Source organism: Streptomyces sp. NPDC028298, assembly GCF_055565895.1.
Map to the genome: position 1 here is coordinate 59029 of NZ_JBVHTL010000003.1, position 55615 is coordinate 114643.

51 protein-coding genes and 1 pseudogene (1 of these 52 cut by a window edge) are annotated in these 55615 nt (G+C 72.5%); 22 read left to right on the forward strand and 30 right to left on the reverse strand.

The features are described from left to right. Positions 1-150 precede the first annotated feature (150 nt). A complete protein-coding gene (locus ACZ4TO_RS15435; RefSeq protein WP_468024400.1) occupies positions 151-1203 on the forward strand; it encodes an NAD-dependent epimerase/dehydratase family protein in 1053 nt (350 codons plus the stop codon). A 132-nt stretch (positions 1204-1335) separates the two neighbouring features. After that, positions 1336-1986, forward strand: a complete 651-nt coding sequence (locus tag ACZ4TO_RS15440; RefSeq protein ID WP_382796970.1) for a DedA family protein — start codon at positions 1336-1338, stop codon at positions 1984-1986. A 72-nt stretch (positions 1987-2058) separates the two neighbouring features. Here the strand turns inward: ACZ4TO_RS15440 and ACZ4TO_RS15445 are convergent, their stop codons facing one another. Beyond that, positions 2059-2589 carry a gamma carbonic anhydrase family protein gene (locus ACZ4TO_RS15445; RefSeq protein ID WP_468024401.1) on the reverse strand — a complete coding sequence of 177 codons (531 nt, stop codon included), beginning with the start codon at positions 2587-2589 and terminating at the stop codon, positions 2059-2061. A 142-nt stretch (positions 2590-2731) separates the two neighbouring features. On the opposite strand from ACZ4TO_RS15445, the gene ACZ4TO_RS15450 reads away from it, so the two are divergent. Further along, the gene (locus ACZ4TO_RS15450; RefSeq protein ID WP_385040370.1) at positions 2732-3550 is read left to right on the forward strand and encodes an acyltransferase; all 819 of its coding nucleotides are present in this window, start codon (positions 2732-2734) and stop codon (positions 3548-3550) included. Positions 3551-3581: 31 nt separating this feature from the next. Here the strand turns inward: ACZ4TO_RS15450 and ACZ4TO_RS15455 are convergent, their stop codons facing one another. Continuing rightward, entirely contained in the window at positions 3582-4439 is an 858-nt protein-coding gene (locus ACZ4TO_RS15455) for an EamA family transporter (RefSeq protein WP_385040367.1), read from the reverse strand. 93 nt (positions 4440-4532) lie between these two features. Here ACZ4TO_RS15455 and ACZ4TO_RS15460 point away from each other — a divergent pair, with 93 nt between their 5' ends. Then, positions 4533-5105 carry a helix-turn-helix domain-containing protein gene (locus ACZ4TO_RS15460; RefSeq protein WP_468024402.1) on the forward strand — a complete coding sequence of 191 codons (573 nt, stop codon included), beginning with the start codon at positions 4533-4535 and terminating at the stop codon, positions 5103-5105. 86 nt (positions 5106-5191) lie between these two features. Further along, positions 5192-5752, forward strand: a complete 561-nt coding sequence (locus ACZ4TO_RS15465; RefSeq protein ID WP_385040364.1) for a YbaK/EbsC family protein — start codon at positions 5192-5194, stop codon at positions 5750-5752. 175 nt (positions 5753-5927) lie between these two features. Here the strand turns inward: ACZ4TO_RS15465 and ACZ4TO_RS15470 are convergent, their stop codons facing one another. Continuing rightward, a complete protein-coding gene (locus ACZ4TO_RS15470) occupies positions 5928-6989 on the reverse strand; it encodes a cation diffusion facilitator family transporter (protein ID WP_468024403.1) in 1062 nt (353 codons plus the stop codon). Between the two features lie 61 nt (positions 6990-7050). On the opposite strand from ACZ4TO_RS15470, the gene ACZ4TO_RS15475 reads away from it, so the two are divergent. After that, positions 7051-7410, forward strand: a complete 360-nt coding sequence (locus ACZ4TO_RS15475) for an ArsR/SmtB family transcription factor (protein ID WP_382796956.1) — start codon at positions 7051-7053, stop codon at positions 7408-7410. A gap of 21 nt (positions 7411-7431) precedes the next feature. On the opposite strand, the gene ppk2 is transcribed toward ACZ4TO_RS15475, so the two are convergent. The 6 genes from ppk2 to ACZ4TO_RS15505 form a co-directional block, all read right to left on the reverse strand. Next, complete coding sequence (gene ppk2 / locus ACZ4TO_RS15480; protein WP_468024404.1) at positions 7432-8358, reverse strand: polyphosphate kinase 2; 927 nt, start codon at positions 8356-8358, stop codon at positions 7432-7434. Positions 8359-8414: 56 nt separating this feature from the next. After that, positions 8415-8648, reverse strand: coding sequence for a hypothetical protein (locus ACZ4TO_RS15485; RefSeq protein WP_468024405.1), 234 nt, complete (start codon positions 8646-8648; stop codon positions 8415-8417). Between the two features lie 18 nt (positions 8649-8666). Then, a complete protein-coding gene (locus ACZ4TO_RS15490; RefSeq protein ID WP_468024406.1) occupies positions 8667-9821 on the reverse strand; it encodes an inorganic phosphate transporter in 1155 nt (384 codons plus the stop codon). Positions 9822-10032: 211 nt separating this feature from the next. Continuing rightward, positions 10033-10518, reverse strand: coding sequence for a GNAT family N-acetyltransferase (locus ACZ4TO_RS15495; protein ID WP_468024407.1), 486 nt, complete (start codon positions 10516-10518; stop codon positions 10033-10035). Between the two features lie 50 nt (positions 10519-10568). After that, positions 10569-10976: a CoA-binding protein gene (locus tag ACZ4TO_RS15500; RefSeq protein WP_385040349.1), complete on the reverse strand. Its 408-nt coding sequence runs from the start codon at positions 10974-10976 to the stop codon at positions 10569-10571. A 24-nt stretch (positions 10977-11000) separates the two neighbouring features. Continuing rightward, positions 11001-11882, reverse strand: coding sequence for an alpha/beta fold hydrolase (locus ACZ4TO_RS15505; RefSeq protein ID WP_468024408.1), 882 nt, complete (start codon positions 11880-11882; stop codon positions 11001-11003). A 270-nt stretch (positions 11883-12152) separates the two neighbouring features. Here ACZ4TO_RS15505 and ACZ4TO_RS15510 point away from each other — a divergent pair, with 270 nt between their 5' ends. The 5 genes from ACZ4TO_RS15510 to ACZ4TO_RS15530 all read left to right on the forward strand — a co-directional run bounded on the left by ACZ4TO_RS15510 (position 12153) and on the right by ACZ4TO_RS15530 (position 18740). Continuing rightward, positions 12153-12929 carry a hypothetical protein gene (locus ACZ4TO_RS15510; protein WP_468024409.1) on the forward strand — a complete coding sequence of 259 codons (777 nt, stop codon included), beginning with the start codon at positions 12153-12155 and terminating at the stop codon, positions 12927-12929. Next, positions 12926-13468, forward strand: coding sequence for a SixA phosphatase family protein (locus ACZ4TO_RS15515; RefSeq protein ID WP_385040340.1), 543 nt, complete (start codon positions 12926-12928; stop codon positions 13466-13468). Before ACZ4TO_RS15510 ends, ACZ4TO_RS15515 begins: the two co-directional genes overlap by 4 nt. A 320-nt stretch (positions 13469-13788) precedes the next feature. Continuing rightward, positions 13789-14415, forward strand: a complete 627-nt coding sequence (locus ACZ4TO_RS15520) for a YigZ family protein (protein ID WP_382796940.1) — start codon at positions 13789-13791, stop codon at positions 14413-14415. A gap of 109 nt (positions 14416-14524) precedes the next feature. Then, entirely contained in the window at positions 14525-15688 is a 1164-nt protein-coding gene (locus ACZ4TO_RS15525) for an exonuclease SbcCD subunit D (protein ID WP_382796939.1), read from the forward strand. 55 nt (positions 15689-15743) lie between these two features. Next, on the forward strand, positions 15744-18740 hold the full coding sequence (locus ACZ4TO_RS15530) for an AAA family ATPase (RefSeq protein ID WP_468024410.1): 2997 nt from the start codon (positions 15744-15746) through the stop codon (positions 18738-18740). A gap of 115 nt (positions 18741-18855) precedes the next feature. Here the strand turns inward: ACZ4TO_RS15530 and ACZ4TO_RS15535 are convergent, their stop codons facing one another. After that, positions 18856-19302 (reverse strand): Lrp/AsnC family transcriptional regulator, encoded by a 447-nt coding sequence (locus ACZ4TO_RS15535; protein WP_328454876.1) that lies wholly within the window; start codon positions 19300-19302, stop codon positions 18856-18858. Positions 19303-19487: 185 nt separating this feature from the next. On the opposite strand from ACZ4TO_RS15535, the gene ACZ4TO_RS15540 reads away from it, so the two are divergent. Both ACZ4TO_RS15540 and ACZ4TO_RS15545 read left to right on the forward strand, forming a co-directional pair. Next, positions 19488-20006: a rhodanese-like domain-containing protein gene (locus ACZ4TO_RS15540; RefSeq protein WP_468024411.1), complete on the forward strand. Its 519-nt coding sequence runs from the start codon at positions 19488-19490 to the stop codon at positions 20004-20006. A gap of 119 nt (positions 20007-20125) precedes the next feature. Then, the gene (locus ACZ4TO_RS15545) at positions 20126-20641 is read left to right on the forward strand and encodes an immunity 21 family protein (protein ID WP_382796935.1); all 516 of its coding nucleotides are present in this window, start codon (positions 20126-20128) and stop codon (positions 20639-20641) included. Positions 20642-20716: 75 nt separating this feature from the next. On the opposite strand, the gene ACZ4TO_RS15550 is transcribed toward ACZ4TO_RS15545, so the two are convergent. Continuing rightward, positions 20717-22408: a DUF885 domain-containing protein gene (locus ACZ4TO_RS15550; RefSeq protein ID WP_468024412.1), complete on the reverse strand. Its 1692-nt coding sequence runs from the start codon at positions 22406-22408 to the stop codon at positions 20717-20719. 62 nt (positions 22409-22470) lie between these two features. Next, entirely contained in the window at positions 22471-22977 is a 507-nt protein-coding gene (locus ACZ4TO_RS15555) for an Lrp/AsnC family transcriptional regulator (protein ID WP_382796931.1), read from the reverse strand. Positions 22978-23037: 60 nt separating this feature from the next. Between ACZ4TO_RS15555 and ACZ4TO_RS15560 the strand changes: the two genes are divergently transcribed. Beyond that, entirely contained in the window at positions 23038-24249 is a 1212-nt protein-coding gene (locus ACZ4TO_RS15560; RefSeq protein WP_468024413.1) for a trans-sulfuration enzyme family protein, read from the forward strand. A gap of 161 nt (positions 24250-24410) precedes the next feature. Here ACZ4TO_RS15560 and ACZ4TO_RS15565 read toward each other — a convergent pair whose 3' ends face one another. The 5 genes from ACZ4TO_RS15565 to pdxR all read right to left on the reverse strand — a co-directional run bounded on the left by ACZ4TO_RS15565 (position 24411) and on the right by pdxR (position 33773). Further along, entirely contained in the window at positions 24411-25883 is a 1473-nt protein-coding gene (locus ACZ4TO_RS15565) for a GNAT family N-acetyltransferase (protein ID WP_382787216.1), read from the reverse strand. Between the two features lie 252 nt (positions 25884-26135). After that, positions 26136-28796, reverse strand: a complete 2661-nt coding sequence (locus tag ACZ4TO_RS15570; protein ID WP_468024414.1) for a DUF7824 domain-containing protein — start codon at positions 28794-28796, stop codon at positions 26136-26138. Further along, a complete protein-coding gene (locus ACZ4TO_RS15575) occupies positions 28793-30271 on the reverse strand; it encodes an SWIM zinc finger family protein (protein WP_468024415.1) in 1479 nt (492 codons plus the stop codon). The genes ACZ4TO_RS15570 and ACZ4TO_RS15575 overlap by 4 nt, the downstream gene beginning before the upstream one ends. Before the next feature lie 201 nt (positions 30272-30472). Next, complete coding sequence (locus tag ACZ4TO_RS15580; RefSeq protein ID WP_468024416.1) at positions 30473-32068, reverse strand: alkaline phosphatase D family protein; 1596 nt, start codon at positions 32066-32068, stop codon at positions 30473-30475. 169 nt (positions 32069-32237) lie between these two features. Continuing rightward, entirely contained in the window at positions 32238-33773 is a 1536-nt protein-coding gene (gene pdxR, locus ACZ4TO_RS15585; protein WP_468024417.1) for a MocR-like pyridoxine biosynthesis transcription factor PdxR, read from the reverse strand. 47 nt (positions 33774-33820) lie between these two features. Between pdxR and ACZ4TO_RS15590 the strand changes: the two are divergent. Beyond that, positions 33821-34177 (forward strand): annotated as a pseudogene (locus tag ACZ4TO_RS15590) (EamA family transporter); the annotation flags it as partial. Between the two features lie 600 nt (positions 34178-34777). On the opposite strand, the gene ACZ4TO_RS15595 reads toward ACZ4TO_RS15590, so the two are convergent. Next, on the reverse strand, positions 34778-35608 hold the full coding sequence (locus tag ACZ4TO_RS15595) for an alpha/beta fold hydrolase (RefSeq protein ID WP_468024418.1): 831 nt from the start codon (positions 35606-35608) through the stop codon (positions 34778-34780). A gap of 354 nt (positions 35609-35962) precedes the next feature. Next, entirely contained in the window at positions 35963-36616 is a 654-nt protein-coding gene (locus ACZ4TO_RS15600) for an NADPH-dependent F420 reductase (protein ID WP_382787204.1), read from the reverse strand. A 124-nt stretch (positions 36617-36740) separates the two neighbouring features. Here ACZ4TO_RS15600 and ACZ4TO_RS15605 point away from each other — a divergent pair, with 124 nt between their 5' ends. Together ACZ4TO_RS15605 and ACZ4TO_RS15610 are read left to right on the forward strand one after the other, a co-directional pair. Next, positions 36741-37625: an RNA polymerase sigma-70 factor gene (locus ACZ4TO_RS15605; RefSeq protein WP_382787202.1), complete on the forward strand. Its 885-nt coding sequence runs from the start codon at positions 36741-36743 to the stop codon at positions 37623-37625. Positions 37626-37892: 267 nt separating this feature from the next. Beyond that, positions 37893-38654 carry a GntR family transcriptional regulator gene (locus ACZ4TO_RS15610; protein ID WP_382787200.1) on the forward strand — a complete coding sequence of 254 codons (762 nt, stop codon included), beginning with the start codon at positions 37893-37895 and terminating at the stop codon, positions 38652-38654. Between the two features lie 37 nt (positions 38655-38691). On the opposite strand, the gene ACZ4TO_RS15615 is transcribed toward ACZ4TO_RS15610, so the two are convergent. From ACZ4TO_RS15615 to ACZ4TO_RS15625, 3 genes are all read right to left on the reverse strand, one after another. Then, positions 38692-39849 (reverse strand): ROK family transcriptional regulator, encoded by a 1158-nt coding sequence (locus ACZ4TO_RS15615; protein ID WP_382787198.1) that lies wholly within the window; start codon positions 39847-39849, stop codon positions 38692-38694. A 97-nt stretch (positions 39850-39946) separates the two neighbouring features. Next, positions 39947-40609, reverse strand: coding sequence for a response regulator transcription factor (locus ACZ4TO_RS15620; protein WP_382787196.1), 663 nt, complete (start codon positions 40607-40609; stop codon positions 39947-39949). Positions 40610-40623: 14 nt separating this feature from the next. Then, a complete protein-coding gene (locus ACZ4TO_RS15625; RefSeq protein WP_468024419.1) occupies positions 40624-41787 on the reverse strand; it encodes a sensor histidine kinase in 1164 nt (387 codons plus the stop codon). A gap of 108 nt (positions 41788-41895) precedes the next feature. Here ACZ4TO_RS15625 and ACZ4TO_RS15630 point away from each other — a divergent pair, with 108 nt between their 5' ends. Genes ACZ4TO_RS15630 through ACZ4TO_RS15640 form a run of 3 tightly spaced genes read left to right on the forward strand, consistent with a single transcriptional unit; the run spans position 41896 to position 44067 of the window. After that, positions 41896-42825: an ATP-binding cassette domain-containing protein gene (locus ACZ4TO_RS15630; protein WP_468024420.1), complete on the forward strand. Its 930-nt coding sequence runs from the start codon at positions 41896-41898 to the stop codon at positions 42823-42825. Positions 42826-42827: 2 nt separating this feature from the next. Further along, the gene (locus ACZ4TO_RS15635) at positions 42828-43553 is read left to right on the forward strand and encodes an ABC transporter permease (protein ID WP_468024421.1); all 726 of its coding nucleotides are present in this window, start codon (positions 42828-42830) and stop codon (positions 43551-43553) included. A 58-nt stretch (positions 43554-43611) separates the two neighbouring features. Then, positions 43612-44067, forward strand: coding sequence for a hypothetical protein (locus ACZ4TO_RS15640; protein ID WP_468024422.1), 456 nt, complete (start codon positions 43612-43614; stop codon positions 44065-44067). A gap of 21 nt (positions 44068-44088) precedes the next feature. Here the strand turns inward: ACZ4TO_RS15640 and ACZ4TO_RS15645 are convergent, their stop codons facing one another. From ACZ4TO_RS15645 to ACZ4TO_RS15655, 3 genes are all read right to left on the reverse strand, one after another. Continuing rightward, complete coding sequence (locus ACZ4TO_RS15645) at positions 44089-44904, reverse strand: nucleotidyltransferase domain-containing protein (protein ID WP_468024423.1); 816 nt, start codon at positions 44902-44904, stop codon at positions 44089-44091. Between the two features lie 428 nt (positions 44905-45332). Continuing rightward, positions 45333-46775 carry an adenylosuccinate lyase gene (gene purB / locus ACZ4TO_RS15650; protein WP_385040287.1) on the reverse strand — a complete coding sequence of 481 codons (1443 nt, stop codon included), beginning with the start codon at positions 46773-46775 and terminating at the stop codon, positions 45333-45335. 286 nt (positions 46776-47061) lie between these two features. After that, the gene (locus ACZ4TO_RS15655) at positions 47062-47637 is read right to left on the reverse strand and encodes a hypothetical protein (protein ID WP_385040284.1); all 576 of its coding nucleotides are present in this window, start codon (positions 47635-47637) and stop codon (positions 47062-47064) included. Between the two features lie 901 nt (positions 47638-48538). Here ACZ4TO_RS15655 and ACZ4TO_RS15660 point away from each other — a divergent pair. Together ACZ4TO_RS15660 and ACZ4TO_RS15665 are read left to right on the forward strand one after the other, a co-directional pair. Next, a complete protein-coding gene (locus ACZ4TO_RS15660) occupies positions 48539-49120 on the forward strand; it encodes an RNA polymerase sigma factor (protein WP_382787178.1) in 582 nt (193 codons plus the stop codon). After that, positions 49117-50481, forward strand: a complete 1365-nt coding sequence (locus ACZ4TO_RS15665) for a BN159_2729 family protein (RefSeq protein WP_468024424.1) — start codon at positions 49117-49119, stop codon at positions 50479-50481. Before ACZ4TO_RS15660 ends, ACZ4TO_RS15665 begins: the two co-directional genes overlap by 4 nt. Before the next feature lie 721 nt (positions 50482-51202). Here ACZ4TO_RS15665 and ACZ4TO_RS15670 read toward each other — a convergent pair. From ACZ4TO_RS15670 to ACZ4TO_RS15690, 5 genes are all read right to left on the reverse strand, one after another. Continuing rightward, a complete protein-coding gene (locus tag ACZ4TO_RS15670; protein ID WP_382787173.1) occupies positions 51203-52000 on the reverse strand; it encodes an SGNH/GDSL hydrolase family protein in 798 nt (265 codons plus the stop codon). Between the two features lie 74 nt (positions 52001-52074). After that, positions 52075-53088, reverse strand: coding sequence for a hemolysin family protein (locus ACZ4TO_RS15675; protein WP_382787170.1), 1014 nt, complete (start codon positions 53086-53088; stop codon positions 52075-52077). Continuing rightward, positions 53085-54410 carry a hemolysin family protein gene (locus tag ACZ4TO_RS15680; protein WP_468024425.1) on the reverse strand — a complete coding sequence of 442 codons (1326 nt, stop codon included), beginning with the start codon at positions 54408-54410 and terminating at the stop codon, positions 53085-53087. The genes ACZ4TO_RS15675 and ACZ4TO_RS15680 overlap by 4 nt, the downstream gene beginning before the upstream one ends. A 340-nt stretch (positions 54411-54750) precedes the next feature. Next, positions 54751-55176 (reverse strand): GNAT family N-acetyltransferase, encoded by a 426-nt coding sequence (locus ACZ4TO_RS15685; RefSeq protein WP_468024426.1) that lies wholly within the window; start codon positions 55174-55176, stop codon positions 54751-54753. 57 nt (positions 55177-55233) lie between these two features. Then, on the reverse strand, positions 55234-55615 hold the 3' portion of the coding sequence (locus ACZ4TO_RS15690) for an LLM class F420-dependent oxidoreductase (RefSeq protein ID WP_468024427.1). 536 nt of this gene lie beyond the right edge of the window; the window shows 382 of its 918 coding nt (coding positions 537-918); its start codon lies beyond the right edge, outside the window — the gene reads right to left on this strand; the stop codon is at positions 55234-55236.

A 55615-nucleotide genomic window follows, 5' to 3' on the forward strand; every position in this document is an offset into this window, starting at 1 on the left:
CCTCTTGCGGGGGGCCTTTCAAACAACACCTTCCAAAAAGGCCCCAGAGCCCTTTTCCCCTCCCTCCTTCCCCTCCCCCCCCTTTTCTTTGGGGGGGTCCCCCCCCCCCCCGAAGGCCGGAGCGGTGTACCGGGACCGAGGAGTGCGAGCGTGGGTGTAGGCGGGCGGGGTGCCGTTCTGGTGACCGGGGGCAGCGGGTTCGTCGGAAGTCAACTGGTGCGGCGGCTGCTGGAACGGGGCTACCGCGTCCACACCACCGTACGGACCACCGCGAACACGGCGAAGGTGCTGCCGCTGCGGGAGATGCAGGAGGACTTTCCCGGCCGGCTCGAACTGTTCGAGGCGGATCTGCTGGCCGATGGGTCCTTCGACGGGGCGATGCGGGGCTGCCGCATGGTCTTCCACGTGGCGTCGCCGTTCCTGATGCCGGAGAAGATCAAGGACGGCCGCCGGGACATGGTCGACCCCGCCCTGCTCGGCACCCGCAACGTGCTCGGCGGGGTGGAACGGACCCCGACGGTCGGCAAGGTCGTGCTGACGTCCACCGTCGGCGCCGTCTTCGGCGACTACATCGACGTCCGGAGCATGGACGGCGGCATCCTGTCGGAGAAGTACTTCAACACCACCAGCACGGTCGAGAACAACCCGTACCACTACGCGAAGACGCTCGCCGAGCGCGAGGCCTGGGCGGCCGAGGCGGCCCAGGACCGCTGGCGCCTGGTGTCCGTCAATCCCGGTCTGGTCCTCGGCCCGTCGCTCACCCCCGCCTCACAGTCCGGCAGCCTGTTCCTGCTGGACGAACTCTTCAAGGGCTACTTCTTCTACGGCGCTCCCGATTTCAGCTTCACCACGGCGGACGTCCGCGAGGTCGCGGACGCGCACATCGCGGCCGCGGAACACGACGGCGCCAAGGGCCGCTACCTCGTCGCGGCCGAGACGATGACGTCCTTCCACGACATGGCGCGCGTCATCCGCGCCCGGTACCCCCGGTCCCTCCGGCTGCCCCGCACCGCGCTCCCGCACTGGCCGGTCCGCGTCCTCGGCCCGGCGTTCGGACTGACCCAGGACTACATCCGCAAACACCTCGGCATCCGGTTCCCCGTGGACAACAGCCGCAGCGTGCGGGAACTGGGGATCACCTACCGCCCGGTCGAGGAGACCCTGCTCGACCACTACGAGAGCTGGAGGCACCGCAGGACGTGACGAGTCCCACGTCCGGGCCGCCGTTCAGGGCGACCAGGTAGGCTTCCCGGCAGCGCTGAGGGGAAGCGCACCTCGGTGATCATGCGAAACGCGGTCGCCCGGTCAGGTACACCGAAACGGGAGGAACCGGCGTTGCACGTCCAGGACTGGCTCGAGACGGTGCCGGCGGTCAGTATCTACGCGCTCGTGGCCCTGGTCATCGGCCTGGAGAGCCTGGGCATCCCGTTGCCCGGTGAGATCGTCCTGGTCTCGGCGGCGCTGCTCTCCTCGCAGCACGACGGCATCAACCCCGTGATCCTCGGCGTCTGCGCGAGCCTCGGGGCGATCATCGGCGACTCCATCGGCTACGCCATCGGCCGCAAGGGCGGGCGCCCGCTGCTCGCCTGGCTGGGCGCGAAGTTCCCCAGGCACTTCGGCGAGGCGCATGTCGCCACGGCCGAGCGCTCCTTCCAGAAGTGGGGCATGTGGGCCGTCTTCTTCGGCCGCTTCATCGCCCTGCTGCGCATCTTCGCGGGCCCGCTGGCCGGTGTGCTGCGGATGCCCTACTGGAAGTTCCTGATCGCCAACGTCCTCGGCGGCGTGATCTGGGCCGGCGGCACCACCGCCGTCATCTACTACGTGGGTGTCGTGGCCGAGTCCTGGCTGAAGCGCTTCTCGTACCTCGGCCTGGTCGCCGCGGTGCTCGTCGGTGTCGCCTCGATGCTGATCGTCCGCCGCAAGGCCAAGAAGGCGGCGGCGGAGCACAGCGCGGCGGAGACGGAACCCGTCCCCGCCGCCGAGTAGCGCGGCCGCCCGCACGGCCCCGCGCCACGACGCCCGCGGGCGCGACGCGTGGCCGCTCCCGGCGGCACGGATCTACTCGTGGATCTCGCGGTGCGCCTTCGCCAGTTCCACGTAGAAGACGCCGTTCAGGGACAGCCCCTCGCGCTCCTCGTCGGTCAGCGGGCGCTTGACCTTCGCCGGGACACCCGCGACGAGCGAGCCCGGCGGGACCCGCATCCCCTGCGGCACCAGCGCCTGCGCGGCCACCAGCGAGCCGGCCCCGATCACGGCGCCGTTGAGCACCGTCGCCCCCATGCCGATCAGACAGCCGTCCTCCACGGTGGCGCCGTGCAGGACGGCGTTGTGCCCGACGGAGACCCGTTCCCCGACGGTGATGGGGAAACCGGGGTCGACATGGAGACTGCAGTTGTCCTGCACGTTGCTGCCGGCGCCGATGACGATCGGGCCGCAGTCGGCGCGCAGCACCGCGCCGTACCAGACGCTCGCGCCCGCCCCCAGCGTGACGTCCCCGATGACCACGGAGGTGGGGGAGACGAACGCCTCCGGGTCCACCCGCGGATCCTTCCCGCCGATCCCCTTGATCAGCGCCTGATGCGTCGTCACCGTGTCACCGTCTCGTCGTCTCGTGGTCGGGCCTTCTCCGTACACGGGCACCGTATGTCATGGCCCCCGCGTACCTCCGGTGGGGCGAAGATCACAGCCGTGTGGCCACGTCCGCGTGGTCCGCGCTGAGTACCGTGAGCGGGTGTCCAGGAGCAAGAACACGTTCTCATCATGGCGGCGACGCCTCGCGCAGCGGGCCGTCCACGCGGGCTGGGCCTGGATGCGGCGCGCCGGTACGGTCTCGGCCGAGCAGCCGGGCCGCTTCCGTTTCGGCGCCATCGGGGAGAACACCCGACTGGCCTTCCCGCTGGGCACGGTGTTCGGCGAACCCTGGATCCACCTCGGCTCGTACTGCATCGTCGCCGAGCAGGTCACGCTGACCGCGGGCCTGATGCCCGACCTGGACCTCGGCCCCGACCCGATCCTGCGCATCGGGGACGGCGTGGTGCTCGGCCGCGGCAGCCACGTCATCGCCGACACGACCGTCACGATCGGCAACGACTGCTACTTCGGGCCCTATGTGTACGTGACGTCCACGAACCACTCGTACGACGATCCGCACGAGCCCATCGGCAAGCAGTGGCCGCGGATGGAGCCCGTGGAGATCGGGCCCGGCTGCTGGATCGGGACCAACGCGGTGATCCTGCCCGGCGCGCGGATCGGCCGGAACGTCGTGGTCGCCGCGGGTGCGGTGGTACGCGGTTCGGTGCCGGACCACTCCGTCGTCGCCGGAGCCCCCGCCAAGGTCGTCCGGCGGTGGGACCCCGTCGCCGGATGGCAGCCGCCGCTGCGCACACCGCCGCCGGTGCCGATTCCCGACGGGGTCACCCCCGAGCAGTTGCAGGCGCTCTCGGAGCTGGACGAGGAGACGATCGCCCGGCTCGCCGAGCTCGACCTCGACCCGCTGGACGCGGCCGACGACGTCCACGCGCCGTCGGGGGACGTCCGCGCGGAGTCCTGACCCGGGGAGCGGCCGGTTCGGTCGATCCGGCTCAGCCGGTCGCCAGCAGCACCGTGCCGACCAGGGCCAGCGCAGCACCGGTGGCCTGCACCCCGCGCAGCCGCTCCCTGAGGACACCGCGCGCGGCCAGGGCCGTGACCACCGGGTAGAGCGAGGCCAGGACGGCGGCGACGGTGACCGGGCCGTGCTGGGCGGCGACCGAGTACGTGCCGTTGGCCGCGACGTCGGCCAGGCCCACGAAGGCGAGCGCGGGCAGCGAGGCCCAGGGGAAGCCGCCCTCGGGAAGGGCGGCGCCGCCGCGCCGGACGGAGACGGCCAGGGCCGCGCCGCCGGTGACGACATTGGTCACGCGCTGCACGAACAGCGCCAGGAAGAGGCCCGTGACCGACGACGAGGCCTCCGCGATCAGCGCGAACACCGTGCCGAAGCCGGCGGCCGCGATCAGCGTCAGCAGGATCGCCTGCCGCTGCACCGGCGCGCCCCGGAGCTGGGGCCCGCCCGCGAGCACGACACCCGCGACGGCGACCGCGATGCCCGCGATCTGGATCAGTCCGGGGCGCTCCCCGAGGAACAGGCCGACACCGATGGGGACGGCCACGGCCAGGGAGCCGAGCGGCGAGACCACGCCCATCGGTCCGAGGGCCAGCGCCTTGTAGAAGGAGAGCAGCGCGACCGGGCCCACCAGACCGGCGGCGACCGCGAACCACAGCTCCGGTCCCGCGGCGCTCCAGCCTCCGGTGGCCAGCACGATCGCGCCGAGGACCACCGCCGCGATCGACTGGGAGGCGACGACCACCGTCAGCGCGGGTGTGCGCCGGGTGAGCAGACCTCCGCCGAAGTCGGCCAGGCCCCACAGGAGGCTGGTGGCCAGGGCGAAGAGTGCTGTCACGGGGGGCCTCGCAGTACAGTTCGGTGAACGATCAGGTGCATCACACGATAGTTCACCTGATTGAACTCTGTCATTCAAAATATTGGACGGAATGTGTCGGATCTCGAGCTGCTGACTCAATCCCTGGCGCGCAACGTGAAGCGCTGGCGCACCGAGCGCGGCTTCACCCTGGAGGCGCTCGCCGCTCGCGCCGGAGTCAGCCGCGGCATGCTCATCCAGATCGAGCAGGCCAGGACCAATCCCAGCCTGGGTACCGTCGTCAAGATCGGTGACGCGCTCGGCGTCAGCATCACCACCCTCCTCGACTACGAGCAGGGGCCCCGGGTCCGGATCGTCCCCGCCGAGCAGGCCGTCCGCCTGTGGCACACCGACTCGGGCAGCTACAACCGGCTGCTGGCCGGCACCGAGGCGCCCGGCCCGCTGGAGATGTGGGACTGGCGGCTCATGCCGGGCGACGGCAGCCCTTCCGACCCGCACCCCGCCGGCACCGTCGAACTCGTGCACGTCATCTCGGGCGACCTGACCCTGAGCGTCGACGGCGTCGACCACCACGTCCCCGAGGGGGCGAGCGCGTCGTTCGAGGCCGACACCCCCCACACGTACGCCAACCGGGGCGAGGTCCCGGTCGAGATGGTCATGGCCGTGTCCGTCCCGCTCGTGCACTGAGGCCCGGCGCCGCCCGGCCGGGGCCTGCCGGGCCGGCCCCGGCGGCCTCCCGCCGGGCGGGTCCGCGGGACTGTTAGCGTGCCGTCATGCGCGCACCCATCGGACAGTTCGAAGACGCCTCCCCGGCCCCCGACCGCCTCGACGAGCTCGTCGGCCCCGTCGCCGACGCCGTGCGCGGGTGGCGCGGCGGCACCCCCGCGGAGCAGATCGTCTACGTCGAGACGAACCCCGAGTGGGCCGACACCGCCGTCTTCGTCGAGCACTACGGCAAGGAACTGCTCGACACGTCCGCCAACTGCGTGGTCGTCGCGGGCAAGCGGGGCGGCGAGACCACATTGGCCGCGTGTCTCGTCCTGTCCGCCACCCGTGTCGACGTCAACGGTGTCGTACGCCGTCAACTGGGCGCGCGGAAGGCCTCGTTCGCCCCGATGGACCTCGCGACCGGCGAGACCGGCATGGAGTACGGCGGCATCACTCCCGTCGGACTCCCGGCCGACTGGCCGGTGTTGATCGACCCGGCCGTGGTGGAACTGCCGTACGTGCTGGTGGGCAGCGGCCGCCGGCGCGGCAAACTCCTGGTACCGGGCAAGGCGTTCGCCGAACTGCCGAACGCCGTGGTGCTGGAGGGACTGGGCATCGCCGGATGACGCGCGTCCGGTCGTGAGGCGTGCCCGTCCGGCGGGGCCGCTGTGCGCCGTCGGCGAAGTGGGGTCTCCGCCGGGTACGGGGACGGCCGACTCCCGTCGGTCCGAGTGATCCAGGTGTCATGCGGCTGGTGTCGTCCCCGTACCCATGCCGACGCGGCCGAGCGGCGTCGTTCGTTCAGGCCGCGCCGTGGTGGGCCAGCGTCCGGTGCGGATCCGCTTCGCCCGGCGCCCGGGCCGGATCGGCGTGGACCAGGGCGGCGGTCAGCCTCGGTACGGCGTGCAGCAGGGCGTGTTCGGCGTTCACGGCGATGTCGTGGGCGTGACGTACGGTCGCCTCGCCGTCCACCACGACCGCCACCTCGGCGCGCAGCCTGTGCCCGATCCAGCGCAGCCGCAGTTCCCCCACGTCGCGCACGCCTTCGACCCGCCGCAGCGCCTGCTCGGCCCGGTCCACCAACTCGGGCTCCACGGCGTCCATCACGCGCCGGAACACCTCCCTGGCGGCGTCGCGCAGCACCAGCAGGATCGCGGCGGTGATCGCCAATCCGACCAGCGGGTCGGCGAGTTGCCATCCGAGGGCCGCGCCGCCCGCTCCCACCAGCACGGCGAGTGAGGTGAATCCGTCCGTACGGGCGTGGAGCCCGTCCGCGACCAGGGCAGCCGAGCCGATCTCGCGCCCGACCCGGATGCGGTACCGGGCGACCCACTCGTTGCCCGCGAAGCCGATGAGCGCCGCGACCGCGACCGCCGGGAGGTGCCGCACGGGCTGCGGGTCGAGCAGCCGGCCGACCGCCGCCCAGGCCGCGAAGGCGCCGGAGGCCGCGATCGTCAGGACGATGACGATGCCCGCCAGGTCCTCCGCCCTCCCGTAGCCGTAGGTGAAGCGCCGGGTCGCCGCTCGGCGGCCCAGTGTGAAGGCGACTCCGAGTGGCAGGGCGGTCAGTGCGTCGGCCGCGTTGTGCACGGTGTCGCCGAGCAGCGCCACCGACGCCGACAGGACGACAACGGCCGCCTGTGCCAGCGCCGTTGTGCCGAGGACGGCCAGGGAGACCCACAGCGCCCGCATGCCCCGGGCCGACGCCTCCAGCGCGGAGTCGAGCTTGTCGGCCGTCTCGTGGGAGTGCGGAAAGAGCAGATGGCGCAACCGGCCCCCGCGCCCGTCCCCGTGACGGTGGTCGTGGCCGTCGTGGCCGTCGTGGCTGTCGTGCGCGTGGTGATGGCCGTGCCGGTCGTTCACGTGCGTCCCCTTCCGTGCGCGGGAGTGGACGCGCCGGCGTCCACGAGGCCATTATGTGCGTATGAGCGCACGCATGCACCTATCACCTGCGCACGATACGCACCCGCGCACGCCCGGCGAGGAGCAGTTCACGCTCGCGGCCGAGATCCTCGCCCTCCTCGCCGATCGCACCCGCCTCACGCTGCTGCACGCCCTGACCGGCGGGGAAGCCGATGTCACGACGCTGACGGAGAAGTGCGGAGCGGCCCGTCCGGCCGTCAGCCAGCACCTGGCCCGGCTCCGTCTCGCCGGGCTCGTGAACACGAGGAAGGAAGGGCGCCGGGTGGTCTACTCGCTCGGAGACGGTCATCTGCGCCGGGTGGTCGACGAGGCGCTGAACCTGGCCGACCACCGGCTCTCCGATCGCCCGGCGCACGACTGAGGCCGGGCGCGGGCGACGCTGTCAGCGACTGAGCGTGCCGTCGTTCGTGACCGCGCGGTCGTCGGCGAAGGGGCCGTCGTCCTCGCCCTCCTCCAGCAGGGTCGCCGCCGCGCCCACGATGCTCGGGTCGGGGCTGCCGACGACCTCCGCGTCCTTGTCGGCGTAGGCGAAGCGGGCCAGGACGCTGCGCATGGCCTCGACGCGGGCCCGCTTCTTGTCGTTGCTCTTCACCACGGTCCAGGGCGCCTGCGCGGTGTCCGTCTCGCGGAACATGGCGACCTTGGCCGCCGTGTAGTCGTCCCAGCGGTCCAGCGAGGCCAGGTCCATGGGGCTCAGTTTCCACTGCCGTACGGGGTCGACCTGACGGATCGTGAAGCGGGTGCGCTGCTCACTCTGCGAGACGGAGAACCAGAACTTGATCAGGTCCACTCCGTCGTCGACGAGCATCCGCTCGAAGGCGGGCGCCTGCCGCATGAAGCGCCGGTACTCGTCGTCGGTGCAGAAGCCCATCACCCGCTCCACGCCCGCCCGGTTGTACCAGGACCGGTCGAACATCACGATCTCGCCCGCGGTCGGCAGATGCTCGACGTACCGCTGGAAGTACCACTGCCCGCGCTCCCGCTCGGTCGGCTTCTCCAGCGCCACCACACGGGCGCCGCGCGGGTTGAGATGCTCGGTGAACCGCTTGATCGTGCCGCCCTTGCCCGCCGCGTCGCGCCCCTCGAAGACGACGACGAGCCGTCGGCCGGTCTCCTTGATCCAGCTCTGCAGCTTCAGCAGTTCGATCTGCTGGAGCCGCTTGTGCCACTCGTACTCCTTGCGCTCCATCCGTTGCGGGTACGGGTAGTTCTCCCGCCAGGTGTCCACCGGGCTGCCGTCCGGCCGGATCAGAACCGGGTCGTCGTGGTCGGTGTAGTCCACCCGCATCCCTGCCAGCAGTTCCGTCATCCGGTCCTCCTCTGCCCGTGGTCCGATTGTCCGCCGATCACGTTGTTCCCGCCGTTTCAGTGGAATTGCGGAACGATCAGATAGATTCCGTACGCCACCACGGCCGCGCAGCCGAGGAAGCAGAGCGTGGCCTGGGCGAAGCCCAGGGTGTCGCCGCCGGCGCCGTCGTCCCGCGCGGCCTCGACGCGGGCGAGGCCCAGCACGCCGAGCGCGAAGACGACGACCGTCGCGACGGTGACCCCGAGGCTCACCGCGGCGACCTCGCCGAGCGCGGTCCAGTCGAGATGCATCCGGGAACCCTCCTTGGCTCAGGCGGCCGTGCCGACACCGGCCGGCGCGGCCGTACGGACGGCGACCGTGTGGTGGTCGTTCACGTTCGAGGCGTGGACGGGGTTGCGGCGCGAGGCGGCGACGATGGCGGAGGCGACCGCCACCGCGACGAGGGCGATGACCACGGTGCCGACGGTCCCGCCGTGCTTCACCACGCTCGCGGACACACCGCCGACCAGTGCGGCGGCCGGCAGCGTGATCAGCCAGGCGACCGCCATCCTGCCCGCGGTCCCCCAGCGCACCTCGGCAAGTTTCCTGCCCAGTCCGGCGCCGAGGATGCCCCCCGAGCAGACCTGCGTCGTGGAGAGCGCGAACCCCAGGTGAGCGGAGGTGAGGATCACCGTCGTGGAGGCGGCCTCGGCGGCGAAGCCCTGCGGCGACCGGATGTCGGTGAGCCCCTTGCCCATGGTCCGGATGATCCGCCAGCCGCCCAGGTAGGTGCCGAGTCCGATGGCGAGTCCCGCCGAGGCGATGACCCACACCGGCGGACCGGCGTCATGGCCGAGCGCGCCCGCCGAGATCAGCGTGAGCGTGATGACGCCCATCGTCTTCTGCGCGTCGTTCGTGCCGTGCGCCAGCGACACCAGGGAGGCCGAGGCGATCTGCCCGAGCCGGAACCCCCTGGTCACCGACTTCTCGCGGGCGCGGGCGGTGAGCCGGTACGCGAGGTAGGTGGCCATCAGCGCGGCGACCCCCGCCACGAGCGGCGAGGCCACCGCCGGGATCAGGATCTTCTCGGCCACCTTGTCGAAGTGGACACCGTTCTCGCCCGCGCCGACCCACACGGCGCCGACGAGTCCGCCGAACAGGGCGTGCGAGGAACTGGAGGGAAGCCCGAACAGCCAGGTCAGGAGGTTCCACAGGATCGCCCCGACGAGACCCGCGAAGATCATGCCGGGGGTGACGAGCGTGTCGTCGACGATCCCGCCGGAGATCGTCTTGGCGACCTCGGTGGACAGGAACGCACCGCCCACGTTCAGGACGCCGCTGATGAGGACCGCTGTCCGCGGTTTGAGGGCCCCGGTCGCGATGGACGTGGCCATCGCGTTCGCCGTGTCGTGGAATCCGTTGGTGAAATCGAAGGCCAGAGCCGTGACGATGACGACCGCCACGAGGAACGTGATGTGGTCCATCCCTCGATGGAAGCAATCCGAGGCGTACGGAGGGAGAACCGGAGAAGAAGGCGACGCGAGTCGGAGTCGAGATGCCCGCACATCGGCCCTCGCGACCTCGACATCGGCGCACTGAGCAGGGTTTGACGCGCCATCAAGAGGGGCCGGACTGGCTGCCGCCCTGCTGGGCGGGCCGTGGGGGCGGGCCGCCGTCCCTGGTTCGCGGCGGTGGTCAGTCCTGTCTCAGGTCGACCCATTCCGCGGTCTCGCCGGGGAGGACGTAGCGCTCGATCTCCGAGAAGCCGTGGCGGCGGGCGAAGCGCAGGCCGTCCTCGTTGGAGGCGAGGACCACGGTCTCGATGACCTTGGCCCCCATCGAGCGGGCCTGTTCCAGCCCGCGCGCGTACAGCTCCGCGCCGAAACCCCGCCCGCGGTGTTCGGCCAGGACGCGCGCGATGACGGTCGCCGTCGCGCTGTCGCCGGTGGGTGGACGCACCGTCGTACAGCCCACGAGGACGTCACCGAGGTAGGCGACCTCCAGGCGGTAGCGCCGGGCGCGCTCGCGCACCTCGTCGAGCGACATCGCGGCGGGCGGGACGATCACGTTGTGGACGTGCTGCCAGTCCGCGAGGCGGGTCTCGTCGGTCGGCGCTTCGACGCGAAGGGTGGTGGGCACCCGAGCAGGAAACCGGTGCGGGCCCCCCGCCGTCAACTGCATTGACCCAGGCGGCCGTCGGGCCGCTCCTGCCGGTGCGGCCCCCGTCGGCGTCAGCCCAGGCGCGGGATCTCGATGGCCGGGCAGCGGTCCATCACCATGTCCAGCCCCGCGGCACGTGTCCGCTCGTACGCTGCCTCGTCGATCACGTCGAGCTGGAACCAGACGGCCTTGGCGCCGACGGTGACGGCCTCGTCCGCGATCGGCCCGGCGAGGTCGCTGTTCACGAAGACGTCGACGACATCGACCTCGAAGGGGATGTCCGCGAGGGAGGCGTACCCCTGCTCCCCGTGGACGGTCTCGGCCTTCGGGTGCACGGGCACGATCCGCTTGCCGTAGCGCTGGAGGACGTCCGCGACTCCGTGGGCCGCGCGGCGCCGGTTCGACGACAGCCCGACGATCGCCCAGGTGTCGCCCGTCTCGGTCAGGATCCTGCGGATCGTCTCTGAGTCGCCGTACACGCTCGGCCTCCAGGGGGGAATCGGTCAGAGTCTGCCACTGTCGTCAACAGTGAGCGGGGCGCGCTGATTCCGCCCGTCGTGCGTTCGCAGATGGTCGAGGAGCAGACGGTTCAACGTCTCGGGTGCCTCCTCCGGGATCCAGTGGCCGAGGTCCGGCAGGATCTCGAAGCGGTACGGCCCGTCGACCCAGCGCGCCGTCTCCCGCGCGGGGCCCGGCCCGAACGCGGTGTCCCCGGTGCTCCAGACGTACAGCGTGGGCACCTCGACGACGCCGATCTCGCCGTCGGGGCGGCCGGACCGGTACCAGTTCAGCGCCGCGGTCATGGCGCCCGGCCGGGTCAGATGCCGGACGTAGGCGTCGGCGCTGGCCCGCGGGACCTTGTCCCCGTACAGCGAGCGGAGCAGCCGGGCGTCGTCGGCCAGCATGCGGTTCTCGGTCGCGGGCGCGTCGCGCCAGTCCTTCATGTACTGGGAGCGGGCGCGCTGGTCGTCGTCCGAGCGCAGGGCCTCGGCGAGGGCGCCCGGATGCGGGGTGGAGACGACCGTCAGGGTGCGTACGCGGTCCGGATGGCCGACGGCGGTCCACCAGGCCACCGCGCCGCCCCAGTCGTGGCCGACCAGGTCGAACGCCGGCCAGCCCAGTTCCTCGGTGATCGCGAGGACGTCCGCGACCAGGACACCGATGCGATAGTCCTCGGCCCGCTCCGGGCGCACCCCGGGGGAGTAGCCGCGCTGGTCCGGCGCCACGACGCGGTGGCCCTCGGCCGCCAGCGCCGCGATCTGCCGCCGCCAGGCCAGACCCGTCTGCGGGAAACCGTGCAGCAGCAGTACCGGGCGACCGTCGGGCGGACCCGCCGCGACGGCGTCGAAGACACCGGCGGCGGTGGAGATGCTGATCCCGTTCACGACCCACTCCTTGATACCGACTGGTCGGTCAGCTTTCCGGCGACGGAAGCGGATTGTCAAGGCCGCGTCCGCGTCCGGTGCGACGAACGTCCGGCCGCGGTCCTCGAACCCGAACGGACCGTACGGCAGACGCTGTTCAGGGCGGTGGCCGCCCGTCGGCCGGTATCGCGGGCCCCACTCCGGTGGCGGGCAGGGGCGGGCGCGCGGGCGCGTGTCCGGAACGGCCCCTACCTCCCCGCACCCGCCCGCGCGTCCGCCTAGGCTCACCCCGTGCTCCGTATCCTCGACGCCCGAACGGGCGAACCCGTCGACGCAGCCCTCGCCCGCCGCGGCCTCGTCCGCGTCCACGCGCGCCCGCCCGGGTCGGGCGTCACGAGCCTGCGCGTGCTCCTGGTCGCCGACGTCCTGATGCGGGCCCTGGAGATCGGCGGCAACCCGGCCTGGGCGACGCTGACCTCGGCGCCGGAACCGGCGGAGGCGGGGGACCGGACGGACCCCGCACGCCCCGACGCCACCTGGGGTGAGGCGGGGCTCCGGGCACGCGCCGCCGAACTGGGGATCCGGCCGTTCGAGGAGCACCGGGACACGGAACCGGGACCGGCGGCGGCGCGGACCATCGACGTGGTCGCGCAGGGGGCCGAGGCGGCGGAAGGGCCCCGTGTCGAGGTCGCGCCGGTCGACGCCGGACAGGGGTCCACCATCGCACCCGGGGATCCCACCGCACTGCGGCTGGCGCTGCTCGCACGGCGACGGGACCTGCCGCTGAGCCTCGACGCCGAGGCGCTCACGGAGGCCGCGGACACGCTCGCGCGCTGGCGTGCCGCGGTCGCCGGATGGGCGGAGCGGCCCTCCAAGCCGATCCCCGAGGACGTGCGCCTGCGGTTGCGCGCCGCCTGGGAGGACGACCTGGACGTGCCCGCCGTGCTGGACGTCCTGCGGTCGGTGGAGACCTCCGGCATCCCGGAGGGCGCCCGGTTCGAGACGTACGCCCACGCCGACCGGCTGCTCGGCCTCGAACTCACCCGCGAGATCGGGTCGTCGCTGTGACCGTCCGCGCGGCCGGCGGGCCGAGGCGAAGACTCGTCGTCCTGCGGCACGCCAAATCCGCCTGGCCCGACGGGGTGCCCGACCACGAGCGGCCGCTCGCCACACGCGGCCGTCGTGACGCCCCCGCCGCCGGGCGCGCTCTGGCGGAGGCCGACCTGCTGCCGGACCTCGCGCTGTGCTCGACCGCCGTACGCGCCCGGGAGACCTGGGAGTTGGCCGCACGGGAGTGGGGCACCCCGCCGTCCGTCCTGCTCGACGGGCGGCTGTACGGGGCGGACGTACCGGAGTTGCTCGAAGCCGTCCGCGAAGTCCCCGAACACGTACGGACCCTGCTGCTGATCGGGCACAACCCGGGGCTCGAGGAACTGGTCCTCGAACTGGCCGGGGACGGCATCGACGACACACTGGACCGGGTCCGCTGGAAGTTCCCGACGTCGGCCGTCGCGGTCCTGGCCTGGTACGGCGGCTCCTGGGGCGAACTCGGCACCGGGGACGCGCTGTTGACGGACGTGGTCGTGCCGAGGGGCAAGAAGGAGTGACCCTCGACCGGGACGCGCCACGGCGCCCGACCGCGGGCCGGGACGCGGGCCGCGCCATGTGTGCGGTCGGTGTGTGACCCGGGGCGGCCTACGCGGCCTGCCTGCGCCGCGTGGGCCCCGCACCCCGCGCGTGGAGGCGTGGTGATCGTCGGGCCCGGTTTGCCGTCCCGGCCTCCGGTCGTGGGACGGGCTGTGGCGGCATGGGGTCGTCCTCGCCCCGGCCTTCCGGGCGCCCGCGCGCGGCAGGGGATCGCCGCCTCGCGCGGGGGCGCCGTCCCGGCCCGTGCGGCGCGCCCGCGCGCAGCGCATACGCTGGCGTGATGCAGGACGAGTACCGCACAGTCGCCCACGCCGGCGTGCACGAGACCGAGGTCAACCGCTCCCGGTTCCTGTGCGCCCTCGCCCCGGCCGCCACCGAGCGGGAGGCCCAGGACTTCATCGCCGCCGTGAGGAAGGAACACACGGACGCCACGCACAACTGCTTCGCGTACGTCATCGGGGCCGACGGCGCCGTGCAGAAGGCGAGCGACGACGGCGAACCGGGCGGCACCGCGGGTGTCCCCATGCTCCAGATGCTGCTGCGCCGTGACATGCGCTACGTCGTGGCCGTCGTCACGCGCTACTACGGCGGGGTCAAGCTGGGCGCCGGCGGACTGATCAGGGCGTACGGCGGCTCGGTGGGCGAGGCGCTGGACGCGCTGGGCACGATCACCCGCCGCCGTTTTCGGCTGGCCACGGTGACCGTCGACCATCAGCGGGCCGGCAAGGTCCAGAACGATCTGCGCTCGACCGGCCGCGAGGTACGTGATGTGCGTTACGGCGAGGCCGTCGCCATCGAGATCGGGCTGCCGGACGCCGATGTGGAGTCCTTCCGGGCCTGGTTGGCCGACGCGACCGCGGGGACGGCCGGCTTCGAGCTGGGCGGGGAGGCCTACGGAGACGCCTGACAATTCGGTCAATTGTGAATGAACGGGGGTGCTGTGGCCTCGGTCGGGGTGGGCCGATACGGGAGTAACCGCCCGTGATGTCAGACCCGGCCGTTACCCTTCGGGGATCATGAGGCTCCTGCACACTTCCGACTGGCATCTGGGCCGGGCGTTCCACCGGGTGAACATGCTCGACGCCCAGTCCCGCTTCATCGGCCATCTCGTCACCACCGCGCGCGAGCGCGAGGTCGACGCGGTGGTCGTCTCGGGAGACGTGTACGACCGTGCCGTGCCGCCCCTGGCCGCGGTCCAGCTCTTCGACGACGCCCTGCACCGCCTGGCCGACCTCGGTGTGCCCACGGTGATGATCTCGGGGAACCACGACTCGGCACGCCGCCTCGGCGTCGGCGCCGGACTCATCGGCCGAGCGGGCGTCCATCTGCGCACCGACCCCGCCGGGTGCGGCACCCCGGTGGTGCTCGCCGACGCCCACGGGGACGTCGCCTTCTACGGCCTGCCCTACCTCGAACCCGCCCTGGTGAAGGACGAGTTCGCGGTGGAGAAGGCGGGCCACGAGAGCGTGCTCGCGGCCGCCATGGCCCGCGTGCGCGCCGACCTCGCCGGCCGCGCGCCGGGCACCCGCTCCGTCGTCCTCGCCCACGCCTTCGTCACCGGCGGCGAGGTGAGCGACAGCGAACGGGACATCACCGTCGGCGGCGTCGCCTCCGTGCCCGCCGGGGTCTTCGACGGAGTCGACTACACGGCGCTCGGCCATCTGCACGGCAGCCAGACCATCACCGAACGCGTCCGCTACTCGGGGTCCCCGCTGCCGTACTCCTTCTCGGAGGCCGACCACCGCAAGACCATGTGGCTCGTGGACCTCGGCCCCGACGGCTCCGTGGAAGCCGAGCGGATCGACTGCCCGGTGCCCCGCCCGCTCGCGCGTCTTCGCGGACACCTGGAGGACCTGCTCGCCGACCCGGCGCTGGAGCGGCACGCGGACGCCTGGGTCGAGGCGACCCTCACCGACCCGGTGCGGCCCGCCGACCCCATGGCCCGACTGGCCGAGCGGTTCCCGCACACGCTCAGCCTCGTCTTCGACCCCGAACGCTCCCCGCAGGCCCCGGGCGTCTCCTACGCCCGCCGGATCGCGGGCCGCAGCGAGGAGCAGATCGCCGAGGACTTCGTGGCCCATGTGCGCGGCGTGGGTCCCGACGCCCGCGAACAGACCGTGCTCCGGGACGCGTTCGACGCCGTCCGGGCCGACGAGACCGTACGGGAGACCGCCCGGTGACCGCACGTCCGCAGCACACCCAGAGGGCCACCCGCCCGGAGACCGAGGGAGACCGATGAGGCTGCACCGCCTGGACATCACCGCCTTCGGCCCGTTCGGCGGCGCCCAGAGCGTCGACTTCGACGACCTCTCCGCCGCCGGGCTCTTCCTGCTGCACGGTCCCACGGGCGCGGGCAAGACCTCCGTCCTCGACGCCGTCTGCTACGCCCTGTACGGAGCGGTTCCCGGCGCCCGGCAGAGCGGCCAGGGCCTCGGCCTGCGCAGCGACCACGCGTCGCCCGAGATCCGCACCGAGATCCGCCTCGAACTCAGCGTCGCCGGACGCCGGCTGGAAGTCACCCGGCAGCCGCCCTGGGAGCGCCCCAAGCTGCGCGGCAAGGGCATGACGACCGAGAAGGCCCAGAGCTGGCTGCGCGAGTACGACTCCACCGCCGGCTCCTGGAAGGACCTCAGCCGCTCCCACCAGGAGATCGGCGAGGAGATCACCCAGCTCCTCGGCATGAGCCGCGAGCAGTTCTGCCAGGTCGTGCTGCTGCCCCAGGGCGACTTCGCGCGCTTCCTGCGCGCCGACGCCGAGGCCCGCGGCAAACTGCTCGGCAGACTCTTCGACACCCACCGCTTCGCCGAGGTCGAGAAGCGCCTCGCCGAGCGGCGCCGCGCCGCCGAGGCCGAAGTACGGTCGGCGGACACCGCGTTGCTGGCCGACGCGCACCGTATGCAGCAGGCGGCCGGACGCGTCGTCGAGGAACCGCTGCCCGACCTCACCCCCGGCGACCCGGGCCTCGCCGAGTCGGTGCTCGCCTGGGCCGCGGTCGCCCGCAGCACCGCGCGCGAGGCGCTGACCGTCGCCCGATGCGCCCGAGGGTCCGCCGAATCGGCCCAGGCCGCGGCCGACCGTGTGCTCGACGACGTACGCGAAGTGGACCGGCTGCAACGCCGGTTCACCGAGGCGCAGGAACGGGCCGCGCGACTCGAGCAGCGCGCCGACGCCCACCACGCCGACCGGACCCGCATGGAACGGGCCCGCAAGGCCGAGGCCGTGGCCCCCGCGCTCGACCTGCGCGACACCGCCGAGGCGGAGCACCGCCGTGCCGCCGCCGAGGAGACCCGCGCGCGTGCCGCCCTGCCCGAGACGTTCGCCGGTGCCGGAGCACCCGGTCTCGCGACCGCCGCGCGCAAGGCCGCCGAGGAACTGGGCGGCCTGGAGTCGGCACGCCGCGCCGAGCGACGCCTCGGCGAACTCGGCGCGGAGCGCGCCTCCTTGGACCGCCAGGAACGCGCCGACGACGAAGTCCTCCAGGACGCCGAGAGCTGGCTCGCCGACTGGGACGAGACCCGCGCGGGCGTCGAGGCGCGGGTCGACTCCGCGCAGGAGGCCGCGGCACGCGCCGAACAGCTCGCCGTCCAGCGCGAACCGGCCGTCAGGCGGCTCTCCGCGGCCCGGCTGCGCGACGAACTGGCGCGGGACACCGAAGCCGCCCACGCCCGGAGCCTGGCCGCGCGCGAGCGGGCCACGCAGGCGCACGCCCACTGGCTCGACCTGAAGGAACAGCGGCTCCAGGGCATCGCCGCCGAACTCGCCGCGGGTCTGGTCGACGGCGAGTCCTGCGCCGTGTGCGGTGCCACCGAACACCCGGCACCCGCCCGCAAGGTCGACGGCCATGTCGACCGTGAGACGGAGGAGCGGGCACTCGCCGCCTACCGAAGCGCCGACGAACAGCGCGCCGAGGCCGAGCGCCGCCTCGGCGTCGTCCGCGAGGCGCTGGCCGCCGCGACCGCCGAGGCGGGCGACGCGTCGACCCGGCAACTCGAGGAGCAGGCCGAGGAATGGGAGCGCCTGCACACCGAGGCCCGGACCGTGGCCTCCGGGCTGCACGCCGCGCGCGAGGCCCGCGAGCAGGCCGAGCGGGAACACGAACGACGGCTGACCGTCCAGCAGGAGGCCGCCCGCCGCGTCGCCGCGCGGGCCTCGCACCGCGATTCCCTAGACCGCGAGAGGGCTTCGCTGGAAGGGGAGTTGGAGCAGGCGCGCGGCGCGGCCGGGAGCGTGTCCGAGCGGGCCACGCAGTTGGAGCGGCAGGTCGCGCTGCTCACCGAGGCCGCGGACGGCGTCCGGGCCGCGGAGGACATCGCGCGGCGCCTGAAGGACGCCGACGCGCGTCTCGCCGACGCCGCCTTCCGTGCCGGTTTCGACACCCCGCAGGCGGCGGCCGCCGCGATGCTCGACGACGTGGCCCACCGTGATCTGCAACGGCGGCTCGACGCCTGGCAGTTGGAGGAGTCCTCGGTCCGTGCCGTGCTCGCCGAGGCGGACACCACGGCCGCCGCGCGGCGCCCTCCCGTCGACCTGCCGGCCGCCGAGCAGGCGGCCGAGTCCGCCGCCCGACGCCTGCGGGACACCGCGTCGGCGCAGGACGCGGCGGCCCGGCGCTGCTCCGAGCTCGACGCGCTCTCCACCCGGGCGACCGCGGGAGCCCGCCGGCTCGCCCCGCTGCGCGAGGAGTACGAACGCGTGGCCCGCCTCGCCGGTCTCGCGGCCGGCACCTCGGCGGACAACGAACGCAGGATGCGTCTGGAGGCCTACGTCCTCGCCGCCCGGCTGGAGCAGGTCGCCGCCGCGGCGACCGTCCGGCTCCAGCGGATGTCCTCGGGGCGCTACACCCTGGTGCACTCCGACGACCGGGCGGGCCGCGGACGCAGCGGGCTCGGACTGCACGTCGTGGATGCCTGGACCGGACGCGAGCGTGACACGGCGACGCTCTCCGGCGGCGAGACCTTCTTCGCCTCCCTCGCCCTCGCCCTCGGTCTCGCGGACGTGGTCACCGACGAGGCCGGCGGGGTGCGGCTGGACACGCTCTTCATCGACGAGGGCTTCGGAAGCCTCGACGACCAGACCCTGGACGAGGTGCTCGACGTCCTCGACTCGCTGCGGGAACGCGACCGCAGCGTCGGCATCGTCAGCCACGTCGGCGACCTGCGCCGCCGCATCCACGCCCAGCTCGAGGTGGTGAAGGGCAGAACGGGATCGGTCGTGCGGCAGCGGGGCGCTTGACCGTCCGTCTCCGGCGGTGGGCCCTTCCCGGGCCGTCACCGTTCCGGGGCCATGGCTGTGCCGGCCGCGACCGGAGCGGTCCAGGGCCGGGCAGACGCGAATGGTCGGACGGGCCCTAGTGGCCCAGCGGCCGGCGTGGCAAGGGTGAGGAGTAGACGACGCTCGTCGTCACCGACCCGAGCGTGCCGATCTTGCCCGACACCGTCTCCAGATGCCCCATCGACCGGGCGGCGACCTTGATGACGAAGCAGTCGTCGCCCGTGACGTGGTGTGCCTCCAGGATCTCGGGCGTGACCTCGACGAGATCGTGGAACGGCTTGTAGTTGCCGTTCGGATATCTGAGCCGGACGAACGCCAGGATCGGCAGCCCCAGGCTCTCGGGGTCGACGACGGCCGCGTACCCCTGGATGACACCCGCCTCCTCCAGCCGGCGCACCCGCTCGGTGACCGCGCTCGCGGACATGGAGACGGCCCGGGCCAGCTCGGCGAAACTGGCCCGGCCCTCCCGCTGGAGGACGTCGAGGATGCGCCAGTCGGTGGCGTCCGGGGAATACGCGGTCATCCCGGATGAATACCAGGAGAATCCCCGGCCGATCAATGGCACAGCCGTGGATCGTCACTTCAGGACGCGGCCCGGTCACCGTAGATTTCTGGTCGGGAAGTCCCGCGGGGTGAGGTGCGGAGGAAGCACCGGGGTGGCAAGGGCGGCATCCGTCCGGCGGGGCCACGTTCACGAAAGGCCAGGCCATGACTGCGACTGCCGAAGGCGTCACGAAGAACACGGTGACCGGCTCCACGCCGACGACGAACGCCGTCCTGCGGGTGCCGCCGACGTCCCCGGCCGCGGCCGCCGCCTACTTCGGCGCGAGCCTCGCGTTCCACGCGGACGTGTCCGACGTGGCGGCGGCCCTCGCGGCCGGCGGCGACCCCGGGTTCGTCGTCCTCGACTCCCGCTCCACCGCGTCCTGGGACCAGGGCCACGTCCCCGGCGCGGTCCACCTGCCCACGGGGCTCATCCCCGAGCAGGCCGAACGGCTTCTGGACAAGTCGGTGCCGGTCGTCACCTACTGCTGGGGACCCGGATGCAACGGCGCGACCCGCGCGGCCCTCGCCCTCGCGGAACTCGGCTTCCACGTCAAGGAGATGCTGGGCGGCTTCGAGTACTGGGCGCGCGAGGGCTTCGAGTTCGAGACCTGGAAGGGCCTCGAGCGCCGCGCCGAGGACCCGTTGACCGCGCCCGTGGACGCGGAGGACTGCGGCTGCTGACCGCGCGGAACGGGGGCCGGACCGACGTTTTCGGCCCCCGTGTCCCGCCGGTGTCCGGATTCCGTTTCCCGGGGCCGCACGCTCTATGGGGGCGGACGCGTGCCGTGTAACTTCTGCGCATGCCAAGATACGCGGACCCCGGTGCGGTCCAGTGGGTGGAGTCGGGCGGCGGACCCCTCATAGTGATTCCGGAGACGGTGCTCCCGTTCTGGTCCGGGGCCGACGGCGACGACCTGTCCTGCGACTACGACCGGGCCTGTGACGTCGACGGGTTCATCGGCCTCCTGCCCGTGGGCGACACCAGGGCCCTGGTCCTCGGCGACGATCCCGCCTCGACCGCCTACCTCCCCGAACACGGCGCCTTCGTCCGCTGGTGCGCCGCCGATTCCGAGGACGAACTGCTCGCCGTCGTCCCGGCCGCACTGGCGCAGGCCCGCTGGGAGCGGGAGGTGGAGTGGACGGTGCCCGGCCCCGTCGTCCTGTTCGACGCCGCCTGGCCCGGCACCGCCTCCGGAAGCACGGATCACCTGAGGGTGATGCTCGAACCGGGCCGGTACGGGGTCCGCGCGGCCCGCGTCGAACCGGGTCCCGAGACGTGGGTCGGACTCGTACAACTGCGTCGATTGACGCCCTGACGCCCCGACGCCCTGATTCCGAGGCCGTGCCGCTGATGCGCGCGGCGGCCGGGAGGCGGCCGCCGCGCGGGGCCGTCAGAGCCGGGAGAGCTCGTCCACCAGGTCGTCCAGACCCAGGGAACCCTGGGACAGGGCGGCCATGTGCCAGGCCTTGGCGTCGAACGCGTCACCGTGGCGCTTCTTCGCGTTCTCACGGCCCAGCAGCCAGGCACGCTCGCCGAGCTTGTAGCCGATGGCCTGGCCGGGCATCGTGAGGTAGCGGGTCAGCTCGCTCTCCACGAAGTCGGCCGGCCGGCTGCTGTGCGCGCCGAAGAACTCCTGCGCCAGGTCCGGAGTCCACCGCTCGCCCGGGTGGAAGGGGGAGTCGGCGGGGATCTCCAGCTCCAGATGCATGCCGATGTCGACGATGACCCGGGCGGCCCGCATCATCTGCGCGTCGAGGTAGCCGAGCCGCTGCTCCGCGTCGGTCAGGAAGCCGAGCTCGTCCATCAGCCGCTCCGCGTAGAGCGCCCAGCCCTCGCAGTTGGCGCTGACCTGGCCGACGGTGGCCTGGTAGCGGGAGAGGTCGTCGACGACGTACGCCCACTGCGCGAGCTGGAGGTGATGGCCGGGCACCCCCTCGTGGTACCAGGTCGAGACGAGATCGTAGACGGGGAAGCGGGTCTGCCCCATGGTGGGCAGCCAGGTGCGGCCCGGCCGCGAGAAGTCCTGCGAAGGAGCGGTGTAGTACGGGGCCGCCGCACCGCCGGGCGGCGCGATGCGGGACTCCACCTTCCGTACCGGCTCGGCGAGTTCGAAGTGCGTGCCGTCCAGGGCGGTGATCGCCTCGTCCATCAGCCCCTGGAGCCACTGCTGGACCTCGTCGACGCCCTCGATGTGCCGGCCGTGCTCGTCGAGGTGGGCGAGCGCGACCCAGGGGGTCGCCGCGCCGGGCAGGATCTTCTCGGCCTCGGTCCGCATCTCGGCGAGGAGGCGGTGGTACTCGGCCCAGCCGTACGCGTACGCCTCGTCGAGGTCGAGATCCGTTCCGTTGAAGTAGCGCGCCAGCCGGGCGTACCGCTCCTGGCCCACGGTGTCCGGCGCGCCCTCGATCGTCGGCGCGTACACGTCGCGCATCCAGTCCCGCAGGGCGATCACGGCCTCGGTCGCGGTACGCGCCGCCGCGTCCAGCTCCTCGCGCGCGGAAGCCGGGCCCGCCGAGACGAAGTCCTCGAACCAGCCGAGGCCCGCTCCGTCCGTGTCCGACCACTCCGTGAGCTGTTCGATGAACGTCGCGGTCGGCCGCGGTCCCGCGTACAGCTTGCGGTCGAGCCCCAGCGCGAGGGACTCCCGGTAGCCGGCGAGGGCGTCCGGTACCGCGCGCAGCCGCTCCGCGACCGTGGTCCAGTCCTCGTCCGTCTCCGTCGGCGTCAGGGTGAAGACCTGCCGGACCGAGTGCACCGGTGTGTGCAGATTGCCGACCGCCCGCAGGCCCTCGCCGGCCTCGTGGACGGCGAGCGCCGCGGTGAGCCGCTCACGCAGCAGCCGGGCGCACCGGCGCTCGATGTCACGGTCCGCGCCCGGCCGCCCCTCCGCCTCCTCCAACCGTGCGAGGGTCACCCGCGCGAGCTCGGCCACGGCCTCCTGGCCGGCGGGCGAGTTGTCGGGGAGCCTGCCGTGGCTCTCCTTCACACCGAGATAGGTACCGAGAACCGGGTCGAGGGCGATGAGCTCGTCGACGTACGCGTCGGCGACCTCGCGGGGCAGCGGGTTCTTCGTCTCTGACATGCGCACATACTCATACGGGCACGGGCGCCGCGTCAGCCCGCTGTTCCGGGCTTCTCATCGCATCAGCCGGATTTGGCCGGGGACGATGTGCCCGGCGCGGCCGGCGGCAGCAGAGGGCCGCAGTCCCACTGCTGGAATATCAGCCGCGTCTCGACCCGTGCCACCTCACGCTGCGAGGTGAACTCGTCGAGCACCAGCCGCTGCAGGTCCGCCATGTCCGCGACCGCGACATGCACCAGGTAGTCGTCGGGGCCGGTCAGGTGGTAGACGGTCCGCGACTCCGGCAGCACACGGATCCGGTCGACGAAGGGCCCCACCAGTTCCCTGCGGTGCGGCCGGACCTGTACGGACAGCAGCGCCTCCAGACCCCGTCCGAGCTTCGCCGGGTCGAGCCGTAGCTGATGGCCGAGAATGACTCCCGCCCGGCGCAGCCGGGTCACCCGGTCCAGACACGTCGACGGCGCGACGCCGACCTGAGCCGCGAGATCGCGGTAGGTCGTCCGTGCGTCGTTCTGCAGCAGCCGCAGCAGATGAAGATCCACCGGATCGAGTACGACAGAATCGGCCATGGCGCGAACGTAACACGGGAGGCGCACCCGAAAGCCCGCCCGGTGTTCAGGCTTCGGCGCATGGACTCCGTTGTGTACGACACGCAGGGCGCGCAGGACGCGCAGGACGGCCTGAGCGGAAGCGGCCAGATCGTCGCGGCTCCGGCCAGGGCACTCGCCACGGAAGCCGTGCACGCCGGCCGGGAGGATCTGGCGGCGCTGGGGCTGCACGCGGCCCCGATCGACCTGTCCACCACGTACCCCTCGTACGACAGCCGCGGCGAGGCCGCCCGCATCGACGCCTTCGCGGCCGACGGCGCCGAACCCGAGGGCCCGCCCGTCTACGCCCGCCTCGGCAATCCGACCGTCGCCCGCTTCGAGACCGCCCTCGCCCGCCTCGAGGGCACCGAGAGCGCGGTCGCCTTCGCCAGCGGCATGGCCGCGCTGAGCGCCGTCCTCCTCGTACGCAACGCGATGGGCCTGCGCCATGTCGTCGCGGTCCGTCCGCTGTACGGCTGCAGCGACCACCTCCTGACGGCCGGGCTGCTCGGCACCGAGGTCACCTGGGTCGACCCGGCCGGGATCGCCGACGCGCTGCGGCCCGACACGGGTCTCGTGATGGTCGAGTCCCCGGCCAACCCGACGCTCGCCGAACTCGATCTCCGGGCCGTGGCGCACGCCTGCGGGACCGTCCCGCTCCTCGCCGACAACACCTTCGCCACCCCTGTGCTGCAACGCCCCGTCGAGCAGGGCGCGCGACTCGTTCTGCACAGCGCCACCAAGTACCTGGGCGGCCACGGGGACGTGATGGCCGGGGTGGTCGCGTGCGACGAGGAGTTCGCGCGCAAGCTGCGCCAGGTGCGGTTCGCGACCGGAGGCGTTCTGCATCCGCTGGCCGGCTATCTGCTGCTGCGCGGCCTGTCGACGCTGCCCGTCCGGGTCCGGGCCGCCTCCGCGAACGCCGCGGAACTCGCCCGCCGCCTCGCCGGTGATCCGCGCGTCGCCCGCGTCCACTACCCGCGCATCGGCGGAGCCATGATCGCCTTCGAGGTGCACGGCGACCCGCACGACGTCATCGCCGGGGTCCGGCTGATCACTCCGGCCGTGAGCCTGGGCAGCGTCGACAGCCTCATCCAGCACCCGGCCTCCATAAGCCACCGCATCGTCCCCTCGGCGGACCGCCACGACTCCGGCGTCAGCGACCGTCTGCTGCGCATGTCGGTGGGCCTGGAGGACGTGGACGACCTGTGGTCCGACCTGGACTCGGCCCTGGGGTCACGCGCCGGGGAATGAGACCGGGGGAACGGGGGGAGGGAGCGCCCCGGCACCATCAGGTGCCGGGGCGCTCCCTGGTCCCCGGACGGCACGTGGCGCCCGCTTCGGTGGACGGCCCCTCGCGCCGGATCCCGGCTGCAGGGGATTCGTGGCGGCGGCGGGCAGCGGGAGTGTTCCGGCTAACCGCGGCGCTTCCCTGTTGCCGGGCCCGTCTCCTTCGCCGTTCCGTACGGGGCGTGGCCGTGACCGTGGTGTCCGCCGTACGGCGACGTCACCGGCTGCGGGTCCAGGCGGGCGGTGATGACCAGGGTGCCCTCCTCGATCTGGTAGTCGAGCGGGAGGCCGAGGCCGCGCATGGCGGCGACCATGCCGGTGTTCGACGCCTGGGTGACGGCGTACACGCTCTCGCAGCCGGCCTCGACCGCCATCGCCACCAGGCGGCCGAGCAGTTCGACGCCGATCCCGCGCCGCTGCCAGTCGTCCTCGACGAGCAGCGCGACCTCCGTCTCGTCGCCGTCCCAGAGCAGATGTCCGAGCCCGACGATCCTGCCGGACGCCGTCCGCACGGCGAGGGTGCGCCCGAAACTGGGGCTCAGAAGGTGGTTGAGGTACCGGTCCGCGTCGCCGACGGGACCGTGGTACCGCATGCTCAGCGTGCGCGGCGAGCAGCGCTCGTGCATCGCCTTGGCGGCCTCCAGGTCGGAGACGTCCGCGCGCTGCACGGTGATCGCGTTGCCCTCGGGCAGCGTCAGCATGTCCTGTCCCCGCGGAACACGCGGGCCGAGCCGCGCGTCCAGTTCCACCAGCGCCCGCGCCCGGGCGAACTCCGTCGGCGTGAACGGCAGATACGGCCGCTCCACCGTGATCACTCCGCCCTCCGGCGCGCGCAGCCGCATCACCGTGTCCTCCAGCGCCCCCTCCACGGGAGCTCCCTGGGTCGCCCGGCCGGAGACGGGAGAGGTGGCGGGCAGTGAACGGATCGTGCACCGGCCGAGCAACTGCCGCAGCGCGAGGGGGAGTTCGGATGCGTCGAGGGCCGTACGGGTGGCCAGGCCGAGTACCCGGGTCGGCGCGTCCACCAGGTCGTGGGCATCGGCCCGCTCGATCCAGGTCGAGCTGCCGCCGGCCTGCGCCACGCCGCGGGTGATCTCCGAGGTGGCCAGCTCGGCGGGCGCGCGCAGCAGGAACTCGTCGACCGTTCCGTCGGCCAGCGGGTGAGTCTGGAGGCTCAGGATGTCGACCTGGTGCTCCGCGAGCGCCGTGCAGAGGGCCGCGAGAGAACCCGGCGCGTCCTGGACCGTCGTCCGCATCCGCAGCAGCACGGTCGCCTCCACGGCCGGCAGCGGCGTGGAGGGTGTGGCATCCGCCCCGGAAAGCGCGCCCGTTCGCCCGTCGGAGGGCGGCCGGGCGCCGGTATCGCCCGTCGGGGGCGCGTGACCGTGGCGGCGTGCCCACCATGTGTGGAATCCGGCCGTGGCGACCAGGAACACCGCCGAGATCACCAACAGCGCGGGACCGTCGGGCCCGTGCCCGACCAGGTTGGCCACACCGTCCGCGACCGCCACGGCCGTGAACAGGGCGGCGAGTTCGACGACGTCCCGTCGCCAGTGGTGAACGGGTCGTCCATGCTTCGCACGCGTCACATCAGACATGTCTGGAGTCATACAGCCACTGTGAAGGAATGGTGTTGCGTGATCACGAACGGCTTGTGACTGATCGGTTAAGTGTCGTTCTGCCCGTTTTGCAGTTCTTTTTACGGGTCTTTTGCCTCGAACACGGGACCTGCCCGCCCACCTGGTCAGAGCCGCCGGACGACGGCCGGCCCTCGGACGACGGCCGGCCCCCGGGCGAGGGCCTTCCGTGTCCGGTGAACGGCTTCCCGTCTCCAGCGACGGCCCGGCGTCTCAGGCGACCGGGACGACCTCCTCCCGAGTCAGCGCGGTCCGCAGCCGTCGGGCCTGGGCCACGACCTTGGACGAGCCCTGCCGGCCGGCGGTGTCGGCGAGATGCGCGAGATCACCGCGCGCCCCGGACCGCTCGGCGCAGTCGGCGGCGACGGCCAGCAGCTCACCGAGCCCTCGCACCGCGCCGCCGCCCGCCCCGTCGGCGGTGAGGTCGGCCAGCAGGACCGGCAGCAGGCCGTCCAGCACCGACCAGACCGTGGCGTACGCACCCGTGGCCGCCGCCGTGCGTATCGACTCGGCCAGCCGGGACTTCTTCAGCGCACCCCTGCGCACCAGTTCTCCGAGGTCCGCGCCGAGCCGCCCGGCGTCGAGCTGTCCCCGGGCGGCGAGGATCAGCAGGGCGTCCACCGCGGCGAGCCGCTCCTCGGGACGCCGGGCCCCGAGTCCGTACGCGAGGCACAGGTGCAGTGCCTCGCCCGCCGTGCCGTCGGCCTCGGCGAGCAGTGGCAGCGACGCGGTGTCCACGCGGCCGTCCTCCATCGCGGCCGCGCCGAAGTCGCTCAGGAGACGCGCCGCCACCAGTTCCCGGCGTCCCGGTACGACGGCCGGCCAGTGCTGCTGGTCCGTGGCGCCCCAGTGCCGGCAGTACCAGTGGTCCTTGAACGCCGTGAGGGGGCGGCCCAGCAGCCTGAACTCCCTGGGGAACAGGCCCTGAATCTCTTCGAGTTCGCCCAGTTCCAGCAGGACGCGGGCGCCCGAGGTCCGTCGGCGGACGGTCGGGAGCAGCGGTCCTTCCGAGGTGAGCCACTGGGCCAGCCGGTACCCCTCCGGACTGCCGAGCGCGCGGGCCCGCGCCACGGCCGCCGCCGTCGTCGCGGTGTCGTCGCGCCGCACGCGCAGAAGCGCCTGAGCGAAGTCGGCCGTGCCCGGCCGGGCGTCGAGCCGTCGGTACTCGGTGAGTCGTTCCACGAGTTCGTCCGGCTCCAGCAGCCCGCTGTCCCAGGTGGGAGTGGCCAGCAGGAACGGCATCGGCTCGGTGCGCACCCGGTGGGCCGCCTCCCACAGCCGCGCGTCGAGGGCGCGGGAGAGCGCGCTGTGCCGGCAGTTCCCACCCGTCGGCCCCTGCTGCACCGCCGCGTGGAGCGTATGCATGCCGACCCCCTTGAACAGGGAAGCCAGGACCACTTCGAGGCCATGCGCCGACTCACGGAAGCTCCGGTCCACGACCGGGTAGCTCGGATCGCGGTCCTTCCACCAGCAGCGCGCGACCACGGGGCCGAGTGCCTCCACCAGCGCGTCCGGGTCACGGTGGGCATGGCGGACCAGGCCGTCCAGAGCCCGCTCGAACGCGGCGACTCCGCCACCCGAGGCCAGGATCGCGCTGACCTCCTCCGCCAGTTCGGCCACCGATTCCGGTGCCGGCGCCAGCCGCGCCCGCTCCGGAACGGGCGGCAGTACGTCCTCCTGGACCGTCGAAGCGGAGCCCGGCGCCTCGACACCGAGGGCCCGCTGGGCCCGCAGCCGGAGCCCCGGGCTCAAGTCGGCGCTGAGGTCTTCGAGCCGAGCCCGCGCGTCGGCCGCGTCGGGAAGGGCGCCGACATGGCGCTCCACCAGCTTCAGCGCACGCTCCTGCACCTCGGTGTCCTCGTGCCCGAAGGCTTCCGCCACCGCGGGCAGCAGTACGTCCGCGGCGGACGGATCACCCTTGAGGACTTTCCCCAGCAGGATGAGCTGGGCGCGCACCAGCTTCTTCTCCGTCCGGAAGACGACGCCCGAGGACATGTCGGCGAGCTGCCGGTGCGTCAACTCGCCGTCCAGCGCGAGGGAGGCGAGCACCGACTGCGCGTGCCAGGCGACGGCCGGCACGGCCTGGCAGGCGAGCGCGGTCCAGTCGGCGGTGCGCTCGCGTTCCTCGTCCCGTGTCGGAGCCAGGGACGACAGCAGACGCAGGAACACCCGCTGGTCGGCCGGGGCGCCACCGCGCAGGAGCCGTGCGACGCAGGCGTCCAGCAGGACCTCGCGGTCCAGGGTGCCTTCCTCGGCCAGCTCCGCGAGGGCGTTGTACCAGCTTCCCGGCCCGTCGCCGAACAGCCAGGCGATCCGGCTCGTGACCTCCAGCGACTCGAAGAGCGCGGTGATCAGCACGGACAGGTGCGGCTCCTTGCGCAGCCGCTGCGCCACGGTGTCGCCGCTGTGCCACGAGGCGCCGATGTGCTCCAGCCAGCCCTGGACGTAGGAGTCGGTCGTCGGAACCGCGCAGCCGGACAGCCCCACCAGGCCCGACAGCAGGGCGAACGGCACCCGGGAGGTCGTCGGGCGGGCCGCGAGCCGGTGCGTCAGATCGGCGAGCCAGTCGGACTCCCGGTCGCCCAGGACATGGAGCAGGACACCGGGGGAGGCCTGTGACCAGCGCATGTCGACACCCGCGATCCAGGTCGCCGCACCGGCGGCGCCCGTGTGACACGCGGCGCCCGCCGCGTGCAGCGCGGGATGGGCCACCCGGGACGCCGCGTTCCACGGCGCGGACCGCAACTCCTTGCGCAGCGCCTTCAACGCGGGCAGACAGGACCGGCGTTCGGCATCGGTCATGCCGTCCAGGAGCCCGGCGGCCTCGACCGTCCGCCCCGCCCGTACCGCCGTCAGCAGTGCTTCGTCGTTCATCGTCCCTCGCCCCCGTCGAACGGAACTTCCTGGAATGACTCGTGTCGCCCCGAGACCAGGGGCTCCCCGCGCCCGGCACCAGGGTCGGCACCGGGGCCGGCCCCGTGCTCGACCCGGGCGCCCCGCCGTACCATCCGGACCGCCAGAGCGTGTTTGCACGGTCCGCGTCCGCCGCGGTACTTCGCCCACCACAGGCAGGAACAGCTCAACGTCCCCGCGTCGTCGCGGACCCGGTGCACATGTCCGTCGTCCGCCGTCACCGTGCCGATGGCCCCGTCCAGGGCGACCGCGCCTCCGGCGACGAGTGCGTGGGCCGACCGCAGGCGCGGGTTGTGCCGCTCGGCCCGCCCCGCGTCGTAGGGCAGTTCGCGGTGGAAGTAGGCGGCTTCCGCGGTGTCGTAGCCCACGCGGCCCGACGTGCCCAGCCGGACCAGGGCGGCTCTCACGCGCTCGGCCGGCAGGCCGGAGGCGGAGGCCAGGTCACCCACGTCGACGCGGGGCTCCCACGCCAGCAGCACCGCGATCAGCTCGGCGTCCTCGGCCGCCTCGTCGGTGGCGAGTGCGTCCAGCACCCCGCCCTCTCCGGAGAAGCCACGGGACGCGTCCGGCGAGAGCGTGAGGGTCAGCCGCATTCCGGGGAGGACGGCTTCCCAGGCGCCGGCAAGGGCGGCGTCGCCGGTGACCGGCGGGCCGTACACGCGCAGTGCCGTCGCGTGGCGCAACACCCTCTGGAGGGCGATCAGCCGGTCCGGTCCGGGCAGACAGACGGCTCCCGGAACCGGCCGGGTGGTCGGACGCAGTCCCCGGCCCGCGGGCACCACCCACTGGGGGCCGCCCGACCTGCCGCGCACCGTGCCGCGCGGGAGCGAGCGCAGGAACCGGACGGCCTCGGCGGCGGGCAGCTCGGCCCGCAGGTCGAACCCGGCCGCGGTCACCTGGGCCTCGGCGAATCCCCGCAGCCAGCGGTCGGGCAACGGCACCTTCTTCTCCACCACGGGCCCGTCCAGCGTGGTCACGGCCATCTCGTCCGGGCCGACCCGAAGATGCAGCGGATCGTCCGTGCCGATGCGGGAGAGGGCCTCGCGCAGCGGGTTGTTGACGTCGACGTTCGTCGTCCCGTGCCCGATCTCGTCGCCGTCCAGGCCCGGTGTCAGTACGTCCAGGCGCGCGTACACCCCTCCGCAGCCGGAGAAGGACTCGAACCGGAGACGGTCACCGTTGCCCGTGACCACCGGGTCCAGGGACGCCCGCGGTTGCGGCCGGTCGTAACGCGCCGCGGCGACGTCGGCCACCGCCAGCAGTCCCGCGGCGGCCACCTGGGGCGACGTCAGGAAGCCCGCGAAGAACCGCGGATGGTCCTCGATCCCCGTGGGCGTCGAACCTCGCGAGGTCTCGAGCCCCAGCCGCCGCCCGCCGGGCACGGACTCCAGAGCGGAGGGTCGGGTGTAGGCCACGGCCTGCAAAGATCGCGTCATGGAAAAACCGTAGAGGCGACCACTGACAATCGCCCCTGACCTGCGAGGACTTGCCATCCAGGCCGACGGGAGAGGAAGCCACGCGGTGGTTCCGACGTGCCGGGCGGCCGGGGTGGGCCCGCCGTGCTCGGGGCCGGGATGGGCCCGCCGTGCCCGGGGCCGAGGTGGGACCCGTGTGCGGGGCACGGCGGACCGGCGTCGCTACTGGCCCACGCGTCCCGGCTGGAGCACCTGCGTGAACAGCACGGTCCCGTCCTGTTCGCGCAGGCGTACCGTCAGCTCGCCGCTGTCGCCGTCGATGTCCACCTCGCCGAAGAACTGGTAGCCGCCCGCGGGTGACACGTTCGAGGCGACGGGCGCCTTCACGAACACCCGCTCCGGACCGAAGGTGCCGTCCAGTGCGCTCGCCGGGAAGGCGCCGGCGTTCAGCGGGCCGGAGACGAACTCCCAGAACGGCTCGAAGTCGGTGAACGCGGCCCGCGACGGCTGGTAGTGCTGGGCCGACGTGTGGTGCACGTCGGCGGTGAGCCACACGGTGCCCGTGATCCGCCGGTGCTTGATGAACCGCAGCAGTTCGGCGAGTTGGAGCTCGCGACCCAGCGGCGCGCCCGGGTCGCCCTGGGCCACGGCCTCGATGTTCGGCCGTCCCTCGGTCGTGTCCGGAACGACCAGGCCGAGCGGCATGTCCGCGGCGATCACCTTCCACACGGCCCGCGAACGCGACAGCTCGCGCTTCAGCCACTCCAACTGCGCGGCACCGAGGATGCCCTGCGGATCCGTCGTCTGGTCGTCGGGGGAGTTGGCGTTGCGGTAGGTGCGCATGTCGAGGACGAACACGTCCAGCAGGGGACCGTGCCGCACGACCCGGTGCACGCGACCGTCCCGGTCGCCCGGCCGCAGGGTCGACACGGGGAAGTACTCGCCGAACGCGCGCCGGGCCCGCGCCGCCAGGACGTCGACGCTCTTCTCCGTGTAGCGCGTGTCCGTGGTGGCGATCACCTCACCCGGGTACCAGTTGTTCCGCACCTCGTGGTCGTCCCACTGGATCACGGAGGGCACCTGGGCGTTGAACCGCTTGAGGTTCTCGTCGAGCAGGTTGTAGCGGAAATTGCCGCGGAACTCCGCCAGCGACTCGGCGACCTTGGACTTCTCCTCGGTCGTGATGTTCCGCCAGGTGCCGCCGTCGGGGAGCGCGGCCGTGGCGGCCAGCGGGCCGTCCGCGTAGATGTTGTCGCCGCTGCACAGGAAGAAGTCGGGGTCGAGCCGGGCCATCGCGTCGAAGATGCGGTAGCCGCCGATGTCCGGGTTGATGCCCCAGCCCTGCCCCGCCAGGTCGCCCGACCAGAGGAAGCGCACACCGCCGCGCCGCCCGTGCGGAGCCGTGCGGAACGTTCCGCCCACCGGCTCGCCGGTGCGCCGGGGGTCGTCCGGGTCGGCGAGCAGGACGCGGTAGTGGATCTGTTCACCGGACGGCAGCCCGCGCAGCCGGGTGGTCCCCGTGAAGTCCGTGTCCGCGCCGAGCAGCGGACCGTGCCATCGGCGCGCGTCGCGGAACGACGCGGTCGCCGAGGTCTCGACGATCATCCGCGCGGGCCGGTCGGAGCGCACCCACACCAGGCCGGAGTCGGTGGTCACGTCGCCGGTCTGGACGCCCCAGCCCGCCTTCGGCCGGCCGGACAGGGCGAGCGCCGGCGCCGAGCCGAGCGTGGTGGGCAGGGCCAGTGCCGCCGACGCGGCCAGCGAGCCGCGCAGCACGCTGCGGCGACCGGGGAACGAGGGGAACGGACGGTGCGACATGGATACGCCTCCGGGTACGGATTCGGCCAGTGTGCAGAGCCACAACTACTGGTGCGCCGCAGCGCGCACGCAAACCACGGGTGAACAACCGGCCCTGGGACACGGGGAATCGCCCCGACGCCCGGGGAGCCCCCGCGGACCGCCTCATGGAGCCGGCCGGGGAACCGGTCTAAAGAGCCGAACCGGCCGACCGGTCCCGTACGGCCTCCGCCATCAGCCGCACGCCGTCCCGTATGCGTGCGGGCGGCAGATGGGCGTACCCGAGCACGAGCCGTACGCCGTCCGCGGCCGTCGATCCGTAGTGGGCCGTCGGCCGGACCACGACCCCCGCCGCCGCGGTGCGTTCCAGGAAGCTGTCCCGCGGTCCATGGCGGGCGGGCAGTGCGGCCACGACGTGCAGACCGGCCGCGATTCCGGAGACCTCCGTACCCGGAAAGTGCTCCTCCAGGGCCGCGACCAGGACGTCACGCCGCTCCCGGTACGCACGCTGGCAGCGGCGCAGGTGCCGGTCGTAGTCGCCGCGTTCGACGAAACGGGCCAGGAGCGCCTGGTCGAGGACCGGGTTGCCGAGGTCCATGGTGCGTTTGCGCTCGACGACCTCCTCGAAGTGGGACGCCGGGACCAGGAGCCAGCCGAGCCGAAGCCCCGGAGCGAGCGATTTGCTGACCGAGCCGGTGTACGCGACACGCTCGGGGTCCAGTCCCTGGAGGGCACCCACCGGCGCACGGTCGTAACGGAAGTCGCCGTCGTAGTCGTCCTCGATGACCAGGCCGTCCACGGACCGGGTCCAGTCGAGGAGTTCGCCGCGACGCCGGGCCGAGTACGCGATGCCCGTCGGGAACTGGTGGGCGGGCGTCGTCACCAGGGCCCGTACACCGGACGCTTCGAGCGGGGCGAGCGCGAGACCCTCGTCGTCGAGCGGAAGCGGTACGGTGCCGACGCCTGCCGAGGCGAACAGGGAGCCGAGTTCCGGGCTGCCGGGACGCTCGACGCCCACGCGGGGTGTCCCGCGCGCGTGGAGCGCGAAACCGAGCAGTGTCATCGCCTGGGCGACGCCGGAGACCACGATGACGCGCTCCGGGTCCGCGACCACACCCCGGCGGCGCACGAGGAGTTCGGCCAAGGCCGTCCTGAGGCGCGGCAGGCCGCGCGGGTCCGGGTAGCCCAGTGCCTGGTGGGGGAGTTCGGCCAGCACCCCGCGGTGCGCGGCGGCCCAGGCGGAGCGCGGGAAGAGGGACAGGTCGGGGCTTCCCGCGACGAAGTCGGCCCGCACCCCGGCCGCCCGCGGGGCACGGTCACGCGCGCGTGGACCGACGGCCCGCACCGCACCGCCGACCCAGGTACCCGACCCGCGGTCACTGCGGAGATAGCCTTCCGCCGTCAACTGCTCGTACGCCTCCGTGACGAGCCCCCGCGACACGCCGAGGTCCCCGGCCAGCTCGCGGCTCGACGGCAGCCGGGTGCCGGGAGCGAGCCGCCCGGAGCGGACCGCCTCGCGCAGCGCGGCCTGGAGCGTGCGTCCACGCGCGCGTGCCGGCGCCGACGCGGCCGGCAGGAGCAGCTCCCAGGCGGCCGTCCACGAGGAGGCCGCCGGTTCTGCCCGGCCTGTCGATCCTGGCGAGCCCTCCGGTTCCGCCGGAGCCGCGGTCGGTGCTGTCGGAGCGGGACGCGGCGGCTCGCCGCGATTGGTCCCCGATGACGTCATGGAAGTGGACCTTAATCCGGGCCACGCCCGTTCATAGCGTCGTAGTCATGAACGCCACCACCACCCGGGGCGCGCTGCTCGCCGCCCTCGCCTGTGTCCTCGTCGGAGGTTCCTTCACCGCCAACAGCGTCCTGGGCCACTATCCGTACGCGGGCGGCCAGTTCCTGCGCTACGGCCTCGCCTGTGTCCTCCTGCTGCCCCTCGTCGGCCGGGGCGCGGCCGCCCCGCTGCGGCGGCTCACGGTCCGCCAGTGGGGGCGACTCGCGCTCGTCGCGGCCGTCGGCATGGTCGGCTTCAACCTCGCCGTGCTCGCCGCCGAGCGCACCGCCGAACCGGCGGTACCCGGCGTCTTCGTCGGCTGCGCCCCCGTCGTCGTCGCGGTGCTCGTACCGCTTCAGGAGGGCCGCCGCCCACGACGCCGCGTCCTGTACGGGGCGCTGCTCGTCGCCCTCGGCGCCTTCGCCGTTCAGGGATGGGGCCGCACGGACGCGGCCGGGATCGCCTGCTCCGTGGGCGCGCTGGCCGGGGAAGCCGGTTTCGCCGTGCTGGCCGTACCGGTACTGCGTCCGCTGGGGCCGCGGCTGCTGTCGGCCACCGTGTGCGCCGTCGCCGCGGCCGAGTCCGCGCTGGTCGGCGTGATCGCCGACCGTGGAGCGTGGCTGCGGGTGCCGGACGCCACCGAGGCGACCGCGCTGCTGTGGCAGGCGGCGGTCGTCACGGTCGTCGGCTTCGTCTGCTGGTACATGGGCGTGCAGCGCATCGGAGCGGAGCGCGCCACGCTCTTCTCCGGCCTCGTCCCGGTCTCGGCGGCCTGCACCGCGCCGCTCGTGGGTACCGGCGCCTACGGGATCGCGCAGGCCGCGGGCAGTGCCCTCGTCGGCGCCGGAGTCGCCCTCGGGTCGGGCGCCTTGGGCGTCGTCCTCGGGCGCGGTCGCCGGGCCGCCGGAAGGGGCCGCCCGGGGACCGAGCCCCAGGACAGCGCGAACTCCGCCGTCCCGGACCGCTCAGCGGCTTCCGTCGAGGATGACGCGGGCGACGAGCGCCGGGTCGTCGTTCATCGGGACGTGGCCGCAGCCGGGCAGCCGCACCAGCCGCGCCCGCGGAATGATCTGCTTGGCCCGGACGCCCTGGCGGCGGATCAGCAGCCGGTCGCGGGTTCCCCAGGCCACGGTGACGGGGAGCGTCGGGATGTCGTCCGTGAACTGGACGTTCGTGCCCGCCCGGAGCGTCTCGGCGAATCCCTCCGCGTGGGCCAGGGCGAGGGTCTCGGCGACGACCGCTTCGGGTGAACGGCGGGCGGGCCGGGCGTAGATGGTGCTGGTCAGGACGGTCCGCCCGGCCGCGGAGCGGGAGAGCCGCTCGATGACCGGCAGGGGCATGCGGCGGGCCGTCTGGCGCATGGCGATCAGCAGCCCGAAGGCGTACCGCCGCTCCACCGGCGACCAGAAGCCCGCGGGCGAGAGCGCGGTGACGGACCGTACGAGCTTCTCGCGGCCCAGTTCCAGCGCCAGCAGCCCGCCGAGCGAGTTTCCGGCGACGTGCGGCCGCTCGATCTCCAGCGCCTCGCACAGCGCGCCGAGTACGGGCACCACCGTCGACAGGTCGTGGGCGAGCCCGTCGGGCAGCGCCGGGGACGCGCCGAAGCCCGGAAGGTCGACGGCGATGACGTCGCGTTCGGCGGCGAGGATGGGGATGACCGGGTCCCAGGCCTGGCGGTGGTGGCCGATGCCGTGGAGCAGGAGCAGCGGCTCGCCGGTGCCCTCGCGCGCGTAGGACACGGTGACCGCCTTCGGGCCGCGCGGTGTGGGGAGGCTGACGGTGACCGTGTCGGACATGCGGGTGCTCCTCATCTGATGCCGTGACGAACCATCTCGTAGACAGCTTGTCAGCAACTGCTACCGACGGGTAGCCCCCGAGTCGGCACGAACCCGGCGCCGGGGGCCGGCCATCCGAGGCCGGGCATTCGAGGCCGGGCATTCGAGGCCGGGCGTCCGAGGTCGGCCGTCCGAGGTGGGCCGTCCAAGGCCGGGCGTCCGAGGCCCAGCGTTCGGGCCAGGCACCTCACGCCCGGCACCACACGGCGGGGACGGCGGTGCGGGGCCCAGTACGGGCACCCGGCGCCGACCGGATGCCCGTACCCACCTCTGACGCGCCCGTGCCCGCGGCTCCTCCAGGCCCGCGGCCCGCGGCTAGCGCGCCCCGCGCACCTCGATGTTGAAGTCCGCGTGCCCGATGCTCTGCATGAGCTTGACCCACAGCGGCACGTACATCTCCACGGTCCGCGCGGTGCTGATGCCGCCGAGGTCGAACACGCGCCGCGCGGGCCAGCCGAACTCGCCCAGCAGCGAGGTCACTTGCTCCTTGGCGCCCTCGTCGTCACCCGAGACGAAGATCTGGTGCTCGCCCGGCACCTTGGAAGGGTCCACCATCACCTGGCAGTTGACCGTGTTGAGGCTCTTCACCACACGGGCCCCCGGAAACTCCCGCTGGATCTGCTCGCCCACGCTGTCCGACTCCACGGGAGACAGCCGCAGTTCGCCGTCCTCGAAGGCCAGGGGATTGGAGACGTCCAACACCACCTTGCCGTCCAGGTTTTCCGCACCGGCCGACCGCAGCACGGCGAGCGCGACCCGGCCGCCCACCGCGTTCACGACCACCTCGCCGAACGCCGCCGCGTCGGCGAAGGTGCCGTGATGGGCCGTGGGGCCCGCGCCGTCGGCCCACTCGGCCGCCGCCGCGTTGTCCTTCGTGCGCGAACCCAGGCAGACCTCGTGGCCCAGTTCGACCAGTTTGCCGGCGAGGGTGCGCCCCACGTCGCCCGTGCCCAGTACCCCGTACCGCATCGTCGTTCCTCCCGTTGTCGGGACCGCCGGTCACCGGCGGTCCGCGGCCATTGTGCTCCGGGGCGGCCGTTTCGCCCGGCTGTTTCGCCTGGACACCCGGGAATGTGTCGGGTGGGATGGGGCGGTGACGACCGACACGGTGACCGACGTATTCGAGGAACACCGCCCCGTACTCATGGGTGTGGCGTACCGCATGCTCGCGCGCGTGGCCGACGCGGAGGACGTCGTCCAGGAGACGTGGCTGCGCTGGTCGGCCGAGGACCGGTCGGACGTGCGTGAGCCGCGCGGCTACCTGGTCCGTGTCACGACCCGGCTCGCCATCGACCGGCTGCGCCAGGTCCAGTCGCGTCGCGAGACCTACGTCGGACCGTGGCTCCCGGAGCCGTACGTCACGGACTTCGGTGAGACGGTGCCGGACAGCGTCGAGCGCGCCGTCCTCGCGGACTCCGTCTCCCTCGCCGTCCTCGTCGTCCTGGAGTCCCTGTCCCCGTTGGAACGCGCGGTGTTCGTCCTGCGCGAGGCGTTCGGCTATCCGTACGCCGACATCGCGGTCGTACTGGAGCGAGGCGAGGCGGCGGTACGCCAACTCGCCGGGCGGGCGCGCAAGCACGTGGAGGAACGGCGGCCACGCTACGAGGTGGACCCGGCCGAACGCCGTGACCTCACCGAGCGGTTCCTCGCCGCGGCGGCCGAGGGCGATCTGGAGGGGCTCATGTCCCTGCTGGCACCCGAGGCGCGGCTCATCGGCGACAGCGGCGGCCTCACCCAGGCACCCCTGCGCGTCCTCGACGGCGCCGAGAAGGTCGGCCGGTTCGTCATCGGCGTCACCAAGAAGGGCGCGTACGGCCTGTCGTTGCGCTTCCTCGAGGTCAACGGCGGCCTCGCGGTGCTCGCGCTGTCCGGGGGCGAACCCGACAGCGTCATCCAACTGGACGTCGCCGACGGGCGGGTCCAGTGCGTCTACATCGTGCGCAACCCGGAGAAGCTGGTGTCGATCCCGGCCGGTTAGCCACCGGAGAACGCCTCCCGCCGAGGCGTCACAGGACAGCGGAAGCCCCCGACTTTGTACGGGGGCTTTCGGCGTTGTGTCACGGACGTCGCCCGGCGAGAACACCCCGTGAACGCTCCGCGGCGGGGCGCCTGTGCAATCCGTAAGGGTTCGAGGATTGGTCTTGACCAAGGGTGGGGGCGGCCCTATCGTCGCGGATAGTGCAGGAACCTTTAATAAACAAGGGCGTTAAAACGCCGCCGGGCCACGGCGATTGCGGAGGACAGGGTGGGGACCACGCAGTTGGAATCGGTGCCGGAACCGAAGTACTGGCACCTCAGGACCGTGCTCAGCGAGGCACTGGACTCCGAGTTCACCGTGGGCGAGATCCTGCCCAACGAACGTGATCTGGCGGCCCGCTTCGGTGTCGCCCGGGCGACCCTGCGGCAGGCACTCGAACAGCTCGAACTGGAAGGCCGGCTGCAGCGCCGCCGCGGCGTGGGCACCACCGTCGCGCCCCCGCGCGTGGGCGTGGCCGTCGGAACCGAACAGCATGTGTGGCCGGGGGCGGCCGGTGACGCCTGGCACGCCGCGGACTGCACGGTGGCGGCGCCCCCCGCGCCGGTGGCCGGCATCCTGGAGAGCGCGGACGGCGAGCAGGTCCACACCGTGCGCCGTTCCCTGGTGACGCACGGCCAGCCCGTCGCCGCCGAGCTCCTGTACATCCCGGCGTCCTCGGTGCCGGACCTGTCGGCGATCGACGCGCCCTCGGGCGCCGCACGCGCGCGTGCCGTGCTGCGCGAGCTCCAGCGCCTGGACCTCGAGGGCCAGGACCGTGCCGTCGAGCTGGGCTCGGCCCGCGCGGACGACGCCAAGGAGCTCGACCGTCTTCCCGGGGCGCCCGTCCTAGTCGTCACGACCCGCTTCTTCACCGAGGGGCGCACCGTGGCGGTGTCGGTGGCCACGTACCGTGCCGACACCTGCCGGCTCACGTTCGGTGATTCGGGCGGGGTGGAGATCCACCACGACCCGGAGCGCCGCGCCTCCTGAGCCGTCGTCCGGTCCGGACCGCCGCGTCGCTCGCGCCTCAGCGGCGCGCGGTCACGGTTCCCTCCACCGCGAACAACTGCTCCTCGACGTGGTCGAGGGCCAGCCGCAGCGCGCCCGTCGCCACCGCAGCCTCTCCCAGCATGGAGAGGGCGACCTTGGGCGGACGCAGACAGTAGCGCGCCAACTCCCTGCGCAGCGGCTCCAGCACGCCGTCCAGACCGGCCGCCCAGCCGCCGATGACGACCAGCTCCGGGTCCAGGGCGAGGACCAGGGCCGCCACGTCGTGCACCAGGCGCTGGATGAAGCGCTCGACCGCCGCGCGCGCCCGCTGGTCGCCGTCCTTGGCCAGCGCGAACACCTTGGCGACGGCCGGCTCGTCGAGCGGATGCAACGGCTCGTCCGTCGTCGAGAGCAGCGTCTCGGGTGTGACGTCACGGCCCAGCAGATGCAGCGCGCCGATCTCACCGGCCGCGCCGCCGAACCCCCGGTGCAGCCGCCCGCCGATCAACGCTCCGGCGCCCGGGCTCAGTCCCGCCAGGACGAACACGACGTCGTCCGACTCGGTCGCCGCGCCCTTCCAGTGCTCCGCGACCGCCGCCGCGTTGGCGTCGTTCTCCACGAGCACCGGGCACTTGAAGGAGCGGCTCAGCCGCTCGCCCAGTGGCAGGCCCGTCCATTCCGGCAGCGCCGTGCCCAGGCGCACGGTGCCGTCCGCCTCGACGATCCCGGGACTGCCCACGCCCACCGCGCGCAGCGAGCTGCGGGCGACACCCGCCCTGCGCAGCAGCTCGGCGACCGCCATCCGCAGCCGTTCCAGCCGCTCGTCGGCGGACGCCCTCTCGTCCACGTCCTTGGCCATCGCGCCCATCACGCGCCCGTCCAGGTCCGCGAGCAGGGCCGCGACGCGGTGCGGGCCGATCTCCAGGCCCAGCAGGTGCCCCGCCTCGGCCCGGAACCGGAACCTGCGCGCCGGACGCCCCTGGCGCCGCGTGGCACCCTCCTCGGCCGCCTTCTCGACGACGAGCCCGTTCTCGATCAGCCCCTCGACGACGCCTTCGACCGTCGGCCGTGACAAACCGGTCACCCGGGTGATCTCGGTGAGGGTCGCGCAGTCCGTGGCACGCAAGGCGTGCAGGACCACCGCGGAATTGATCCGTCGCAGCAGAGACGGATCCCCGCCGGTCAACCGCCCCAACGTCCGTCCTCCCAGCTTGTACGCGTGTTGGCCGGATCGTACTCGTCGCGGGGGACCCCGGCGAGAGCCGGGGACCCTTTCGCTCCGCGGGGCGCGGTCAGCCCGGCGCCACGAACCCCGATTCGTAGGCCGCGATGACCGCCTGAGTACGGTCCCGGGCCCCCAGCTTCGCCAGTACGGAGCTGACGTGCGACTTGACCGTCTCCGTGCCGACGACCAGCCGCGCGGCGATCTCGGCGTTGGACATCCCCCGGGCCATCAGCCGCAGCACGTCCGCCTCGCGCTCGGTCAGCGCGGCCCGTTCCATGACCGCCCGCGCCGCCGGACTGGCCCCGCCCTCGCCGTAGTCGGCCGCCAACTGCCGCACGGAGGCGGGGAACAGCAGGGACTCGCCCTCGGCCACCAGGCGCACCGCGTGCACGATCTCGGCCGGGCGCGCCCGCTTCAGCAGGAAGCCGTCCGCTCCGGCGCGCAGCGCCTCGTAGACGTACTCGTCGTTCTCGAAGGTCGTCACCACGAGGATCTTGGGCGGGTCGGCGACCGTCCGCAGCAGCGCGCGGGTGGCCTCGATGCCGTCCATCAGAGGCATCCGGACATCCATGGCGACCACGTCCGGCCGCAACTGCCGGACCAGCGGGATCACCGCGGCCCCGTCGGCGGCCTCGCCGACGACCTCGATGTCGGGCTGCGCCTCCAGGACGGCGCGCAGTCCCGCGCGGACGAGGGGTTCGTCGTCGACGAGCAGAACGGTGACCGGCATCCGGCCAGCGTAGATCAGTGCAACGGCAACTCCGCATGGACCTGCCAGTCACCCTCGTGCGGGCCCGTCCGGGCGCTGCCGCCGAGCAGCGCGGCCCGCTCCCGTATGCCGCGCAGACCGCTGCCCCGCCCGGCCACCACTCTGCCGTCCGGCAGCGGATTGCGGACCTCCAGGGAGAGCGCGCCGTCCCTGACGTCGATCCGCACCCGCACCGGAACACTTCCGGCGTGCCGGAGCACATTGGTGAGCGACTCCTGGAGGATGCGGTAGCCCTCCCTGGACACAGGACCGGCCACCGTCTCCAGAGGGCCCGACACCTCGGCGTCCACCTCGGCCCCCGACGTGCGCGCCGACTCCAGCAGCCGGTCGGCGTCGGTCAGCGTCGGGCGGCCGCTCGCCGGGCGTTCCGCCTCGCGCAGCACTCCGAGCACCCGCTCCAGGTCCTCCAGAGCCGCTCTTCCGGTCTCCTCGATGGCGGTCAGCGCACGCTCGGTGAAGTCCGGGTCGCCGGCCGCGCGCGCGGCGCCGGCCTGCACCACCGCGACGGTGAGAGCGTGCCCGATGGAGTCGTGCAGCTCCCGGGCTATGCGGTTGCGCTCCAGCAGTTGTTCGGTGCGCTCCTCCAGCGCGGCGAGGCGCTCGCTGGGGGAGGGGCCGAGGAGCCGCCGGGCCAGCGCCGTGGTCAGCTCGCCCAGGCCGACCACCCCGCCGTACAGGGCGAGCAGGGGCAGGGGAATGAGCATCGCGCAGCTCCAGTGCGGGTCCAGGAGCCGGATCACGGGGTCGCCCGACGGCCAGTAGCCGAGGGCCGCCCGGGTGAGGTCGACGGCGAACATGGGCAGCCACACGGTGACCACCGAGGTCGCCACGCTCAGCAGCAGACGCGCCTCCAGCCAGAGCACGGTCCGCCACCGGTCCCTCAGGCCGGCCGAGGGGGCCACCGAGAACGCCGTGTCCTCACCGCTTCGCTCGCCCGGCGCCAGCATGAACCGCGCCTGCACCCCCTCGCCCCGCCGCACGGCCGGGATCAGCCCCAGCGGAATGAGCATCAGCGCGGGCACCCATGGCCTCGACATGTCGATGAAGAGCCACACGCTGACGAACAGCATCGGCACCCACAGGTGCAGCAAACGCGTGTACGTCGTCCCCCACAGCAGCGGACGCAGAAATCGGGCCATCGCGCCATCCTGCCAGCGGGCACCGACAACGGACCTCCCCCGGGCGGGGGAGACGATCTCCACCCGCGGGGGAGGCGGGCGGCGGCCCACGGCGGCCAGGCTGGGCCCATGACCAGCATCGACGTCCAAGACCTGACCAAGGAGTACGGCGGCAGGCGCGCCGTGGACCACCTGACCTTCAGCGTCCTCCCGGGCCGCGTCACCGGATTCCTCGGCCCCAACGGCGCCGGGAAGTCCACCACCATGCGGCTCGTGCTGGGCCTGGACCGGCCCACCTCCGGCACCGCCACCATCGGCGGCCGCGCGTACGCCACGCTCGACGAACCGCTCCGCAAGGTGGGCGCCCTGCTCGACGCGGGAGCCGCCCACGGATCGCGGACCGCCCGGAACCACCTGCTGGCGCTGGCCGCCACCAACCGGATCCCCGAACGCCGGGTCGACGAGGTGCTGGAGGAGACGGGGCTCGCCGCGGTGGCCCGGCGCCGGGTGAAGACGTACTCCCTGGGCATGCGTCAGCGCCTGGGCATCGCGGCCGCCCTGCTCGGTGACCCGCCCGTGGTGCTCCTGGACGAACCCTCCAACGGGCTGGACCCCGAGGGGATCATCTGGATCCGCGAGCTGCTGCGCCGGCTGGCCCGGGAGGGGCGCACCGTCCTCGTCTCCAGCCACCTCATGAACGAGACCGCCTCGTTCGCCGACCAGCTCGTCGTCCTCGGCCGCGGCAGGCTGCTGGCCGACACGCCGATGCGCGAGTTCATCGACGCGCGCGTGCAGCCCCGCGTCCGGGTGCGCAGCACGGACAGCCGCGCGCTGGGGGGCCTGTTCGCGGAGCACGGCATCGAGGCCGTCGAGGGCGAGGAGGGCCGCTGGACCGCGTACGACGCGCGGCTGGAGGACATCGGGCGCCTCACCTCCGCCGCCGGTCTCTCCATTCTCGAACTCGCCGCGGAGGAGGGCACGTTGGAGCAGGCCTATCTGGACCTGACAGCCACCGAGACCGAGTTCGCCGCCGCCCCGACCCAGCCCCAGGAGGCCTGACCATGTCCTTCGCACCCGCACTCCGCGCGGAATGGATCAAGATCCGGACACTCCGTGCGCTCCTGTGGGGACTGGCGACCGTCCTCGTGGCCACGGTCGCGTTCTCCGCGCTCGCCGGCCTCGACGACTCCGACAACCCGGATTTCGACCCGCTGTTCTCGGCGTTCTTCGGGGTCAGTTTCGGCCAGATCGCGGCCATCACCTTCGGAGCCCAGGCGGTCTCGGCCGAGTACCAGAGCGGCGCGCTCCGTGTGTCGCTGGCCGCGGTTCCCGACCGGGGGCGCTGGTTCCTGGCGAAGGCGGTGGCGATCGGTGTGCCGGCTTTGGGAATCGGCCTGGTCACCGGCGTGCTCAGCCTGGTGGTCGGGACATCGGTGCTCGGATCTCGGGCGGACACCCTGACCTGGACGGCGGAACTGAGGGGCGTGGTGGGCTGCGCGGTCTACCTGTCCTTGATGGCCCTGTTCGCGGCGGGACTGGCGGCCGTCCTGCGCAGCGGGGTCGCCACCCTGGGCATCCTGATCCCGTTCCTCCTCATCGTGTCCTTCGTCGTCGGGTCGGCGTCGGGGAGCGTGGCGGACTTCCTGCCGGACAAGGCCGGTCAGACGGTCCTGCACGTGTCGTGGGACGGCGCGCTCGGACCCTGGAGCGGGCTCGCGGTGACGGCGCTGTGGACGGCGGCGGCCCTGGGCGCGGGCGCGTGGTGCGTCCGCCGCCGGGACGCCTGAGCGCACTGGCTTCCTGACGCCTCACCAATTGTCAGTGGTGGCGGCTTTACTGGACGTCATGACCATCGCGCAGCAACTCGCCACGATCGACCGGCTGTGCGCCGAGGACTTTCCCACGGGGCACGGCGGGTCGGTCGCCGGGTCGTACGGCGGTCCAGGGGGACCCGGGTTCCATGTCGTCGAGTTGGAGCGGAGCGGAGGTTCCACAGGAGGCGGGCAGGGGGAACAGGAGGACGCCGAGCAGTACGAGGCCCTGCGGGAAGCCCTCGCGCAGCGGCTCGCCGACCGGTGGGGGAAGCCGGACTGGATGAGTCTCGACGGCGTGTTCCTGCGCGCCCAGCAGGGCGACGAGCGAATACCGGAGCCCTGGGCCTCCCTGGGCGCGCACATGAGGAACGCGCAGGTGTGGCGGGCCGAAGAGGTGGGCCGCTGGGTCGCCCTCGGCATCTCCCGCCTCGGCGAGGACCAGGAGTTCAGACTGCTCGCGGTGATCACGGAGATCGACCCGCCGTGACGCGGGACCCCTGGGGCCTGATCAGCGGTCGAGGCGAGTGAGCACGTCGGCGACGAGCCGGTCGGCGTCGTCGAGCGCGGCGGTCAGCGTCTCCGGGGTGGTGCCGAGCGCGGCGAACAGCCCGTGAGCCCGCCCGGCGAAGTCCGCCGGGGCGACGGCGAGTTCTCCCGCGGCACGGACCGCCCCCTTCTCGTTGAGCACCCAGCGTCGGGCATGGGCGTGGAGGGCCTGCGCCAGAAGTCCGACCGCGCGGAAGAGGCAGCCGGAGACGTGGAAGACATCACCGCGAGCGGCCCCCTTGCGGGCGGCGGCCAGGATGAACGGCGCCTCCCAGCGCGCGTTGTCCATGAGTGCCTCGCGCAGTGGTCCGGGGTAGTGGCGTGTCAGCTCCCGCAGATCCCGGAGCTCACCGCCGGGATCGGCGAGGACCTGCCCGACAGCCACCTCACCGGCGTAGGAATGCGAGTACACGCCCAGGGGATGTCCGGGCTGCACCCCGATCTCGAACCGCCCGGCGAGGCAGTCACGCCAGACGCGGTGCACCCGGTCCAGGTCGCGGTAGATCCAGTCGACGCGGTGACCGTCGACGGTCAGCCAGCCGCCACCGTCCACCCACGGCCCCCAGCCGCCCGGCTCGGTCACCTCCACCGGGCCACCGGTCAGCTCGGCCGCGAGCAGACGCAGGGCCGGGGTGTCCAGCGGGGGCCGGTAGTAGAGGCCGAGATCGAAGTCGGAGTCGGGACCGTGCGAACCGGTGGCCCGGCTGCCTCCCAGACACACACCGACGACACCGTCCACCTCGGCCAGCCGGCTCGCGATCTCCGCCAGACGCTCCATACCCCGGATTCTGCCGAGACGGATCTCCACCCGCGACCCGATTTCGCCCTGACCGCACACGCCGTGCGGCGCGGCGGCTGCGGTCGCTGCGTCCGGGCTTCGGCCCGTGCCGCCCATTGTCTTCGCCTGTCTTCGCCCGGCTGTGAACCGCGGCCGGCACGGGCTGCGCGCCGCCGTCGCGCGGCTGTTGACGTGCGTTTGGCGCGGACCGCGTAGCCCCTCGGCACCGCTGCCCACTGCCCACTGCCGTCAGCCGTCAGCCGTCAGCCCGTCCGCACACCGCGGCCGGTGCGGCCGCGGGCCGCTTGGGGGTACGGGCTCCGTGCCGCCGGGGCACGGTCGGCGCCGCCGGGAACGGCGGAAGGCCGCCTGCGACGACGGCGTGAGCCGGTCGCGGACGGCCTTCCGGTCCGCTGGTGCGAGGTGGGTCAGAGGATCGCGCCGGGCGTGTAGCCCGCGGCCTCCGGGTGCTGCTTCACGATCTCCTCGACACGGCCCACGACGACGGCCACCTGGTCGGCCGCGGCTCCCGTGAAGGACAGCTTGTCGGCCATCAGCTCGTCGAGCTGCGCGCGGTCCAGCGGGATCCGCTCGTCGGCGGCGAGCTTGTCGAGCAGCTCGTTGCGCTCGGCGCCCTGCTCACGCATGGCCAGGGCGGAGGCGACGGCGTTCTCCTTGATCGCCTCGTGGGCGACCTCGCGGCCGACACCGGCGCGCACCGCGCCCATGAGGACCTTGGTCGTCGCGAGGAACGGCAGGTAGCGGTCGAGCTCGCGGGCGACGACGGCGGGGAAGGCGCCGAACTCGTCGAGGACGGTCAGGAACGTCTCCAGCAGACCGTCAAGGGCGAAGAACGCGTCCGGCAGGGCGACCCGGCGCACCACCGAGCACGACACGTCGCCCTCGTTCCACTGGTCGCCGGCCAGCTCGCCGGTCATCGACGCGTAGCCGCGCAGGATGACCATGAGGCCGTTGACACGCTCGCAGGAGCGGGTGTTCATCTTGTGCGGCATCGCGGAGGAGCCGACCTGGCCGGGCTTGAAGCCCTCGGTGACCAGCTCGTGCCCGGCCATCAGACGGATCGTCTTGGCGGTCGAGGACGGGGCGGCCGCGAGCTGGACCAGCGCGGTCACGACGTCGTAGTCGAGCGAGCGCGGGTAGACCTGGCCGACGGAGGTGAAGGCCTGCGAGAAGCCGAGGTGCCCGGCGATCCGCTGCTCCAGGTCGGCGAGCTTGGCCGCGTCGCCGCCCAGCAGGTCGAGCATGTCCTGGGCCGTGCCGACCGGGCCCTTGATGCCGCGCAGCGGGTAGCGGCCGAGGAGTTCCTCGAGGCGGCCGTAGGCGACGAGCATCTCGTCCGCGGCGGTCGCGAAGCGCTTGCCGAGAGTGGTGGCCTGCGCGGCCACGTTGTGCGAGCGGCCGGCCATGACCAGCTCGGCGTACTCGCCGGCGAGCTTGGCCAGCCGGGCGAGGACCGCCACCGTACGGTCGCGCATCAGCTCCAGCGAGAGCCGGATCTGAAGCTGCTCGACGTTCTCGGTGAGGTCGCGGGACGTCATGCCCTTGTGCACGTGCTCGTGGCCGGCGAGGTCGTTGAACTCCTCGATCCGTGCCTTCACGTCATGCCGGGTGATCTTCTCGCGCTCGGCGATGGAGGCGAGGTCGACCTGGTCGAGGACGCGCTCGTAATCGGCGACGGCGGCGTCCGGCACCTCGATCCCGAGGTCCTTCTGGGCCCGCAGCACGGCGAGCCAGAGCTGACGCTCCAGCTTGACCTTCTGCTCGGGGGACCAGAGCGTGGCGAGCTCGGCGGAGGCGTAGCGTCCGGCGAGGACGTTGGGGATACGGGGCTTAGCAGGCGCGGTGGTCACGTGTATGGAGCATACCGGCAGTCCGGCCGGGCTCCTGTTATGTCCGCGGCGTCCCGGATGCGCAGGTCGTGGCGGAGCGGCACCCCCCGGCGGACCGGGGCGTGCGTGAGGAGGTGCGGGGACGGGACGGAGGTGTCGCGCTCGGGCGGGCACCACGTACCGCGTCGTCGCTCCTGCGTCCGCCGGTCATCGCGGCGGATTGACGCTCAACTCCTTTGAACGGAGGGGAGTTGTTCACCGTATGAAGGGATGGATGGCTCGGTGGAACGTTTTCGCAGGGTGGTGCTCATGATCCGGAACGCGGGGGGCGGCTTCCGTAGCCGGCCTGCGCGTGCGGATCGGGGTGGGGCTGCTCGCTGCCGACAACAGCGCGCAGGCCCCCGTAGGTCTTCGACGTGAATCGGTCGTGGGCGAAGGAGAGCTCTGCCGTGATCAGTTGATTGCGCTCGTCGTTGACTTCCTCGATCTCCTGCATGAGCTGGGAGTTCTTGGCGCGCAGTATCGTGTTCGCGTTGCGCGCCTCGTCGAGGGCTCTGGCATGACTGCCGAGTCTGATGGCTGTGATGGTGGCCCTGCGGGCCATGGCTTTTTCGCGCTGGGCCAGGTCCAGCTCGCGTTTTTGTATGTCCAGCTCTAGGCGTCGTCGGTGTTCCGCCAGGACGCTGAGATCGTGTCGTGTGCGGGCATCGACCTGCGTCACCGTGTGACGGAGCAGGGCCGCAAGTGCCCCGGCCACGCCCATGGTTAACAGGCCGATCCCGACTGTCGCCGCTTCCCATGCATGGTGCCAGACGCCCACGCCCACGAAAGTCCAGCCGGCTGTGCAGCTGGCGGCGGACGCGGTTGCCAGTCTGTACGCCACGTCTTGTTACCCCCTTGCAGTGGCCCCCCGGCTGTCGTCGGCATCGAGATCCTTTTGAAGCTCGATAGCTTGGACGATGTTCCCGCTGAGCATTGTGCGGATTCTGAGATCAGTGATTCCCCATGCGTCCATGGCCTCCTCCGGGGTGAGTGTTACTGAGGCTACCCTCCGTGTCGCAGGCTGAGGCCCGTGTTCCGGCGGAAGCATGCCGCTGTTCACCAACATCTCTCGCTGGTCGAGGCCAAGTACTGACGCCCATGTCGTCAGTTGCGAGGGAAGGGGGAGGGTCTTTCCTTCCAGTGTTCTGCTGATCGTCGTCAGGCTCACTCCAATCGCGATGGCCAGTTGAGCCCGGCCACCGGCTCGTGGGCGTACGTCGTACCCGGCCGCTGTCGCGGCATTGGTGAGGTACTCGCCCACCCTCCTTGCGAGAGCTTGTCGCTCACCGCGGGACTCGTGGGGGGACTCTTCCATGCTCCGCATGTTCCGGAGAGTAGCGCGCGTGTATGCAACTTGCACGCGACTTGCATGCGTGCATCTTCGCAGGTCAATAGGTGTTTAAGAGTCATGGCAGGCCAAGGGGGACGCTTCGCACGTCAGTTCCCCACAAAAAGTCTCGTCTTCATACCGGCGAAGCAACTTGCGTACGTGTACGCAAGTTGCATATGTTGCATGACTGTGAGTTAGTCGCACGTATGCAAGTCCCTTTGAGGGGACCCTATTTGCACCGCCTCGGCATCGGCTCGACCAGGCACTGGAGCTGCGAGGCAACCGCGGGGGACGCCTCGAAACCTTCGGACACGACGACCCGGTCATCCGGCGCCCGAGCCCGGCCATGGCCGGAGCGGACCGTCGCAGCACCTGCCCACCACAGTTCATCCACTCATGAACGGAGTAGGCCTTGATCGCCGAGGCTAACGCCGCCACACCGCGGTTCGACACCAGAGAACCGGCCCTTATCGCCCGTGCGCTCGCGGGGGACCGGGACGCTTTCGGGGAGCTCTACGCTCTGCATCACCCCGCGGTACTGGCTTACGTACAGCGCCGTGTACGCAATCGGCAGGTCGCCGAGGACATCACCGGCGAGACCTTTCTCAACGCCTGGATGAAACGCGAGACTTTCACTTATCGCGGCATCGGTTTTGTCGGGTGGCTGATCACCATCGCCCGGAACAAGGTCATCGACCATTGCAAGAGTGCCCAGCGACGTGAGTTCGTCGTCGAGGACATGCTCGGCTTCGACGAGGACCTGACGGTCAGCACCGAGGACACCGTGCTGATCAGTCTGGACGAGGAGTTGCTGCGCCGGGCCCTGGACCAACTGCGGCCACCACAGCGCGAGGTCCTCACGCGCCGATTCCTGATGGAGTTCTCCGTGCTGGAGACGGCGCGCCAGATGTCACGGTCCGAAGGCGCTGTGAAGACCCTGCAGTTCAGGGCTCTGGCCAAGCTGCGCAGCGAATATCTGGGGGTGGCGGCATGACGACGGTGCCCGGGATCCGTTCGGTCGTCGAAGCCAATCTCGCCGAGCAACTCAGCGCGTTCGCTCGGGAGTTCGTCGCCGACCTGGAGGCGCAGGGGCGTCTGGTGGAGGCCGGCGGTGCCGGTGCCCTCGAACGGCTGCGGACACAGGTCGAGGCCGTGCAGAACTGCCCGGAGGCCTATCACGCGGCCGTGGACACGATCGTCGAGGACTGCGGTTACCCGAGCGAGGTCGCGATGCGGATCGCCACCGCGCTGAACCGCAAGGGGCTCATCCCCGGCGACGACGTCGAACCGCGCCACGAGGACGCGTCCGCCCCCGAGCCGAACGGCGGGGTACGGGCCACCGGCGACGACATCGAGCCGCGGCACGACCGGGCACCCCTGCCCCTGCCCCTGCCCGCTTCCACACCCGCGTCCGTGCCCGAGTTCCTGCCCGTGCCCGTGTCGGCGTCCGCGCCGGTCCGTGGGGAGCGCGGCCCCGGGGCCGGCGGTCCCGAGCCGCGCCACGACCATGCCCCCGCGGCCGGGCCGGACGGTGAGGAATCCGTGGCCGCCGACGAGGACTCCGAGCCCCGGCACGATCGCGCCCCCGCGTCCGTGCCGGAGCACCAGGGGCCGGGTACCGGTACCGAGAACCCCGAGCCCCGGCACGACCGCGCCGCCCTGTCCTCGCCGCTCGTGCCACCCGCGCGCGGCGCGATCGTCCTGCATCTCGCCGACCGCGGCGCCGGACGGGTCATGGCGGAGCGCGGGGCGACGCCGGTACCGCAGCGCGTCGACGGCCAGGTCCCGAGGGTGAGGCCGGCCGCCGCGCGGTCGCGCCAGGTCGGATGGGGCAGCGCCTCCGCCCGCGCGGTCTCCGTCGCCGCGAGCCTGCAGTCCGACCACCTCGCACGCCTGGAGGCCATGCAGATCTCGGCGGACGGCGAGCGGGTCACCGTGGCCATCAAGGCCACCTGCCTGGACGACTGGGAGTACTGGCTCGACGCGATCGGCGCTCCCCGCAACGTCCGGACCAGGACGGCAGGGCACGCTCAGGTGGCCGCCGGAACCCTCGACGGGGTCGCCGTCCACCTCACCGCGCACGGTGTCCCCGAGCTCCTCCAGGAGGCGAGCGACACGGCCGCCGACCCGTTCTTCCTCTGGGGGCGGATCTACGACCTCGGGATGGGGCAGGTCGACCGCGCCGACCGGATCTGGCTCTCGCTCGGGCGGCGTCAGGACGAACGCGGGATGCCGCTGCTGGTCCTGCGCGGCACCGACGGTCCCCCGTACCCGCTCGCCTCGATCGTCATGGCGCACGGCCCGTTGACGGCGACCCCCCTGCCCTCCGGCGGAATCACCGGGGACAGCGCCTGATCGTCGCCGGGCGCGCCGCTTCGGCTGGCCGTTTCTCACTCGTGGTCCCCCGCGCCTCTGCATGAGGCGAACCGGGGCGGCGCGTCCACACATGCTCACGATCTGTGTACTGAACCTGGCGCAGAGCGATCCCCGCCGGTAGTAGGCGGGGTGGTCGGGGATGGCTGGTTTCCCACCCTGCCGACAGTCCGCCGCAAGGGTGCCGATGGGGCACATCGGCCCTGATCGGTCCACCGGTGGCGTGTCGGTGCCAAAAGGTACGCACGTGCCTTTGGCCCGGCCACGCGTGGGGACAGAGGTCCGTAAGTTCCCCGGCCGGTGCCCTGGGGCGTACTTCTCAGGCCAAGGCTCGAGTGCTTTGATGTTGATTCCAGCGGGAACTCCCGGCTGGCCTGTTACTTGCCCTCCTCCACGGGATGGCGAGACGGCTCCTCTCCATGCTCCGCAAAGCTGGAGGGGCCGTCGGCGGGGCCCGGCGTACGCGCCGGGCCCAGCCGTACCTACGGGCGCGTGAGTGGGCGCATCAACTCCATACCCGCGCTGTCGAGCGCCCCCCGTGCGCCCTGTGGCGACCGAGGGGTGATCCGGTAGCGTCCTCCCCTATGCGGAGCATGGGCCGCCGTGTCACTCGCGAGAGTGATACGGCGGAAGCCGCCCGTTCGAGCCGACGCGACGTGGAGTCGACGTGATGTGAAGCCGGCTCGGCGCCGAGCGAGCCGGCTCAGCCTCCGTGGCCGCCCGTGACAGGACCCTCGTAGGGCAGGAGCTCCGGGCGCTTCGCCGGCAGTCCGTCACCGGACGAGCGACCCGTCAGCCGTCGCCCGATCCACGGCAGCAGATGCTGCCGGGCGAAGCGGGCGTCGGCCGTGCGGCGGGAGACCCAGCCGGGGGGCGCGGTGGGCGCCGACGGGACGTGCCACTCCGGGTCCTCGGCCTCGTATCCGAGGGTCTGCCACACGGCTTCCGCGACCCGGCGATGCCCGTCGGCGGTCAGGTGCAGCCGGTCGACGTCCCACGAGCGCGGGTCGGCGAGCGAAGGTGCCCCGTAGAGGTCCACCACCAGGGCGCCGTGCCGCTCGGCGAGCGCGTCGACGACGGTGAACAGCTCCTCCATGCGGGGCCGGAAGCGTTCGAGGACCGGGCCGTTGCGGCCCGGGCTGCGCATCAGCACGAGCTGCTCGCAGGCCGGGGCCAGCCGCTCCACGGCCTCTTCCAGGAGACCGCGGACGCGTCCCATGTCGACCTTCGGCCGCAGCGTGTCGTTGAGGCCGCCGACCAGCGTGATCACATCGGGCCGCATGGCGACGGCCACGTCCACCTGCTCGTCGACGATCTGCCCGATCAGCTTGCCGCGCACCGCGAGGTTGGCGTAGCGGAAACCGGGCGCCCGGGCCGCCATGCGGCCGGCGAGGAGGTCGGCCCATCCTCGGTACGAGCCGTCGGGCAACAGGTCCGACATGCCCTCGGTGAAGGAGTCGCCGACCGCGACGAGGCTGGTGTATGAGGCATTCATCTGCATGGCGTGAAAGATGGTAACCCGAACACATACCCGTCGGTCGGTCGGGCCATCCTGACCGGCAGTCCGGAACGCCCCTACGCCGGCTGCCCGAACAGTTCCCTCAGGACGTCCTCCATCGTCACCAGTCCCGTGAGCCGTCCGTCGCTGCCCATGACCCCGGCGAGATGCGTGCGGCTGCGGCGCATCGCGGTCAGGACGTCGTCCAGGGGCGTGCTCTCCCGGACGCGGGCGATGGGCCGCATGTCCTCGACGCGGAACGGCACCTCGCGAGGGACCGCGTCCAGCGCGTCCTTGACGTGCAGATAGCCCACGATCCGGCGCCCCTCGTCGACCACCGGGAAGCGGGAGAACCCCGACTCGCCCGACAGCCGCTCCAGCTCCTCCGGAGTGACACCCACGCGCGCGTAGACGACGCGTTCCACCGGGAGCACGACGTCGTGCACCGGGCGGCGCCCCAGCTCCAGGGCGTCCCGCAGCCGCTCCTGGGCACGGTGGTCGATGAGCCCCGCCGCGCTGGAGTCCTTGACCAGGCGGGCCAGCTCGTCGTCGGAGAAGGTCGCCGCGACCTCGTCCTTCGTCTCGACCCGCAGCAGCTTCAGCAGTCCGTTGGCGAAGGCGTTGACCGCGAAGATCACCGGGCGCAGCGCGCGGGAGAGGGCGACCAGCGGCGGCCCGAGCACCAGCGCCGTCCGCACGGGTTCCGCGAGGGCCACGTTCTTCGGCACCATCTCGCCGAGCAGCATGTGCAGATACGTCGCCAGGGTGAGCGCGATGACGAAGGAGACCGCGTGACCCGCGCCGGACGGGACGCCCACGGCGTGGAACACCGGCTCCAGCAGGTGCGCGATGGCCGGTTCGGCGACGATGCCGAGCACCAGGGTGCACAGCGTGATGCCGAGCTGCGCGGTCGCGAGCAGCGCCGAGACGTGTTCGAGGCCCCAGAGCACACTGCGCGCCCGCCGGTCGCCCCGCTCCGCGTGCGGTTCGATCTGGCTGCGGCGCACCGAGATCAGCCCGAACTCGGCGCCGACGAAGAAGCCGTTCACGACGAGGGTCGCGAGTCCGATCAGCAGTTGTACGACGGTCATCGCGTGCTCTCCTCGGCGTCGTCCGGGGCGTGCAGCAGGACTCGCGCGGCGCGCCGCCCCGAGGCGTCCACGACGTCGAACCGCCAGCCGTCGGCCTCGACGCTGTCCCCCTCGGCGGGGATCCGGCCGAGTTCGGTCGCGATGAACCCCGCCAGGGTCTCGTACGGCCCCTCGGGCACCCGCAGTCCGACCCGGGCGAGCTGGTCGGTGCGGGCGGAACCGTCGGCCGAGTACAGCGCCCGGCCCGATGCGTCGGTGCCGGCCGGGGCGAGGTCGGGCGTCTCGTGCGGGTCGTGCTCGTCGCGCACCTCGCCGACGACCTCCTCCACGATGTCCTCCAGGGTGGCGACGCCGGCCGTGCCGCCGTACTCGTCGATGACCACGGCCATCGTGCGCTTGCCGGCCAGCCGGTCCAGGAGCCTGTCCACGGTCAGCGACTCCGGTACGAACAGCGGCTCGCGCATGATCCGGGAGACGGGGGTCTGTGTCCGGCTCGTGGCGTGCACGGTCAGCACGTCCCTGATGTGGGCGACGCCGACGACCTCGTCGAGGCTCTCGTGGTAGACCGGGAACCGCGACAGGCCGGTGGCCCGGGTCGCGTTCGCCACGTCCTCGCAGGTCGCCTGGACGTCCAGCGCGATGACCTGGACGCGCGGTGTCATCACGTTCTCCGCGGTCAGGTCGGCGAGGTTCAGGGTGCGCACGAACAGCTCGGCGGTGTCCGCCTCCAGGGCACCCTCCTTGGCGGAGTGCCGGGCGAGCGCCACGAGCTCCTGGGGTCCGCGGGCGGAGGCCAGCTCCTCGGCGGGTTCGAGGCCGAAGCGGCGGACGACGTGGTTCGCGGTGTTGTTCAGATGGGCGATGAACGGGCGGAACGCGGCGCTGAACCAGCGCTGCGGTGTCGCCACCCGCTTGGCCACGGCCAGCGGTGAGGAGATCGCCCAGTTCTTGGGCACCAGCTCGCCGACGACCATGAGGAAGACCGTCGAGAGCGCCGTACCGATGATCAGCGCCACGGAGTTGGACGCGGAGGGCGGCACGCCCAGTGATTCCAGGGGGCCCGCGATGAGCTTGGCGATCGACGCCTCGGAGAGCATGCCGACCACGAGGTTCGTCACGGTGATGCCGAGCTGGGCGCCGGAGAGCTGGAAGGTGAGGTTCCGTACGGCCTTGAGGGCTCCGGAGGCGCCCCGCTCGCCGCGTTCGACGGCCCGTTCCAGCTCGCTGCGCTCGACCGTGGTCAGAGAGAACTCGGCCGCGACGAAGCCGCCGCAGGCCAGCGAGAGCAGAACTGCGACGAGCAGGAGGAACACTTCGGTCATCGGGTCACCTCCGTCCCATGATCGGCCAGGGACAGGGGGATCGCGCGATGTCCGCGGCGACCGTGCGCGGCACGGCCGCGGGTACTGGGAGGCTCGCCCATGGGCGGACGCTCACACCTTTCGTCGGAGAAGCGATGGTCGGGTCCAACAAGGGTAAAGGATCGGCAAAGTAGCTTCTCCGGGGGTACCGCCGTCGGACCCCGCACTTTCGGGACCCCCGCCGTCGGCCCGGTGACGCAGTTCCGGGAGCCCCGCCGTCGGCCCGGTGACGCAGGCGGGAGCCCCGTCGTCGGCCCGGTGTCCGCCTCCCCACGACCCCCGACGCCGACGCGTGGGAGTCCTAGTCCGTGAGCGGCTTCACCCAGCGCCGCCAGTGCTCCTCCGGCGTATACCCGGCGGCCCGCCAGGCATGGTGGGCGGTCTCGTTCCGTTTCAGCACCATCGCGTCACCACGCCGCCCGCCCAGCCGTACGAAACGGTCCTCGGCCGCGGCCAGCAGCGCGGAGCCCACGCCGAGGCGCCGCCGGTCCGGACGGACCGCCAGCCGGTACAGGTGGCAGCGCCAGCCGTCGAAGCCGGCGATCACCGTGCCCACCAGCTCCCCTTCGCGCTCCGCGAGCAGGAGCGCCCCGGGGTCGCGGTCGACCAGGCGCTCCACGCCGTCGCGGTCGTCACTGATGCTGGCGCCCTCGGCGGCCACCTTCCAGAAGGCGAGCACGGCGTCGAGGTCCTCGGGCCGCGCGGCCCGTATCCGCAAGTCGGTCATGGTCCGATCCCATCACGGGGACCAGGTGCCGGAACGGGATTTCCGACATGCGGACGATCACCGGCCGCTCAGCGCGCGGACCACGGGAGCGAAGGCCTCCAGGTTCGGCTCCAGGACCGTCAGATACGAGAAGCCGAAGCGCTCGCGCAGGTCCAGGACCTGGCCGACGATCTGGTCCGAGGTACCGATCAGGACGATGGGCAGGTCCAGCACCTCGCGTTCGGTCAGATGCGGGAGCCGGGGCAGCCACGGACGGACGGCGGCGGCGCGGTCGTCGGTGACGGCGACGATCTGGATCAGCAGGTTGAGCTCGGCCGGTTCCTCGCGTCCGGCGGACGCCTTCCGGTGGAGCGTGACACGTCCGTCGAGTTCGTCGGCCGACAGCGGTTCGAGGGTGCCGTCGAGCCCGGTGCGGGCTCCCGTGAACGAGGCGATGTCC

What these genes read in the sequence shown, in the direction of transcription:
- ACZ4TO_RS15465 (WP_385040364.1), top strand. Translation starts at nt 5,192, where the DNA reads ATGCGCGCACCCATCGGACAGTTCGAAGACGCCTCCCCGGCCCCCGAC.
- ACZ4TO_RS15475 (WP_382796956.1), top strand. Translation starts at nt 7,051, where the DNA reads ATGAGCGCACGCATGCACCTATCACCTGCGCACGATACGCACCCGCGC.
- ppk2 (WP_468024404.1), bottom strand. Translation starts at nt 8,358, where the DNA reads ATGACGGAACTGCTGGCAGGGATGCGGGTGGACTACACCGACCACGAC.
- ACZ4TO_RS15485 (WP_468024405.1), bottom strand. Translation starts at nt 8,648, where the DNA reads ATGCATCTCGACTGGACCGCGCTCGGCGAGGTCGCCGCGGTGAGCCTC.
- ACZ4TO_RS15490 (WP_468024406.1), bottom strand. Translation starts at nt 9,821, where the DNA reads ATGGACCACATCACGTTCCTCGTGGCGGTCGTCATCGTCACGGCTCTG.
- ACZ4TO_RS15495 (WP_468024407.1), bottom strand. Translation starts at nt 10,518, where the DNA reads ATGCAGTTGACGGCGGGGGGCCCGCACCGGTTTCCTGCTCGGGTGCCC.
- ACZ4TO_RS15520 (WP_382796940.1), top strand. Translation starts at nt 13,789, where the DNA reads ATGCAGGACGAGTACCGCACAGTCGCCCACGCCGGCGTGCACGAGACC.
- ACZ4TO_RS15525 (WP_382796939.1), top strand. Translation starts at nt 14,525, where the DNA reads ATGAGGCTCCTGCACACTTCCGACTGGCATCTGGGCCGGGCGTTCCAC.
- ACZ4TO_RS15530 (WP_468024410.1), top strand. Translation starts at nt 15,744, where the DNA reads ATGAGGCTGCACCGCCTGGACATCACCGCCTTCGGCCCGTTCGGCGGC.
- ACZ4TO_RS15535 (WP_328454876.1), bottom strand. Translation starts at nt 19,302, where the DNA reads ATGACCGCGTATTCCCCGGACGCCACCGACTGGCGCATCCTCGACGTC.
- ACZ4TO_RS15540 (WP_468024411.1), top strand. Translation starts at nt 19,488, where the DNA reads ATGACTGCGACTGCCGAAGGCGTCACGAAGAACACGGTGACCGGCTCC.
- ACZ4TO_RS15545 (WP_382796935.1), top strand. Translation starts at nt 20,126, where the DNA reads ATGCCAAGATACGCGGACCCCGGTGCGGTCCAGTGGGTGGAGTCGGGC.
- ACZ4TO_RS15550 (WP_468024412.1), bottom strand. Translation starts at nt 22,408, where the DNA reads ATGTCAGAGACGAAGAACCCGCTGCCCCGCGAGGTCGCCGACGCGTAC.
- ACZ4TO_RS15555 (WP_382796931.1), bottom strand. Translation starts at nt 22,977, where the DNA reads ATGGCCGATTCTGTCGTACTCGATCCGGTGGATCTTCATCTGCTGCGG.
- ACZ4TO_RS15560 (WP_468024413.1), top strand. Translation starts at nt 23,038, where the DNA reads ATGGACTCCGTTGTGTACGACACGCAGGGCGCGCAGGACGCGCAGGAC.
- ACZ4TO_RS15565 (WP_382787216.1), bottom strand. Translation starts at nt 25,883, where the DNA reads ATGTCTGATGTGACGCGTGCGAAGCATGGACGACCCGTTCACCACTGG.
- ACZ4TO_RS15570 (WP_468024414.1), bottom strand. Translation starts at nt 28,796, where the DNA reads ATGAACGACGAAGCACTGCTGACGGCGGTACGGGCGGGGCGGACGGTC.
- ACZ4TO_RS15575 (WP_468024415.1), bottom strand. Translation starts at nt 30,271, where the DNA reads ATGACGCGATCTTTGCAGGCCGTGGCCTACACCCGACCCTCCGCTCTG.
- ACZ4TO_RS15580 (WP_468024416.1), bottom strand. Translation starts at nt 32,068, where the DNA reads ATGTCGCACCGTCCGTTCCCCTCGTTCCCCGGTCGCCGCAGCGTGCTG.
- pdxR (WP_468024417.1), bottom strand. Translation starts at nt 33,773, where the DNA reads ATGACGTCATCGGGGACCAATCGCGGCGAGCCGCCGCGTCCCGCTCCG.
- ACZ4TO_RS15595 (WP_468024418.1), bottom strand. Translation starts at nt 35,608, where the DNA reads ATGTCCGACACGGTCACCGTCAGCCTCCCCACACCGCGCGGCCCGAAG.
- ACZ4TO_RS15600 (WP_382787204.1), bottom strand. Translation starts at nt 36,616, where the DNA reads ATGCGGTACGGGGTACTGGGCACGGGCGACGTGGGGCGCACCCTCGCC.
- ACZ4TO_RS15620 (WP_382787196.1), bottom strand. Translation starts at nt 40,609, where the DNA reads ATGCCGGTCACCGTTCTGCTCGTCGACGACGAACCCCTCGTCCGCGCG.
- ACZ4TO_RS15625 (WP_468024419.1), bottom strand. Translation starts at nt 41,787, where the DNA reads ATGGCCCGATTTCTGCGTCCGCTGCTGTGGGGGACGACGTACACGCGT.
- ACZ4TO_RS15630 (WP_468024420.1), top strand. Translation starts at nt 41,896, where the DNA reads ATGACCAGCATCGACGTCCAAGACCTGACCAAGGAGTACGGCGGCAGG.
- ACZ4TO_RS15635 (WP_468024421.1), top strand. Translation starts at nt 42,828, where the DNA reads ATGTCCTTCGCACCCGCACTCCGCGCGGAATGGATCAAGATCCGGACA.
- ACZ4TO_RS15640 (WP_468024422.1), top strand. Translation starts at nt 43,612, where the DNA reads ATGACCATCGCGCAGCAACTCGCCACGATCGACCGGCTGTGCGCCGAG.
- ACZ4TO_RS15645 (WP_468024423.1), bottom strand. Translation starts at nt 44,904, where the DNA reads ATGGAGCGTCTGGCGGAGATCGCGAGCCGGCTGGCCGAGGTGGACGGT.
- ACZ4TO_RS15665 (WP_468024424.1), top strand. Translation starts at nt 49,117, where the DNA reads ATGACGACGGTGCCCGGGATCCGTTCGGTCGTCGAAGCCAATCTCGCC.
- ACZ4TO_RS15670 (WP_382787173.1), bottom strand. Translation starts at nt 52,000, where the DNA reads ATGCAGATGAATGCCTCATACACCAGCCTCGTCGCGGTCGGCGACTCC.
- ACZ4TO_RS15675 (WP_382787170.1), bottom strand. Translation starts at nt 53,088, where the DNA reads ATGACCGTCGTACAACTGCTGATCGGACTCGCGACCCTCGTCGTGAAC.
- ACZ4TO_RS15680 (WP_468024425.1), bottom strand. Translation starts at nt 54,410, where the DNA reads ATGACCGAAGTGTTCCTCCTGCTCGTCGCAGTTCTGCTCTCGCTGGCC.
- ACZ4TO_RS15685 (WP_468024426.1), bottom strand. Translation starts at nt 55,176, where the DNA reads ATGACCGACTTGCGGATACGGGCCGCGCGGCCCGAGGACCTCGACGCC.